Origin of the sequence: Gordonia namibiensis NBRC 108229 (assembly GCF_000298235.1) — a bacterium.
Lineage (GTDB): Bacteria > Actinomycetota > Actinomycetes > Mycobacteriales > Mycobacteriaceae > Gordonia > Gordonia namibiensis.
In genome coordinates, this window is the sequence record NZ_BAHE01000028.1 from 1 (window position 1) to 56,917 (window position 56,917).

General features: G+C 66.0%; 57 protein-coding genes and 1 tRNA gene (1 of these 58 cut by a window edge). 43 read left to right on the plus strand and 15 right to left on the minus strand.

The window, feature by feature from the left end; translation table 11 throughout:
• Positions 1-44: 44 nt before the first annotated feature.
• The 3 genes from GONAM_RS15310 to GONAM_RS15320 form a co-directional block, all read right to left on the minus strand.
• On the minus strand, positions 45-647 hold the full coding sequence (locus GONAM_RS15310) for a TetR/AcrR family transcriptional regulator (RefSeq protein ID WP_006867667.1): 603 nt from the start codon (positions 645-647) through the stop codon (positions 45-47).
• On the minus strand, positions 644-964 hold the full coding sequence (locus GONAM_RS15315; RefSeq protein ID WP_006867668.1) for a hypothetical protein: 321 nt from the start codon (positions 962-964) through the stop codon (positions 644-646). Before GONAM_RS15315 ends, GONAM_RS15310 begins: the two co-directional genes overlap by 4 nt.
• 174 nt (positions 965-1,138) lie before the next feature.
• The gene (locus GONAM_RS15320; RefSeq protein ID WP_006867669.1) at positions 1,139-1,738 is read right to left on the minus strand and encodes a DUF8020 domain-containing protein; all 600 of its coding nucleotides are present in this window, start codon (positions 1,736-1,738) and stop codon (positions 1,139-1,141) included.
• A gap of 300 nt (positions 1,739-2,038) precedes the next feature.
• On the opposite strand from GONAM_RS15320, the gene GONAM_RS15325 reads away from it, so the two are divergent.
• On the plus strand, positions 2,039-2,779 hold the full coding sequence (locus GONAM_RS15325) for a class I SAM-dependent methyltransferase (protein ID WP_006867670.1): 741 nt from the start codon (positions 2,039-2,041) through the stop codon (positions 2,777-2,779).
• 12 nt (positions 2,780-2,791) lie between these two features.
• Here GONAM_RS15325 and GONAM_RS15330 read toward each other — a convergent pair whose 3' ends face one another.
• Positions 2,792-3,346, minus strand: coding sequence for a TetR/AcrR family transcriptional regulator (locus GONAM_RS15330; protein WP_006867671.1), 555 nt, complete (start codon positions 3,344-3,346; stop codon positions 2,792-2,794).
• A gap of 126 nt (positions 3,347-3,472) precedes the next feature.
• On the opposite strand from GONAM_RS15330, the gene GONAM_RS15335 reads away from it, so the two are divergent.
• The gene (locus GONAM_RS15335; protein ID WP_006867672.1) at positions 3,473-4,525 is read left to right on the plus strand and encodes a hypothetical protein; all 1,053 of its coding nucleotides are present in this window, start codon (positions 3,473-3,475) and stop codon (positions 4,523-4,525) included.
• Between the two features lie 61 nt (positions 4,526-4,586).
• On the plus strand, positions 4,587-5,543 hold the full coding sequence (locus GONAM_RS15340) for a DUF1214 domain-containing protein (RefSeq protein WP_006867673.1): 957 nt from the start codon (positions 4,587-4,589) through the stop codon (positions 5,541-5,543).
• Positions 5,544-5,721: 178 nt separating this feature from the next.
• Here GONAM_RS15340 and GONAM_RS15345 read toward each other — a convergent pair whose 3' ends face one another.
• A complete protein-coding gene (locus GONAM_RS15345; RefSeq protein WP_006867674.1) occupies positions 5,722-7,317 on the minus strand; it encodes an HNH endonuclease signature motif containing protein in 1,596 nt (531 codons plus the stop codon).
• 222 nt (positions 7,318-7,539) lie between these two features.
• Here GONAM_RS15345 and GONAM_RS15350 point away from each other — a divergent pair, with 222 nt between their 5' ends.
• The 20 genes from GONAM_RS15350 (at position 7,540) to GONAM_RS15445 (ending at position 22,969) form a co-directional block, all read left to right on the plus strand.
• Complete coding sequence (locus GONAM_RS15350) at positions 7,540-8,517, plus strand: glycoside hydrolase family 43 protein (RefSeq protein ID WP_006867675.1); 978 nt, start codon at positions 7,540-7,542, stop codon at positions 8,515-8,517.
• A 204-nt stretch (positions 8,518-8,721) separates the two neighbouring features.
• Complete coding sequence (locus GONAM_RS15355) at positions 8,722-9,015, plus strand: Rv0250c family protein (RefSeq protein WP_006867676.1); 294 nt, start codon at positions 8,722-8,724, stop codon at positions 9,013-9,015.
• Positions 9,012-9,836 carry a succinate dehydrogenase subunit SdhC gene (gene sdhC, locus GONAM_RS15360; protein WP_040536672.1) on the plus strand — a complete coding sequence of 275 codons (825 nt, stop codon included), beginning with the start codon at positions 9,012-9,014 and terminating at the stop codon, positions 9,834-9,836. The genes GONAM_RS15355 and sdhC overlap by 4 nt, the downstream gene beginning before the upstream one ends.
• A 57-nt stretch (positions 9,837-9,893) precedes the next feature.
• Positions 9,894-11,837 (plus strand): fumarate reductase/succinate dehydrogenase flavoprotein subunit, encoded by a 1,944-nt coding sequence (locus tag GONAM_RS15365; RefSeq protein WP_006867678.1) that lies wholly within the window; start codon positions 9,894-9,896, stop codon positions 11,835-11,837.
• A gap of 1 nt (position 11,838) precedes the next feature.
• The gene (locus tag GONAM_RS15370) at positions 11,839-12,585 is read left to right on the plus strand and encodes a succinate dehydrogenase/fumarate reductase iron-sulfur subunit (RefSeq protein WP_006867679.1); all 747 of its coding nucleotides are present in this window, start codon (positions 11,839-11,841) and stop codon (positions 12,583-12,585) included.
• A gap of 246 nt (positions 12,586-12,831) precedes the next feature.
• Complete coding sequence (locus tag GONAM_RS15375; protein ID WP_006867680.1) at positions 12,832-13,776, plus strand: WcbI family polysaccharide biosynthesis putative acetyltransferase; 945 nt, start codon at positions 12,832-12,834, stop codon at positions 13,774-13,776.
• Positions 13,773-14,780 carry a glycosyltransferase family protein gene (locus GONAM_RS15380; RefSeq protein WP_040536673.1) on the plus strand — a complete coding sequence of 336 codons (1,008 nt, stop codon included), beginning with the start codon at positions 13,773-13,775 and terminating at the stop codon, positions 14,778-14,780. The genes GONAM_RS15375 and GONAM_RS15380 overlap by 4 nt, the downstream gene beginning before the upstream one ends.
• Complete coding sequence (locus GONAM_RS15385; RefSeq protein ID WP_040536677.1) at positions 14,777-16,153, plus strand: glycosyltransferase; 1,377 nt, start codon at positions 14,777-14,779, stop codon at positions 16,151-16,153. Before GONAM_RS15380 ends, GONAM_RS15385 begins: the two co-directional genes overlap by 4 nt.
• 117 nt (positions 16,154-16,270) lie before the next feature.
• Positions 16,271-16,465 (plus strand): CsbD family protein, encoded by a 195-nt coding sequence (locus tag GONAM_RS15390; RefSeq protein WP_006867683.1) that lies wholly within the window; start codon positions 16,271-16,273, stop codon positions 16,463-16,465.
• Positions 16,466-17,146: 681 nt separating this feature from the next.
• Positions 17,147-17,431, plus strand: coding sequence for a hypothetical protein (locus GONAM_RS15395; protein ID WP_040536679.1), 285 nt, complete (start codon positions 17,147-17,149; stop codon positions 17,429-17,431).
• 287 nt (positions 17,432-17,718) lie between these two features.
• Positions 17,719-18,420 carry a hypothetical protein gene (locus tag GONAM_RS23135; RefSeq protein ID WP_006867685.1) on the plus strand — a complete coding sequence of 234 codons (702 nt, stop codon included), beginning with the start codon at positions 17,719-17,721 and terminating at the stop codon, positions 18,418-18,420.
• Between the two features lie 5 nt (positions 18,421-18,425).
• Positions 18,426-19,508, plus strand: a complete 1,083-nt coding sequence (locus GONAM_RS15405) for an SRPBCC family protein (RefSeq protein WP_006867686.1) — start codon at positions 18,426-18,428, stop codon at positions 19,506-19,508.
• Positions 19,505-19,894: a gas vesicle protein GvpJ gene (gene gvpJ / locus GONAM_RS15410; protein WP_006867687.1), complete on the plus strand. Its 390-nt coding sequence runs from the start codon at positions 19,505-19,507 to the stop codon at positions 19,892-19,894. The genes GONAM_RS15405 and gvpJ overlap by 4 nt, the downstream gene beginning before the upstream one ends.
• A complete protein-coding gene (locus GONAM_RS15415; RefSeq protein ID WP_006867688.1) occupies positions 19,894-20,682 on the plus strand; it encodes a GvpL/GvpF family gas vesicle protein in 789 nt (262 codons plus the stop codon). Before gvpJ ends, GONAM_RS15415 begins: the two co-directional genes overlap by 1 nt.
• A 3-nt stretch (positions 20,683-20,685) precedes the next feature.
• The gene (locus GONAM_RS15420; protein ID WP_006867689.1) at positions 20,686-20,937 is read left to right on the plus strand and encodes a gas vesicle protein GvpG; all 252 of its coding nucleotides are present in this window, start codon (positions 20,686-20,688) and stop codon (positions 20,935-20,937) included.
• 6 nt (positions 20,938-20,943) lie between these two features.
• Positions 20,944-21,240 (plus strand): gas vesicle protein GvpO, encoded by a 297-nt coding sequence (gene gvpO / locus GONAM_RS15425; RefSeq protein ID WP_006867690.1) that lies wholly within the window; start codon positions 20,944-20,946, stop codon positions 21,238-21,240.
• Positions 21,237-21,641: a gas vesicle protein gene (locus tag GONAM_RS15430; protein ID WP_006867691.1), complete on the plus strand. Its 405-nt coding sequence runs from the start codon at positions 21,237-21,239 to the stop codon at positions 21,639-21,641. Before gvpO ends, GONAM_RS15430 begins: the two co-directional genes overlap by 4 nt.
• Positions 21,628-22,413, plus strand: coding sequence for a GvpL/GvpF family gas vesicle protein (locus GONAM_RS15435; protein ID WP_006867692.1), 786 nt, complete (start codon positions 21,628-21,630; stop codon positions 22,411-22,413). The genes GONAM_RS15430 and GONAM_RS15435 overlap by 14 nt, the downstream gene beginning before the upstream one ends.
• Positions 22,410-22,631 carry a gas vesicle protein gene (locus GONAM_RS15440; RefSeq protein ID WP_006867693.1) on the plus strand — a complete coding sequence of 74 codons (222 nt, stop codon included), beginning with the start codon at positions 22,410-22,412 and terminating at the stop codon, positions 22,629-22,631. Before GONAM_RS15435 ends, GONAM_RS15440 begins: the two co-directional genes overlap by 4 nt.
• Positions 22,628-22,969: a gas vesicle protein K gene (locus GONAM_RS15445; RefSeq protein ID WP_006867694.1), complete on the plus strand. Its 342-nt coding sequence runs from the start codon at positions 22,628-22,630 to the stop codon at positions 22,967-22,969. The genes GONAM_RS15440 and GONAM_RS15445 overlap by 4 nt, the downstream gene beginning before the upstream one ends.
• A 115-nt stretch (positions 22,970-23,084) precedes the next feature.
• On the opposite strand, the gene GONAM_RS15450 is transcribed toward GONAM_RS15445, so the two are convergent.
• Positions 23,085-23,161 (minus strand) — tRNA-Leu (locus GONAM_RS15450).
• Positions 23,162-23,261: 100 nt separating this feature from the next.
• Between GONAM_RS15450 and GONAM_RS15455 the strand changes: the two genes are divergently transcribed.
• Complete coding sequence (locus GONAM_RS15455; protein WP_006867695.1) at positions 23,262-23,885, plus strand: ANTAR domain-containing response regulator; 624 nt, start codon at positions 23,262-23,264, stop codon at positions 23,883-23,885.
• Between the two features lie 167 nt (positions 23,886-24,052).
• Positions 24,053-25,417 carry an ABC transporter substrate-binding protein gene (locus tag GONAM_RS15460; protein WP_006867696.1) on the plus strand — a complete coding sequence of 455 codons (1,365 nt, stop codon included), beginning with the start codon at positions 24,053-24,055 and terminating at the stop codon, positions 25,415-25,417.
• Positions 25,418-25,485: 68 nt separating this feature from the next.
• On the opposite strand, the gene GONAM_RS15465 is transcribed toward GONAM_RS15460, so the two are convergent.
• The 4 genes from GONAM_RS15465 to GONAM_RS15480 are packed head-to-tail and all read right to left on the minus strand — an operon-like array spanning position 25,486 to position 29,850.
• Positions 25,486-26,301: an ABC transporter ATP-binding protein gene (locus GONAM_RS15465; RefSeq protein ID WP_006867697.1), complete on the minus strand. Its 816-nt coding sequence runs from the start codon at positions 26,299-26,301 to the stop codon at positions 25,486-25,488.
• Positions 26,301-27,449, minus strand: a complete 1,149-nt coding sequence (locus GONAM_RS15470) for an ABC transporter ATP-binding protein (protein ID WP_006867698.1) — start codon at positions 27,447-27,449, stop codon at positions 26,301-26,303. Before GONAM_RS15470 ends, GONAM_RS15465 begins: the two co-directional genes overlap by 1 nt.
• Positions 27,442-28,431, minus strand: coding sequence for a branched-chain amino acid ABC transporter permease (locus GONAM_RS15475; protein WP_006867699.1), 990 nt, complete (start codon positions 28,429-28,431; stop codon positions 27,442-27,444). The genes GONAM_RS15470 and GONAM_RS15475 overlap by 8 nt, the downstream gene beginning before the upstream one ends.
• 3 nt (positions 28,432-28,434) lie before the next feature.
• On the minus strand, positions 28,435-29,850 hold the full coding sequence (locus GONAM_RS15480; protein WP_006867700.1) for a branched-chain amino acid ABC transporter permease: 1,416 nt from the start codon (positions 29,848-29,850) through the stop codon (positions 28,435-28,437).
• A 222-nt stretch (positions 29,851-30,072) separates the two neighbouring features.
• Between GONAM_RS15480 and GONAM_RS15485 the strand changes: the two genes are divergently transcribed.
• The 6 genes from GONAM_RS15485 (at position 30,073) to GONAM_RS15510 (ending at position 37,364) form a co-directional block, all read left to right on the plus strand.
• Entirely contained in the window at positions 30,073-30,642 is a 570-nt protein-coding gene (locus GONAM_RS15485) for a GNAT family N-acetyltransferase (protein ID WP_006867701.1), read from the plus strand.
• Between the two features lie 90 nt (positions 30,643-30,732).
• The gene (polA, locus tag GONAM_RS15490; RefSeq protein WP_006867702.1) at positions 30,733-33,480 is read left to right on the plus strand and encodes a DNA polymerase I; all 2,748 of its coding nucleotides are present in this window, start codon (positions 30,733-30,735) and stop codon (positions 33,478-33,480) included.
• Positions 33,480-34,568, plus strand: coding sequence for an isocitrate/isopropylmalate dehydrogenase family protein (locus tag GONAM_RS15495; RefSeq protein WP_006867703.1), 1,089 nt, complete (start codon positions 33,480-33,482; stop codon positions 34,566-34,568). The genes polA and GONAM_RS15495 overlap by 1 nt, the downstream gene beginning before the upstream one ends.
• A 108-nt stretch (positions 34,569-34,676) precedes the next feature.
• The gene (locus GONAM_RS15500) at positions 34,677-35,615 is read left to right on the plus strand and encodes an ABC transporter substrate-binding protein (protein WP_006867704.1); all 939 of its coding nucleotides are present in this window, start codon (positions 34,677-34,679) and stop codon (positions 35,613-35,615) included.
• Position 35,616: 1 nt separating this feature from the next.
• Positions 35,617-36,594 (plus strand): amino acid ABC transporter permease, encoded by a 978-nt coding sequence (locus GONAM_RS15505; RefSeq protein WP_006867705.1) that lies wholly within the window; start codon positions 35,617-35,619, stop codon positions 36,592-36,594.
• Complete coding sequence (locus tag GONAM_RS15510) at positions 36,591-37,364, plus strand: amino acid ABC transporter ATP-binding protein (RefSeq protein ID WP_006867706.1); 774 nt, start codon at positions 36,591-36,593, stop codon at positions 37,362-37,364. Before GONAM_RS15505 ends, GONAM_RS15510 begins: the two co-directional genes overlap by 4 nt.
• 38 nt (positions 37,365-37,402) lie before the next feature.
• On the opposite strand, the gene GONAM_RS15515 is transcribed toward GONAM_RS15510, so the two are convergent.
• The 3 genes from GONAM_RS15515 to GONAM_RS22955 form a co-directional block, all read right to left on the minus strand.
• Entirely contained in the window at positions 37,403-38,260 is an 858-nt protein-coding gene (locus GONAM_RS15515; protein ID WP_006867707.1) for a class I SAM-dependent methyltransferase, read from the minus strand.
• A 145-nt stretch (positions 38,261-38,405) separates the two neighbouring features.
• Complete coding sequence (locus tag GONAM_RS15520) at positions 38,406-39,554, minus strand: class I SAM-dependent methyltransferase (protein WP_006867708.1); 1,149 nt, start codon at positions 39,552-39,554, stop codon at positions 38,406-38,408.
• A 72-nt stretch (positions 39,555-39,626) separates the two neighbouring features.
• Entirely contained in the window at positions 39,627-39,893 is a 267-nt protein-coding gene (locus GONAM_RS22955; protein WP_006867709.1) for a hypothetical protein, read from the minus strand.
• 555 nt (positions 39,894-40,448) lie between these two features.
• Here GONAM_RS22955 and GONAM_RS15530 point away from each other — a divergent pair.
• The 8 genes from GONAM_RS15530 to GONAM_RS15565 all read left to right on the plus strand — a co-directional run bounded on the left by GONAM_RS15530 (position 40,449) and on the right by GONAM_RS15565 (position 49,252).
• The gene (locus GONAM_RS15530; RefSeq protein WP_006867710.1) at positions 40,449-41,351 is read left to right on the plus strand and encodes a polyphosphate polymerase domain-containing protein; all 903 of its coding nucleotides are present in this window, start codon (positions 40,449-40,451) and stop codon (positions 41,349-41,351) included.
• A 20-nt stretch (positions 41,352-41,371) separates the two neighbouring features.
• Entirely contained in the window at positions 41,372-42,049 is a 678-nt protein-coding gene (locus tag GONAM_RS15535; protein ID WP_006867711.1) for a DUF4956 domain-containing protein, read from the plus strand.
• Between the two features lie 516 nt (positions 42,050-42,565).
• The gene (locus tag GONAM_RS15540; protein WP_006867712.1) at positions 42,566-43,729 is read left to right on the plus strand and encodes a CotH kinase family protein; all 1,164 of its coding nucleotides are present in this window, start codon (positions 42,566-42,568) and stop codon (positions 43,727-43,729) included.
• Between the two features lie 293 nt (positions 43,730-44,022).
• A complete protein-coding gene (rpsA, locus tag GONAM_RS15545) occupies positions 44,023-45,489 on the plus strand; it encodes a 30S ribosomal protein S1 (protein ID WP_005201078.1) in 1,467 nt (488 codons plus the stop codon).
• 159 nt (positions 45,490-45,648) lie between these two features.
• Positions 45,649-46,398 (plus strand): TetR/AcrR family transcriptional regulator, encoded by a 750-nt coding sequence (locus tag GONAM_RS15550; protein ID WP_006867713.1) that lies wholly within the window; start codon positions 45,649-45,651, stop codon positions 46,396-46,398.
• A gap of 67 nt (positions 46,399-46,465) precedes the next feature.
• Positions 46,466-47,695, plus strand: a complete 1,230-nt coding sequence (gene aztD, locus GONAM_RS15555) for a zinc metallochaperone AztD (protein ID WP_006867714.1) — start codon at positions 46,466-46,468, stop codon at positions 47,693-47,695.
• A 63-nt stretch (positions 47,696-47,758) separates the two neighbouring features.
• Positions 47,759-48,655: a dephospho-CoA kinase gene (coaE, locus tag GONAM_RS15560; RefSeq protein WP_006867715.1), complete on the plus strand. Its 897-nt coding sequence runs from the start codon at positions 47,759-47,761 to the stop codon at positions 48,653-48,655.
• Positions 48,656-48,781: 126 nt separating this feature from the next.
• Positions 48,782-49,252, plus strand: a complete 471-nt coding sequence (locus GONAM_RS15565; protein ID WP_006867716.1) for a hypothetical protein — start codon at positions 48,782-48,784, stop codon at positions 49,250-49,252.
• A gap of 25 nt (positions 49,253-49,277) precedes the next feature.
• Here the strand turns inward: GONAM_RS15565 and GONAM_RS15570 are convergent, their stop codons facing one another.
• Positions 49,278-49,862: a ribonuclease FAU-1 family protein gene (locus GONAM_RS15570; protein ID WP_040536687.1), complete on the minus strand. Its 585-nt coding sequence runs from the start codon at positions 49,860-49,862 to the stop codon at positions 49,278-49,280.
• Between the two features lie 152 nt (positions 49,863-50,014).
• On the opposite strand from GONAM_RS15570, the gene GONAM_RS22695 reads away from it, so the two are divergent.
• The 3 genes from GONAM_RS22695 (at position 50,015) to GONAM_RS15580 (ending at position 52,980) form a co-directional block, all read left to right on the plus strand.
• Complete coding sequence (locus GONAM_RS22695; RefSeq protein WP_157159171.1) at positions 50,015-50,179, plus strand: hypothetical protein; 165 nt, start codon at positions 50,015-50,017, stop codon at positions 50,177-50,179.
• A 20-nt stretch (positions 50,180-50,199) separates the two neighbouring features.
• Positions 50,200-52,356 (plus strand): excinuclease ABC subunit UvrB, encoded by a 2,157-nt coding sequence (gene uvrB, locus GONAM_RS15575; RefSeq protein WP_040536675.1) that lies wholly within the window; start codon positions 50,200-50,202, stop codon positions 52,354-52,356.
• A gap of 177 nt (positions 52,357-52,533) precedes the next feature.
• Positions 52,534-52,980, plus strand: coding sequence for a universal stress protein (locus GONAM_RS15580; RefSeq protein ID WP_006358695.1), 447 nt, complete (start codon positions 52,534-52,536; stop codon positions 52,978-52,980).
• Between the two features lie 34 nt (positions 52,981-53,014).
• Here GONAM_RS15580 and GONAM_RS15585 read toward each other — a convergent pair whose 3' ends face one another.
• Positions 53,015-53,917, minus strand: a complete 903-nt coding sequence (locus GONAM_RS15585) for a hydroxymethylglutaryl-CoA lyase (protein ID WP_006867720.1) — start codon at positions 53,915-53,917, stop codon at positions 53,015-53,017.
• A gap of 456 nt (positions 53,918-54,373) precedes the next feature.
• On the opposite strand from GONAM_RS15585, the gene GONAM_RS15590 reads away from it, so the two are divergent.
• Positions 54,374-56,917 carry the 5' portion of a non-ribosomal peptide synthetase gene (locus GONAM_RS15590; RefSeq protein WP_245548628.1) on the plus strand. The gene runs 5,508 nt beyond the window's last position, so only the first 2,544 of its 8,052 coding nucleotides appear in the window; the start codon lies at positions 54,374-54,376; its stop codon lies beyond the right edge, outside the window.

Below are 56,917 nucleotides of genomic sequence, written 5' to 3' on the forward strand. Positions count from 1 at the left end.
GACGAGCCACGAAGGGCTGGCGACGGTGCGTTGCAGGCCCTGGCTCAGTCCCGGATTCGCGCGGCTTCGATGGCCGGGGCGATGATCTCGGCGAGGTCGGCCGCGACGTCGCGGTTGCCTTCCGGCGGCATCGCGACGAAGCTCAGCGCCATGCGGGTGATCGCGCGCGAGATCCGCTCGATGTCGGAATCAGGCATGGTCAACCATGTCGACTCGCGAAATGCCTGCGACAGTCGCTCGCTCGCAGTGGCGATGATCGGCGCCACGTCGGTCGTGATGAGTTTCATCAGATCCGGCTTGGCCTCGCCGGACAGCAGTGACGCGATCAGGGGATCGGTGGCCACGCCGGTGAAGTACTCGGTGAACGCAGTGCGCAGCGCGCCGGTGACATCGCCGACGTGGTCGGCGAGAGATTCGGCGACATGCCCTGCGAAGCGGTTCGCCAACCTGACCGCATATCCCTGTGCCAGGCCGTATCTCGACCCGAACTCGTTGTAGACGGTTTGTCGGCTCACACCGGTGGCGGCGGCGACATCCGACATGCGGATCGCCGACCAGTCGCGCTCAGTCAGAAGGTCATGCAACCCGTCGAGTAACGAGTTGCGCAGCAGCGACTCGCTGTCCTGCCCGTGATTACGTGTCGTCATCCTGCCGCGCCGACCGGCACCCGCGCGTTCGAGATCTCGGCGCGCAGCGTACGTCCGAAACCACCGCCCACGCCGCTCTTGGTGTCGACGTCCACGTCGAAGTGCGCGGCCATCGCCGGCCACCCGTTCATCTGAATGTTGCGGCTGTGCTGCATGGACCACGCAAGCGGGACGCGCGGGAGTGGGGTCGCAGGACCAGGAGCGAGTCCGAGGTCGGTGGCGATGGTCATGGCCACCAGTTTGCCGTGCTCGGTGGTGGTGGGCCACTGCCCGGCACCTGTCGGCTCACCGGGACGGACGGTCGCCGGGCCAGGCACTGATCAAGACAATGGGCGTTGTCTATACAAAAGTTCCAGTTTGTAAAGTACCCTTCTACAAAGAAGATCCCTCGCGCGTTTCTGTCGGGGGAGGGCGCGAGGGATCTTCCTGGGGGAACTCCGGGGCGGCGGGGGAAAAGGCCGCGTCCGGAATCGAGGGGAGCTACCCCTCTGTCATGGGGTGTTGATCCAGTTCAGGATCGACTGTGCGGTGGCGGGATCGCCGTTGCTGATGCCGATTGCCGCACCGATGGCAGCGCCGACCCCGGCGCCCCAGATGCAACCGACGATGACGAGGCAGCCGATGATCAGGCCGGCGAGCGCACCGATTGCTGTGGTCACGTTGCCGCCGCGGTTCCAGCCGTTGTTGATGTGCCAGATCATCTGCTGATACGCGCGATCCTTCTTCGCCGACGCGGGACGAACGCCCGCCGCGATCGCGGCGTGAGCCTCCGGCGTGAGGATCGGGGTGAAGGTCGCCTGGGTGCGATCGGCGCTGACCTGCGTGCGCAGCGGCACCGTCGCCCCGTTGAGGGGCAGGGTCAGGGCGACGCGTTCGAGCAGCCGCCCGTTCGGGTCGACGACCCGCAGCTCGCTCCCGGCCGATACGAAGGTGGCGTTCCGCAGGGTCGATGTGATGGAGGTGCCGTCCGCGGAGGCGATCGACAAGTGTGAGGGCGCTGCAGGTGCCGGCGCGCCATGGGCAGTGCCGAACGAGATCGTGAGCACGGCGATGGCCAACGCCGTGATGCCGAACAGGCGGAAACGCTTCATCAGTCGCTCTCCACTTCGTCGTCTGCATGTGGTCGTTGCCGTCGCCGCGATGACCACACCCGGCCACCTAGTGGGCTCCGAGCGCTTTGTCGGGTTCGAGCGGTGTGATTGTTGCATCGTTCCGATCGCGCATGTGCATGTCCGATTCCATTTGGTATGAACGGATGACGTCCAAGCATTTGGACCATGTGATCGAGGGAAGCGCCCCGAGGATGGCGCGAGGATCAGCTGTACTGACCCGGGCCGGTCGAGATCGATTGGCATGAGGTTCGAATGGTCGGTGAGTCGTAGCATGGAGGAGTGGGTTTCGCCGTCCCGCCCGAGGCGTACGGACGCTTCATGGGCCGCTACGCCGATCCGCTCGCCGAGGTCTTCACCGCCTTCGCGGGGGTCGGTGCCGATTCGGATGTTCTCGACGTCGGGTGTGGCCCCGGGGCGCTGACCTCCCATGTGCTGACACTGGGTGCTGCTGCGAGCGCGATCGATCCGTCCCCACCCTTCGTCGATGCCTGTCGCGAACGATTTCCCGACGTTGACGTGCGCCGTGGTACTGCCGAGCAATTACCCTACGACACAGGCGAATTCACCCACGTACTCGCTCAGTTGGTGGTTCATTTCATGACGGACCCGGTTCGCGGTCTCGCGCAGATGGCGCGCGTGACACGTCCGGGCGGGACCGTCGCGGCCTGCGTGTGGGACGGACCAACCGGAGCGCTCGCCCCGTTCTGGGATGCGGTACACGTGCTCGAGCCGGACGCCCGGGATGAGGCGCTGCTGTCCGGCGCGCACCGTGGTCATCTCACGGAACTCTTCGCGATGGCCGGACTGCGGAGCGTCGTCGAGGAGCCGATCACCGTCGACGTTGTCCATCCGAGTTTCGAGGAGTGGTGGGAGCCCTACGCTTTCGGCATCGGTCCGGCGGGCGAGTATGTGCAGTCGCTCGACGCCACCGATCGAAGCGAACTCGAGGCGGTGGCGCGGAAGCGTCTCGGCGACGGGCGGTTCATCGTCTCGGCGTGGGCCGCACGCGGGACGGTCTGAGCGCGAGGCGGGTCAGTCGTCGGACGACGGGCGCATACCCGCCAACAGGATGGACACCAGGCGCGGCACGAGGTTCGGGGTCACTGCCGCGACGGCCTCGGGCTGAGGACGTGTGATGAGGCCGATCCCGACGATCAGCTCGAGTGCGTCGAGGTCGTCGCGGACCAGTTCTGCGTTCTTGGCCGAACCGAGCAGTTCGTCGACGCGGGCCAGGGTCTGGGTCTGGGTGGTGCGGACCGCAGCGGTCACGTACTCGGCCAACGCCGCAGACAGGGCGCCGAGATCCAGCTCGACGAGCCGATTCACGAACGCCGTCCACGCGGCGTCGGGTGCGGTGGTGATCTGGGTGAGACCCTCGTCGGCGGCGCGCCCGATGTCGTTCAGGATCGCGAGCGCCACTTCGTCAGCGAGCGCATGCCGGGACTCGAAGTTGCGATAGAGCGTGGCGATCCCCACCCCGGCAGCCTCGGCGACGGTCTCGAGTGCGACACCGCCGCCCTGTGCCGCGAACAGTCGACGGGCCTCTTTGACGATCGCCTGACGACGGCGCGCTGCATCTGCTCGCATGTCCACGTCCTCTCGACCCCGTGACTCGTCCGTCACATCGGTGTTGACAAGCCCAGTCTAACCGGAGGACTATCATCCACTAGATAGCGGAGGAAAAGCATCCGGTTTAGGTCTGGAGGACGTTCGATGACATCCACGGAGATGGGAATCACGGCGAATGAGGAGAAGGTGGCCTCGGGAAAGAAGACGCCGCCGGCCATGGTGATGCTGGTGGGCCTGACCGCCGGTTTAGGCGTCATCCTCATCCTCCTGCTGATGGTGTTCATCCTGCCGTCGCTGAAGAGCGGTGCCCACGATCTGCGGGTCGGTGTGGTCGGTGCGCCGGCCGCGGTCAGTTCGTTCGAGCGAAGCCTGGCCACGGCGGCTCCCGACGCGTACGAGCCACAGCGCTACGACTCGGAGGCCGGGCTGCGAGACGCGATCGAGCACCGTGAGGTGGTCGGCGGTTTCGTGGTCGACGAGGCGGGTGTCCACACCCTGGTTGCCAGCGCAGGCTCGGCGTCGATCAGCGGGAGCCTCACCGGTACCGCGCAGGCGGTCGGGCAGGCAACTGGTGAGAAGGTGACGGTCGAGGACGTCGTCCCGCTGCCCGAGGGCGACCCCACCGGCATCGGCATCGGCGGTCTCGCGTTCCCGCTCGTGTTCGGCGGTATCGTGCCGGTCGTCGCGTTCCGGAAGATCTTCCCGCGCAGCAACGGCTGGTACCTGACTGGTCTGATCACCTTCTCGGCCGTCGGTGGCGTCATCGTGGCGTCCATGCTCACCTTTGGGTTCGGCAGTATCGACACGGGATTGTGGTCGACGGGCTTCTGGGCGATCGCCGGTTCGATCGCGCTGGGTGTCGCCGCCCTGGCCATCCCTCTGGCTGGCCTGCAGAATGCGTTCGGCGCCAAAGGTTTCACCATCGGTGCGATGGTCATGATGTTCCTCGGCAATCCGCTGGCCGGTATCGCCGGTTCGGCCGCGTGGTTGCCGTCCGGGCTGGGCACCGTCGGACAGATCCTGCCGCCGGGTGCGGCCGGAACCCTGGTCCGCTCGGCCGCCTACTTCGGCGGTGCAGCCGGTCTCACCGCGGGGCTGACGCTGGCCACCTGGATCGTCGTCGGTCTGGTGCTGTTCGTCACGGGTGCGCGACGTGCCGCCGTGTCGAGTGCCGAAGCCGTCGAGATCGGCAGCTAGGCTTCGAATCCACATCGGGGCGTCGAGTATCGAGCGCCCAACTGATCGAGGGAGACAATGCATGTCGGGCCATGTGAACGTGGACAACTTCGTTCGGGCGGAGACGCACCGGATGTTCGCCGACATCCAACTGGCTGCCGGTGGGGTGGGGAAGTTCCGGCACAACCGGGAACCTGCCTCGATCGACGAGCAGACGGTGATCCGGCTCAACCGCGACACCCTCTACAGCTTCGCCATCGTCGACCTCGCCGAACCGGCGGTCCTCACACTGCCCGACGCAGGCGAACGGTATGTGTCCGCGATGGTCGTGAACGAGGACCACTACGTCGGCGGCGTTCTGCACGCCGCGGGTGAGCACAGGCTGACGCAGGAGCAGTACGGATCGAGGTATGTCCTCGTCGCGGTGCGGATTCTGGTTGATCCGACGGATGCGGCCGACGTCGCCGCGGTCGGTGAGTTGCAGGATCGGACGACGATCGCCTCGGCGTCGTCGGAACCGTTCGTTTCTCCCGACTACGACGCCGCGAGCCTCGACGCGACCCGTAACGCGCTGTTGGAGTTGGCCAAGGGGCTCGACTCGTTCGACCGAACCTTCGGCGCCCGCGACGACGTCGACCCGGTCCGGCACCTGATCGGGTGCGCCGCGGGTTGGGGTGGTCTCCCGACCTCGGAAGCGACCTACATCGGCGTCGACCCGGGCACCGGCCCCGGACATTACGAACTGGTCTTTGCCGACGTCCCGGTCGACGCCTTCTGGTCGGTGTCGGTCTACAACGCGGCGGGGTTCTTCGAGCCCAACGAGAAGAATCTGTACACGGTCAACAGTGTCACCGGCGTTCGCAACGACGACGGTTCGATCACCGTCCGGTTCATCCCGGACACCTCGGGCGACGTCCCGCCGAACGCGATCGTGACTCCGGAGGGCTGGAACTACCTCATCCGCCTCTATCGCCCCCGCCCCGAGATCCTCGACGGCACTTGGACTCCGCCGGTGTTGAAGGCGGTTGCTCAGTCCTGAGGCCGACTGCAGATTTGTATGACGTTGTGCCCGGATTCCGGGCACAACGTCATACGGAACCTAAGAGTGGTTGCACGCGTGGCCCTCTCGCTCCCTGAGGTGCAAGGAGTGATGGCGACGGGCCGTCCTCGCTCCCTGAGGTGCGAGCGCAGCGAGCCTCGAAGGGCCGGCGACGCTCCTATTCTGAGTGCCCGTACGCGTGGTTGAGAAGTGCTGAGGCGACTACGAGTTCGACGGGTGTGGCGCCACGGAGGTCGATGACTTCACGCAGGTGTAGGCGTGGGGTATCGCCGGACTCGGTGTCGGGTCCGTAAATTTCGGTGCGCACCTGTTGGAGGTGTTCGGCGAATCGGCGGGGTAGGTCGGGTCGACGGTTGATGCGTTCAGGGTTGGGTGGTGCGCCGGGTTCGGCGTTGAGTCGCCAGGCGCAACGGCCCTCGTCGGGTCCTTCACGCACCATTCGGGTGGTGTAGCCGCCGGGCTGGTTCCCGACCATGCGGTTGTGTTTCGGGCAGGCCGGGGCGAGGTCGGTGATGTCGGTGAGTCCACCGTCGGCCCAGTCCAGTTGGGCGTGATGCATCTCGACGTGTGCGGCGGCGAGGTCGCAGCCGGGGGTGGAGCAGCTTTCGCCGTCGGGTCGGGCGAAGGACACCAATCGTTGTTCGCGGGTCGCGAGGCGTTTGCCGCGTCCGAAGTACAGCGGGACGGCGGTGGCGTCTTTGAACACCGCCAACCAGAGTTGGGCGTCGGCGGCCATGTCGATGAGCTCGGGGATGGGGATGAGGGTGCCGGCGGCGGTGGTGGCGAACCCGGCTTCGCGGCGGAGGTCGTCGAGGTCGGCTTTGATGATCAGTTGGGTCGGCAACCCGCGGTGACTCTTACCCAGGAGGCCGTCCTCGAAGACAGCTTTGAGCAGGGCGTTGAACGCGTCGTGATTGAGCTGGGCGGGGGTGCGGTCATCACGTTCGGCCGCAGCAGCGACGGCGTCGGGGTCGGCGTCTTCGATCGACCCGTGTGGGGAGTCGGGGTCGTCGGGGTTGTTCATGCCGGGTGTGGCCCACACGGCGAGCAGCATGGTGACCCGGGCGAGCAGTTCGGGGGTGAGGTTGGCGGTCATTTTGGCGGTGCCGTCGGCGCGTTGGCGGTGGATGCTCAGGTTGCGGCGGCGTTTGCGGTCGGTGTCGTCGGCGAGTGTGCCGTCGGGGTCGAGGTGGGCGAGTAGGCGTGCGCCGAGGGCGGTGATGTCGGCGGGGGTGTGGTCGACGGCGATCTCGGCCATCTGTCGTTCGGCGGCGACTAGCACGTCGTGCTCTACGGCGTGCGGGATCTGATCGAGGACGTCGAGAACGGCGTGCACGTGGGCGGTTCCGACGCGACCATCGGCGAACGCCTCGGCCAGGGCCGGGTGTGTGGGTTCGAGAGGTTGGCCGGTGGTGAAGTCGGGGTAGGTCGCGGTGGCCCGGGTTTGTTTGAGCCGCTTACCTGGGTAGGCCATGCGCAGTCGGAATTTCATGTAGTCGATCACGCTGCGGTATCCGGACTTACGCGGTAGGTCGCGTTGATCGGCTTCCACGATCTGTTGGTTGCCGGTGTACGTGAGTCGGGCGATGGCTCTTTCGATGCGAACGCCGGCTTCGTCAACCTCGGCATCGGACAGTCCGGTGAAACCTGCGTCCTGCAGCTTGTCCACGATTGTGTCGAGTTCGTCGAGTAGTACGGGCATCCGGGCAGCAGAGGTCTCGTCGACATCGCCGGTCGGTGCGATATTGGTCATGACGGTCACCTCCCGATCTCGCTGTGCGAATATACGTTCGAATATACACCCAATGCCACTGCCCTGCAGAAGTTTTCGTCCTCGGTGTGAAGTCCGAGAATTGTCGGTGGCGTCGTGTAATGGGCCTTTGTCGTCGATGGGCGCCCGGTATAAAAAGAGCACCGGCGTCGGGTATCGGGTAATCCCATGCGTACGGCAGTGTCTTTCGCGGATACTGCTCCAATGCTGTTGCCTCAGCGAATCCTCACCCGCCGGACCCGCGTCGGCGCACTGATGGTTGCGATCCTTGCGCTCACGGCGCTGCTGGTCGCGACTCCCGGTACGGCCGACGCGGCGAGCTGGCGGTACACGATGGTGGCGTTCTCCAACACCAGCGCCAGTCACATGGACGTCTTCCAGTCCTCGGATGCAACCCGGTTCAAAGCCCTCCGATTCGGGGCGTATCGACCACCGTCGGGCCTGGTGCGTGATCCGAGCATCTACCGCAGCGCCGACGGCTGGTACTACGTCACCTACACCACCGGTTCGACGACGATCGGCTTCGCGCGGAGTCGCGACCGCGTGAACTGGAACTTCATGCACAACTACCCGGTGCCGCTGTGCTGCGCCTTCCTGCCCGGTACAGGCGACGGCTCGGGTTCGTCGGCGGGTTCATTGAGCTTCGGATCGGCCGGTTCCAGCGACGGACCATCGTTGTCGCCGTTCACCACCAAAGCCTGGGCTCCGGAATGGTTCGTCGAGGGCGGACGGGTACACGTGATCCTGTCGATGTCGACCGGTGGCGGGTTCGTGCCGTACCTGATGACCGCGCTCGAGCCGGGACTCCGGCTGTGGAGTCCGCCCGTACCGATTCTCGGCCTCCGCGCCGACCGCATCGACACCACGATCGTCAAGGTCGGCGGGACCTACCACGCCTTCACCAAGAACGAGACCAAGAAGGTCATCGAGCATGCGGTCTCCGGGTCGCTGCTGGGGCCGTACCGATTCATCCGGCCGGGCCCGTGGGGCCGACTGGTCGAGGGCTCGGCCGTGGTGAAACTGCCGAACGGGAACTGGCGTCTCTACCTCGACGCCTACCGAGACCGGCGGTACTTCTACTCCGACAGCCGGGACGGCCTCTGGTCGTGGACGCCGTTGAAGGAGCTTCCCGGACTGTCCGGCTCCGTGCGGCACTTCGGTGTGATCCGCGAGCCGGTCTAGGTCTGTTCGACCAGGTTGACGGCATTCGAGCCGAGGAGCCGGCGGCTCGTGGAGAACTGTCTGATCCGAGACCGGGTCGACGACGGTTGTCCTTGGTATGCGGCACTCGGTTTCTCGTTGCGCGACACGTTCGACGAAAAGCGTTGACGATCCATACTCGGGCGGTACTGTGTGGAACATCACATAGTGGCCGGAGGGATCGCCATGATAAATGCAGAGATCAACGCAATCCATCACAGTATCCAGGCGCTGCGCCATCAGCTGGTGACCCTGAAGGCTCGCTACGGTGACGCCGACAGCGTCCGCCGGATGGTCAACGACCTCGATCGTCTCGACATCGATCTGCACGACTTCGAGCAGCATCCACCGAAGTTGAAGCCGCAGCAGAAGCCGGGGCAGGACCGGGTCTATGTGCCGGACAGCAAGTCCGACGAGTCGGCGTGGCTCGGTGCTCAGGACGAAGGGCTCGGGTTCCACTCGCGTGAGCGGACGAAGTGAGCGCGCCCGCGGCTGAGCGGGATTCACTCGGGGTCTTCTCCCCGAGACGGGCGCGCCTGACGGCGCGCACTCTACGGACGGACCGATGGTGGTTGTCGCCATTGTTGACGGTCGTCGGTCTCGCGGCGTTCGTCATCTACGCGACCGTGCGGTCGTTCATCCGTAGCGCCTATTACGTTGCGGACTACCACTACCTGACGCCGTTCTACTCGCCTTGTCTGAGCGAGTCGTGCGTCCCCGGGTCGAGTCATTTCGGCACGCCGTTCCCGGAGCTCCCGATGTGGATTCCGTTGGCGTTTCTCACGTTGCCGTTCCTGCTCGGCTTCCGGTTGACCTGCTACTACTACCGCAAGGCCTACTACAGGTCGGTCTGGCTGTCGCCGCCGGCATGTGCTGTCGCCGAGCCCCATACCAAGTACACGGGTGAGACGCGGCTGCCGTTGATCATCCAGAACTCGCACCGGTACTTCTTCTATGCGGCCGTGATCATCTCGGTGATCAACACCTACGACGTCGTCGTCTCGTTCCACGCCAAGGACGGTGGTTTCGGCCTGGGACTGGGAAATGTGATCCTCGTGGTCAATGTGATTCTGCTCTGGATCTACACCGTGTCCTGTCATTCGTGTCGGCACGTGACCGGCGGGCGGCTCAAGCATTTCTCGAAACATCCGGTGCGGTACTGGATCTGGACCCAGGTCTCCAAGCTGAACACCCGGCACATGCAATTCGCCTGGATCACGCTCGGCACACTCGTGCTCACCGATTTCTACATCATGCTGGTGGCCAGCAACACGATCTCGGATCTGAGGTTCGTGGGTTGATCGATTGAGGCGCAACGTCTGTTGTGCAACCGTTTTCAACGTTGGGAGTCGCGCTAGATGACCGAGCCGGAACGCTACCAGTACGACGTCGTGGTGATCGGTGCCGGTGGTGCCGGCCTGCGGGCGGTCATCGAGGCCCGGGAGAAGGGTTACTCGGTCGCGGTCGTGTGCAAGTCGCTGTTCGGCAAGGCGCACACCGTGATGGCCGAGGGCGGCTGTGCGGCGTCGATGGGCAACGCGAACGCGAAGGACAACTGGGCGACCCACTTCCAGGACACGATGCGTGGCGGAAAGTTCCTGAACAACTGGCGCATGGCCGAACTGCATGCCAAGGAAGCACCCGACCGGGTATGGGAACTGGAAACCTATGGGGCGCTGTTCGACCGGACTGCCGATGGTCGGATCGCCCAGCGCAACTTCGGCGGCCACACCTATCCGCGGCTGGCCCACGTCGGCGACCGGACCGGGCTGGAACTCATCCGGACCATGCAGCAGAAGATCGTCTCGCTGCAGCAGGAGGATTTCGCGGCCACCGGCGACTACGAGTCCCGGATCAAAGTGTTCGCCGAATGCACCATCACCGAGCTGCTCAAGGACGGCGACGCCATCGCGGGCGCGTTCGGGTACTGGCGTGAGTCGGGCCGGTTCATCGTGTTCGAGGCACCTGCGGTCGTTGTCGCGACCGGCGGTATCGGCAAGTCGTTCAAGGTCACATCGAACTCCTGGGAGTACACCGGTGACGGGCACGCGCTCGCGCTGCGCGCCGGCGCGAGCCTGATCAACATGGAGTTCGTCCAGTTCCACCCGACCGGGATGGTGTGGCCACCCAGCGTCAAAGGCATCCTCGTGACGGAGGGCGTCCGTGGTGACGGCGGTGTCCTCAAGAACACCGACGGCAAACGGTTCATGTTCGACTACATCCCTCCCGTATTCAAGGGCCAGTACGCCGAGACGGAGAAGGAGGCCGACGAGTGGCTCGCGGACAACGACTCCGCCCGTCGCACGCCGGATCTGCTTCCGCGCGACGAGGTTGCCCGCGCGATCAACGAGGAGGTCAAGGCCGGCCGCGGCACCGAACACGGTGGCGTCTACCTCGACATCGCCTCCCGCATGCCCGCCGAGGAGATCATCCGACGGTTGCCGTCGATGCATCATCAGTTCAAAGAGCTTGCCGACGTGGACATCACGAAGGAACCCATGGAGGTCGGCCCCACCTGCCACTACGTGATGGGCGGGATCGAGGTCGACCCGGACACGGCTGCCTCGCGTGTACCGGGCCTGTTCGCGGCAGGCGAGTGCTCGGGTGGCATGCACGGGTCGAATCGGTTGGGCGGCAACTCGTTGTCCGACCTGCTGGTCTTCGGTCGACGGGCCGGCCTCGGCGCGGCGTCGTATGTCGAGTCACTGGGCAACCGGCCGACGATCGCGCAGGACGATATCGACCGTGCGGCGAAATATGCTCTCTCGCCGTTCGATCCGCCCGCCGACGGCAAATCGGAGAACCCCTACACGCTGCACATGGATCTGCAGCAGGCGATGAACGACCTGGTCGGCATCATCCGCAAGGAGGCCGAGATGCAGGAGGCGCTCCGGGTACTCTCCGACCTGCGAAACCGCCTCGGCAGCATGGAAGTCGAGGGGCATCGGCAATTCAATCCGGGTTGGCACCTGGCGATCGATCTCCGAAACATGCTGCTGGTCAGCGAATGTGTCGCGAAGGCGGCATTGATGCGCACCGAGAGTCGCGGCGGACACACCCGCGACGACCACCCGTCGATGGATTCGGCCTGGCGTAACACCCTGCTGGTCTGTACCGCCGACACGAGTACCGACTCACCGGTACCGGAGGTCGAGGTCGTCAAGGAGGAGCAGGAGCCGATGCGTCCGGACCTGTTGGAGCTCTTCGAGTTCGAAGAGGTCGAAAAGTACTACACCGCGGCCGAGATCGCCGGCCATCCCGGCGCCGGAGGCGAGCGAGCCGAGGGACAGTCGGAGGACTGACATGGGATACGACGCGAAGTTCCGAATCTGGCGAGGCGACACCGAGGGCGGTGGGCTCGAGGACTATTCCGTGCAGGCCAACGACGGTGAGGTGGTGCTCGACATCATCCACCGTCTCCAAGCGACCCAAGCCCCGGACCTCGCCGTCCGCTGGAATTGCAAGGCCGGCAAATGCGGGTCGTGTTCGGCTGAGGTGAACGGTCGTCCGAAGCTGCTGTGTATGACCCGGATGTCGTCGTTCACCGAGGACGAGGTCATCACGGTGACCCCGATGCGCACGTTCCCGGTGATCCGCGACCTCGTCACCGACGTCTCGTTCAACTACCAGAAGGCCCGCGAGATCCCGGCCTTCGCCCCGCCGCCTGATCTGGGGCCGGGGGAGTACCGCATGAAGCAGGTCGACGTGCAGCGCTCGCAGGAGTTCCGGAAATGCATCGAGTGCTTTCTCTGTCAGAACACCTGCCACGTGGTCCGCGACCATGAGGAGAACAAGGAGGCGTTCGCCGGCCCCCGCTACCTGATGCGGATCGCCGAGCTCGACATGCACCCCCTCGACACCGCCGAGCGTCGGGATACGGCTCAGAACGAACACGGGCTGGGGTTCTGCAACATCACCAAGTGTTGTTCCGACGTGTGTCCGGAGGACATCAAGATCACCGACAACGCCCTCATCCCCATGAAGGAACGGGTCGTCGACCGCAAATACGACCCGTTGGTCTGGCTGGGAAACAAACTCTTCCGACGGTAGCGCCCTTCTTCGCGCGAGCCCCCGATACGCCGGTTGCCGCGTCCGGCGACACTGCCCGACTCCCACCGTCGGCTCTGGACGAGTTCCTCCCACTCGTCTGTCCTCCGGTGTGACCTGATCGACGATTCATCGGCGGGCGAAACGGATATACGAGGTGCAGGGGTACCGACCAGGGGCCCATCAGGAGGGAGTCGGTACTTCGATGACAGTGAACCACCGCGTTGCCACACGCACTCCAGAGCTCGTATGAGGACGGGTGACGACGCTCCGGTTGACGGTCGGACCCGGCACTACGGCGAGTTCTACGGCGTCACCGACGCTCCGGTGAGCGATGACCGAGGCCTACTCGTTGTTTGGGGGAACTGTCAGGCCGAGGCTTTGCGGATCGTCCTGTCCAGCTCTCCCGACCTCCCGTTCCGTACCGTTCGTGTCCCACCTGTCCACGAAATCGAGTCCACTGACCTGGCGCGGGTCGAGCACCTCATCCGCCGTGCCGCGATCGTGGTCTCGCAGCCCGTGCGTTCCGGATACCGGGGATTTCCGATCGGCACCTCGGACCTGGCTGACTTGGCGCCGTCGGCGTCCGTCATCGTGTGGCCGGTCATCCGCTACGGCGGATTGTTCCCGTTCCAGGTCATCGCCCGACATCCAGCGCAACCGTCCGCGGTACCCGCGGCTGTTCCGTACCACGATCTACGAACGGTACTCGCGGTGGTGGCGGGTCGCGACGGCTTCGGCGAATGGGACGTCGACGTCGATGCCGACCGCATCCGTGAAGCAGCGAAATGGAGTGTGGGCCAGCTCGAAGCCCGCGAGCGTCGGCACTGTGACGTCGGGATCTCCGACGTCCTGCTCGACCTCGGGGCCGATGCCGCCCACACGATCAATCACCCCGGTAACCGGGTGTTGCTCACCCTCGGCGGCCGAATCCTCGACTCGCTCGGGGCGTCGGCGCCGGTCCCACCCTCACGAGACCTTCTCGGCAACATCCGTGCGCCCCTGGAACAACGAGTGATCGACGCGCTGGGTATCGACGCGAGTCCGCGGACATCGTGGGACGTCAACGGTACGGCGCTCACCGAGGATGACGTTCGCCGTCGCCAGATGCTCTGGTACGCCGATCATCCCGAGTTCATCGATGCGGTCTTGGGTCGTTACGCCGACCTCATCGAGATCCTGGGTCTTTCATGAGGGGACCGATCGGACATCTTCTGGTCGGACCCCGATCACACGGCGTCGTGCGATATGCGCAATCGGTCTTCGACGCGGTCAGTGTCGAGAGTTCGGATCATCGCCTCGTGCACATGCCCACACTCGATGCCGACGCGACGGCACTGGCCGCCTGCGGGCTCGTGCACGTGCACATCACCGATCGCCTGTTCGGGCGCACGCCACGGCGAGCCCGGAACAACGTGCTCGCCATGATCGCGGCCCTGAATCGGCCTGTCTCGGTGACCCTGCACGACCTACCCCAACCCTCGGACGGGCCGGCGATGCGGGCACGTGCTGACTTCTTTCGCGCGGTGGCGCGGGCTGCAAAGGGTGTGATCGTCTCGAGTCACCACGAGGCGGCGCTCTTCGCCGAGTACGTCGACGCGACGATCGGCGTCGAGGTCATACCGCTGTTGTTCGACCCCATCCGTGTCGACAAACCCTCGGACTCAGCGGAATTGACCGTTGGCGTCCTCGGTTACCTGTACCCCGGGAAGGGGCACATGGAGACGCTGCAGGCGATGTCCGATCTCGATCCGTCGATCGGCTTCGTCGCCCTCGGCACCCCGTCACCCGGCCACGAGGACCTGGCCGATGACCTCGGCAAGGTCGCCGCCGACATGGGTAGGCGGTGCACGGTCACGGGATTCCTGAGCGACGACGAACTGTTTCGGGCGTCGACTGCCGTCACGGTTCCGGTCGCCTATCACCGGCACATGTCGGCATCTGGTTCGATCAACTCCTGGATCTCCGCCGGACGCCGACCACTGGTTCCGCGCACCGCCTACACCGACGAACTCGCCGAGCGTTCTCCGGGTGTGCTGACGATGCACGACAACAACGACGCCGCTCTGCGGAGCGCCATCGAGAGTGCATTCGCGGATCCTGCGAGCACCTGGATCGATTCGGCGGTGACGCCGTCGCCCACGGCCGCCGATGTCGGCCGGGCTCACCAGCGGCTGTTCCGGCGGTGGAGTTGGTGACCGTCATCAGGCTCGACGACGGCCGGGTCGTGGTGCCCGACAACCGCTGGGATCTGGTCGGGGTGGCGTCGACGACGCCGCTGGTGAGCGTCGTGATCCCGTACTACAACCAACCCCGCCAACTCGCGCTGGTCCTCGAGGCGTTGACGGCCCAGACCCACCCACCGGATCGTCTGGAGGTGATCGTCGCCGACGACGGCTCGGCGCGCTCGCCGGATGTGAGTGCGTGGACATCGCGACTCGACATCACCGTTGTGACGCAGGAGGACAAGGGCTTTCGAGCGGCAGCCGCCCGCAACCTGGGTGTCGCGGCGTCCAGCGGGTCGGTTCTGTGTTTCCTCGATGCGGACACCGTTCCGACACCCGCCTACATCCAGCACGCGATCAGGTTGCCCGCCGCAGCGCCGGACACACTTGTGGTCGGGCGGCGTAAGCACGCCGACCTGAGTCGGGTGGCCCCGGGCTCGGTGGTCGAGTGGATGTCCGAACGACGACCGCTCGAATCCTCGCACGACTGCGAACCCGGGTGGCTGGTCGACGCATACGAACGCACGTCCAACCTCCTGAACCCGGGTTGGGACGGCTACAAGTACCTGATCAGTGCGGTGATGACCTGCAGCCGCCAGTTGTTCGACGACGTCGGAGGATTCGACCCGTCGTTCGTCCACTACGGCGGCGAGGACTGGGAATTCGCGAACCGGGCCTTCATGATGGGCGCGGTGTTCGCCCACGAGTCCGGCGCCCTCGCCTGGCACGACGGTCCCGACTGGGCCGAACGCTCGGTGCCCGAACGGATCTCGGAGAAGAACACCGAAGCCCTCGCGCTCGCCCCGCTCGTCACCGATCCGGCGGCCCGGACCGCCGGGCTGCTGTACTCGATCCCGGACATCGTGGTGCTCGTGTCGACGGCGAGGCACACCGCAGCATCGCTGATGCGTACAGTCGCCGGCGCGCTGCGTGGGCGGGACGCCGCCGTCTGGCTCGTCGGCGCTCACGCCGACACTCTGCTCACCCACCTGGGCGTTTCCGACTCGCGGATCCGTGTCGGTGATCCGGACGCATCGACGCTGTCCCGGTGCAGGTTCGTCGTCGAGGTCTCCGGGACCGTCGTCTGCTCCGCTGACTCGCTCGACCTGCTCACGGCCCAAGTCGGTCCGGGCGAATGCGGCCAGGTGACGGTGGACTTCGACGGGTCACCGGCAGCCTCGGTGACGGTCGGGTCGTCGCGCGCACGGCACCGGGTCCGCCGCTGGGCGGCGCACACCGACGTGGGACCCGACGAGCTTCTCGACCGCCTGTTCGGGGCTCGGACCGTGCATCACAGCGAGGTCGGGATCGTCATCGGCGACGAGGAACCGGCGTTGTCCTGGTGAGTGTCGATCCGACGTAGGGGCTCCTGGCGCGCGATGGTCCGCGTGTGTGCTGCCGGGTATAACGAAAGTAGGGTGCCCGCCGCGACTCGGGTCGAGCGCTCTACAGAAGGAGATGTCATGTCCATCGGAAAGAAGATTCGGCACAAGAGCGAGGCTGCCGGGGGAGCAGTCAAGAAGACGACCGGCCAGGCGCTGGGAAACGAGAGGATGGAGGCCGAGGGCGCGCGAGGCCAGACCAAGGGGCAGAGCAAGCAGGTCGGCGACAAGCTGAGGCAGGCAGGAGACAAGCTCAAGCACGCCATCAAGCACTGACACGTCTGGGAGATCCCCGCCACGCTGTGGCGGGGATTTGTTGTCTGCGGGTGTTCCGGGCGACATGTGGACCACGGAATCTCCGACACCGCCTGGTGTCCTCGGCGATACCAACTCTTGACGCCAGGGGGTGTTTCGCAGAAGTCCGGTGACGGTAGACGATGGGGTATGGGTGCAGGAGTGAGGACCAGCGATCCGACGCCGGTCGAATCTCACCGGGCCAGAGTCGGCCGCGACGGAACAGCCGGTCGGCCAGTCGTGCATCCTGAAGCGAAATCGACTCTCGCGGGGCGTAATTCGCAGACATCCAGAGGATCTGCGACGAAGTCGTCGCATGGCGGACGGCTCCCGCGCAGGGCAAACGGCGCGACGCGGACGAGTACGGTCACCTCGCGACGGAGTCCCAGACGTGCCGAGCCGACGACGCTACGACACCGTGCGGGATCGACCTGTGAGTCGTCCTCGGAGGCGATCCGACGTACTACCGGCACCGCCCCACCAGAACTTCGGCCTTCGAGAGATCGGGGTCGTACACATCGGTCAACCGCGGCGAACACAGGGGGCGATCACGACCCTGCCACGCGGCAGGCAGCAGAGGTCGGCCCGGGCGGATGGAGGGGTGCTCTTCGGCGAATGTTGGAGGTGCTCCGAGACCGGTTCGTCAGGGCGACTAAGCGGCACGTGCTGAAGGCCGTCGAACAGTTCGATGCGTTCCTCGCGGATGTGGAAAGCGACGATCCCGGCATAGCGGCGGGGCTCGGAGCGGTTCGGGCCTTGATCAAAGGTACGGACCCACGTTGGGCGGCGGTGCGCGCGTTCGTTTCGGCGATGAGTGTGAAAGCCAAGGTCATCCTGATCCTGGCCGTGATTCTCGGTCTCCTCCTCGCGCCGGTGCTTCTCGTGGTCGTGCTTCTCGGTGGTCTCGTTCTGGCGATCGTCATGACGATGAGGGGCGCGGGCGGATGACCGCGTCAGCGGTCGCATGCACGGCCGATCGGAGGTCACCGAAATTCTGGCAAACCGGTCATGTTGTGCCGCCGGTGATTTGAGCCGCGAGATCGCAAGCTGGACTACTGCCGAGAACATAACCGATGCAATGTCTGTGACGTCTGCGAAGCGTATCGTCGGACCGGGGGAACTCCGAAAGCATGCAGGCCGCGCGGGCTTTACGAGGAAACAACCGAAGCTGCGACACACTACCGGGGTCGGCGATAGGTGCGTGGTGACCACCCATAGGTAAAAGGGGTTCAACGATGAACACCAAGGGTCAAGTAGCTGTCGCCGTAGGGGTGGGATACCTCCTCGGCCGGACACACAGAATGAAAATGGCGTTGATGCTGGCAGCCGCGGGCGCCACCGGGAAGTTTCCGGGCGGGCCGCGAGATCTGCTGGAACGTGGCACCAAGGTGCTCACCGACTCACCCGAGTTCGCGAAGCTCAGTGACACGGTGCGGGATGAATTGATGAACGCGGCGAGAATTGCTGCGGTGACGGCTGCCAGTCAGCGCATCGAATCCCTGAGCAATCGTCTCGAATCGATACCCGCCGGTGACGTCACCGAGACCGTCGAAGGCGTGACCCACACTGTTGGTGGCGGCGTCACGGACACTGTCGGTGGAGTCACTGACACAGTTGGTGGTGTCGCCAAGCGTGGGAGGTCCGCGGCGAGACGGAACGCCCGGTCACGGGCCGACGGTCCGGCCGAGGACGATCATCTGGACGACGAAGCGGATGAGGACACCGACGTCGAGGATTCAGCGGACGACTATGACGAATCCGACGATGAGCCGACGCCGGCCAAGCGTCCGCCGGCGCGGCGCCGAGGCGGTGGGACACAACCGAGGACAAGGTCGAGGACCGCGACGTCCGACGATGACCCGTCTCCGGTCCGTAAGCGAAAGACCCGGGCGAAGGCCACGACGAATGCGACGCCTGTCCGCCGGACCTCGAGGTGATGGCGATGACGAAATCTGCCGGCAAGTCGGGAGAAGCGGCGTCGGGAGGTGCCGGCTCCTCGAAGGTTCTCCAGGATGCGGTGCAGCGACTGGTCGGAACCGCCACCGACAAAGCGCTGTCATCCGTGACGAGCAAGGTGCACAACACTTCTGGGCGACTCGCCCAGTACGCCGAAGGTGGCGAGGGAGGTCTGCTCTCCGCGGTCACCGGGTCGGAAAAGCGAGCCGATGGGCAGACCCGACTCGGGTCTGTACTCGACGGCGCCAAAGACAAGGTCATGGGCACCGCATCCGATGTGAAGGAGGCGGTGACCGGCGGCGGCAAGAAGGGCGGCAAAGGGAAGAAGTTCAAGCTCACCAACATCGTCGAATCGATCGATGTCGGTGTGCCCGTGCAACTCGCATATGACCAATGGACGCAGTTCACCGACTTCCCGTCGTTCATGAAGAAGGTCGAACAGGTCGAACAGGTCTCTGACGAGAAGTTGCAGTGGAAGGCGAAGATCTTTCTCTCCCATCGCACCTGGGAGGCCACGATCATCGAGCAGGTGCCCGCCGAACGGATCGTGTGGCGTTCGAAGGGGGCCAAGGGATACGTCGACGGTGCGGTGACATTCCATGACCTGACGCCGGACCTCACGCGCATCATCGTCGTCCTCGAATATCATCCGCAGGGCTTCTTCGAGAAGACCGGCAACCTGTGGCGCGCCCAGGGGCGGCGAGCGCGTTTGGAGCTCAAGAACTTTCAGCGGCATGTCATGACGGATACGGTCCTGCACCCCGACGACGTCGAAGGGTGGCCGGGAGAGATCCGGGACGGCGAGGTGGTCGAGTCCGAGGACCAGACGGAAACGGGCGAGGACTTCGAGGACGAGGAAGACGTCGAAGAAGACGGCGACACCGACGAACTCGAAGATGAGGACACTGATCTCACCGACGAGGATTTCGACGAGGACGAGGACGAGGACGAAGACGGGGCTCAGGACGAGGACGAGGACGAGGGGCGGACGCCCCCGAGAAGGGGCAGACGGCCGAGAAAGGCTGCGCCCGCGCGGTCCACCCGGTCACGGCAAGGAGTCGGGCGATGACCACCGCCGTGACGAGCGGCGCGGGCGGAGGAGGGTCGAGCAGCCTCGCCGATGTCATCGACACCATTCTCGACAAAGGCTTGATCATCGACGCGTATGTGCGTGTCTCACTGGTCGGCATCGAATTGCTGACGATCGACGCTCGTGTTGTCGTCGCCAGCGTCGACACCTACCTGCGCTTCGCCGAGGCGGTGAATCGGCTCGAAATCGGCGGTGAGCCCGATGGTCTGACCGACCTCGTCGGGTCGGTGACCTCGGGCGGGGCCAAGTCGAAAACCGCTGGGGCGCTGGAGGCCGCCGGGGAGAGACTCGGTGGCATCCTCGGCGGACAAGAGGAGCCCGAACGCGAACGCAAGTCGCGCGGTTCCCGCCGGGCGGGTGAATGATGTCGACATCCGAACAGGCCACCGATGCACCGGAGGCGCCGCGCACCGAAGGGGTCTACGTCTACGGCATCGTGCCCGCGGATGTGGAGACCGCGGAGGATGCCGTCGGCATCGACGAGTCGCCCGTGAACACCGTCAGCCACGGGGACATCGCGGCGCTGGTCAGCGAGATCTCGTTGGACCGACAACTCGGTAAGCCGGCGGACCTCAGAGCCCATGCGTACCTGCTGGATGGCACCGCGAAAGTGGCACCCGTGCTTCCCATGCGATTCGGGGCGGTGCTGACCGACATGGACGCGGTCAAAGCGGAACTGCTCACCGAGAACGCCGACGACTTCGCGGAGGCGATGAAAGAACTCGAGGGCAAGGCGCAATACCTTCTCAAGGCCCGCTACGTGGAAGAAGCCATTCTGCGCGAGGTGGTCGGTGAGAATGCCCAGGCCCGCGAGTTGCTGGAGACGATCCGCAAGCAACCGGAGGACGTCACACGCGACGCACGAATCACGCTCGGCGAGTTGGTGTCCAAGGCGATCGAAGCGAAGCGTGAGGCAGACACGAGCATCGCGGTGGACGCCCTCTCGTCGCTGACCGACGCGGTGAAGGTGCGTGAACCCACCCACGAGGAGGATGCCGCGAACGTGGCGATCCTCCTGGAGACGGAACGCCAGCAGGACCTCGAGCACGCGGTCGGGACCCTGGGGGAGCAGTGGGACGGCAGAGTCGAGGTGCGGCTTCTCGGACCGCTTGCGGCATACGACTTCGTGATGACCCGGACCCCGGAGGACTGAGCGATGGGGCTGCTCTCGTTCATCGTCACGTTGCCCGTCGCACCGGTGCGCGGGATCATCTCGCTCGGCGAGCTGATCCAGCGTCAGGTCGAGGAGGAGCTGAATGATCCGGCCAACGCCCGCCGGGCCCTCGAGGAGCTGGAAGAGGCACAGGAGTTGGGCGAACTCGACGAGGAGGAGGTCGAGGAGGCGGAAGAGGCAATCCTGGACCAGCTGACCGCACCTCACGCCCCCGCGAAACCGGAGGAGGGGTGAGCAGCCATGGCACAGGAAGAGCCCGAATCCCTTTCGGCGCAGGAAATTGCAGCGCTGGCGCTGCGAGCGGTCGCTGACCTCACCGGCAAGGAGCCGCTCGGCGCGACGTCGGTGATGCCTACCGAAGAGGGATGGAGAGTCGAAGTGGAGGTCATCGAGGATCGTCGAATCCCATCCTCGACAGACATACTCGCCCTGTACGCGGTCGACTTGGATCTCGACGGACAGCTGTTCTCCTATCGTCGGACCCGCCGCTACAGCCGGGGTGCCGGTGACAACGCAGCGGCGATGGGAGAACCGTGACGGTTTCACGCGACAACTACGGCCGACCCCCTCAGAACGCGGTCGGTGGATTGAACGGCCACCAGTCGACGAATCTGGGGGACATCCTCGAGCGCGTCCTGGACAAAGGGCTCGTCATCGCAGGCGACATCCAGGTCAACCTCCTCGACATCGAACTGCTGACCATCAAGGTTCGATTGGTGATCGCCTCGCTGGAGACGGCGAAAGAGGTGGGGATCAACTGGTGGGAGAACGACCCGTGGCTGACGGGCAAGAGCAGCGATCTCGAAATCGAGAACCGAAGGCTCAGAGAGAGAATCGCCGCACTGGAGGCCGACCGGTCGGTGCACGACGAGATCGGCGCGGCCGATCGGACCGAACTGGAGCAGCGCCCGCGAGGTGAGGACGATGAACGAGCGTGAAGGCGTGTGGCTTTATGCCATCACCTGGGACAGCGTCGACTGCGAAGGTCTCGCCGGCGTGACCGGCGTCGACGGCGAATCGGTCCGATCGGTGTCGACTGCCGGCCTGCAGGCAGTGGTGGGTTCGGTGAGTCTGGACGTGTTCGGGGAAGGGCCTCTGCAGCGCAACCTCGAGGACCTCGACTGGCTTGCGGCGACCGCGCGGGCACACGACCGTGTCGTCGCCGCTGTTCTCCGGTGTGGACCCACGATCCCGCTGCGACTGGCGACCCTGTACCTCGACGACGCCCGTGTCCGTGAACTGCTTGTCGAACGGCAGGACGATCTGGGTGCCGCGCTGAAGTGGGTCACCGGGCGGAGTGAATGGGGTGTGAAGGCGTACGGGGATGCGAAGCTCCTGGCACAACCATCCGCTGAATCCGACGTCGCCAGCGGACGCGGGACGGGGACGGCCTACCTGCTGCGCAGGCGCGCGGAACTGGCGGCGCAGCAGGACGTCGAACGCAGGGCCGCCGAGCATGCGGAGGCCATACATTCCGCTCTGGGAGAGCACGCCGTGGACGGGCGGCGCCAACAGGTGACCGATCCGGTGATCACCGGCAAACGGGCGTGGATGATCTTCAACGGCACCTACCTGGTGGCGGATTCGCTCGCCGACGAATTCGCCTCGGCCGTCACCGAACTCGACTCCCGGCACGACGGGGTGTCGCTCGAACTGTCCGGGCCGTGGCCGCCGTACTCCTTCACCGGGCTCGAAGGGGGGAGCCCGTGACCGAGTCGAGTCCTGTTGTGCGCGGCGATGATACGCGCCGGATCGCGCTGGTAGACCTGCTCGACCGGGTGCTCGGCGGCGGCGTGGTGATCACCGGTGACATCACACTGTCGTTGGCGGACGTGGACATGGTGAAGATCTCCCTGCGTACTCTCATCGCCTCGGTCAGTGCGCTCGAGCCGCATCTCTCGGCGACGGATGCCGCGGACGACCGATGACCGGTCCGGACGATCGACCGGAATCGGTTGATATCGATGCCCTGATCGAGGACGGGCAACGCGTTCTGCCGCATCGTATCGACGCCGACCCCGAATCCGTGGAACGCGGCCTGGTCACGGTCGTCCTCACCCTCGTCGAACTGCTACGCCAGCTCATGGAGCGCCAGGCGGTCCGTCGTGTCGAGAACGGTGACCTCAGTGACGATCAGATCGAGCGGATCGGGACCACGCTGATGCTTCTCGACGAGAAGATGACCGAGTTGCGCGATCACTTCGGGTTGACCCCCGAAGACCTGAACATCGACCTCGGACCGTTGGGACCGCTGCTGCCGCCGTGATCGCGGCGACCCGGTCACTGCCGAACCTCATTTCGACGTGCAGACTTCGATCGAAGTCTGCCGGTCGGGATCGACGTCGACCGGTTCGGGGTGGGGTTCGATGACCTGGAATTTCTGGTGCCCCCGGTGAGACTCGAACTCACACTGGACGGGTTTTGAATCCGTTGCCTCTGCCAATTGGGCTACGGGGGCCAGTACACGGGTTGCCCCGTGCAGGAGCCAACTCTAGATGATCGGCCGACCGGCCCGGTAACCGGTACTCTTCTGTTTCGACTATGGCGTGGAGGAGGGGATGGTGACAGTGACAGACAGTGCGACCACTACGGCCGGGGAGAACACGAAGACACATCGTGTTCTGGTGGCCGAGGACGACTCGCTGATCCGGATGGATCTGATCGAGATGCTCCGCGAAGAGGGTTATGACGTCGTGGGGGAGGCCCCGAACGGGCAGGTCGCCGTCGAACTCACGGAGTCCCTGAACCCCGACCTGGTCATCATGGACATCAAGATGCCCATCCGCGACGGTATCGACGCCGCGACGGAGATCGCGGAGAAGAGGCTCGCGCCGGTGGTCATGCTCACCGCGTTCAGTCAGCGGGACTTCATCGAGAAAGCCCGCGACGCCGGTGCGATGGCCTACCTGGTGAAGCCGTTCACGAAGGCCGACCTGGTGCCGGCCATCGAGGTGGCCGTCAGCCGCTATCACGAGCTCAAGCTGCTCGAGCGTGAGGTCGCGACGATGAACGAGCGACTGGAGACCCGCAAGCTGGTCGAACGCGCCAAGGGTTTGCTCATGCAGAAGCAGGGCCTCTCCGAACCCGAGGCGTTCAAGTGGATTCAGCGTGCCGCGATGGACCGTCGGACGACGATGAAAGCCGTGGCCCGGGTGGTCGTGGAGACACTGGGAACAAACTGACAAAGAACAAGTTGATTTGACCCAATGCGTCTGCGCGCAAGTCAGTTTCACTGTCTTTACGCAGGGGCAACAAGATCGCGCTAGCTTTCTTCCAGCGAGGCGCGGTTCGATGCGTCGATCTCGACGCGCCGCTCTCGTCCGATAACAGAATCGCAAGGAGAGCATCGATGTCCTTTCGCTTTTTGACGAGCGGGGCAGTGGTCATGACGGCGGCGGCAACGCTCCTCGTCGCCGGCTGCAGCAGCTCTGACTCTGGTTCCGACGATGGCTCCGGAGGGTCGGCCAGCGCGGCCGTAGAGTCCACTCCCGCACCCCCCGGCCAGGGCCTCGCGCAGAAGCTGGCCTGCAACCCGCCGAAGGCCACGCCGGGCCCCGAGAGCACCGCTCCGCTGAAGATCGGCACGCTGCTCCCCGAGACCGGCTCCCTCGCCTTCCTGGGGCCGCCCGAGGTCGCGGCCGTCAAACTGGCGGTCAAGGACATCAACGCCGCCGGCGGCGTTCTCGACCAGCCGGTCGAACTCGTCACCGGTGACTCCGGCGACACCACCACCGACACGGCGAACGCCACCGTCGACCGCGAACTCAGCGCGGGCACCCAGGTGATCATCGGCGCGGCGTCGTCGTCGGTGTCGCTCAAGGTCATCGACAAGATCGCCAACGCCGGCGCTGTCATGTTCTCGCCGGCGAACACCTCCGACGAGTTCACCTGTTATCAGGACAAGGGTCAGTACTTCCGTACCGCTCCCGCCGATGTCCTGCAGGCACAAGCGCTCTCGCAGATCATGGCCGAGGACGGCGTCCAGCGTGTGTCCATCCTCGCCCTCAACGACCCGTACGGAACGGGTTTGGCCGACAACACCGTTCGTGACCTCGAGGCCGCCGGTGTGCCCGCAGACCAGATCCAGAAGATCATCTACGACCCGAACGCCCAGTCGTTCAACGCCGAGGTCGACCAGGTGAAGAACTTCAACCCGGACGGTATCGCTCTCATCGGATTCGAGGAGAGCGCCAAGATCCTCACCCGCATGCACGAGATCGGCATCGGTCCGAGCGACGGCAAACTCGTCTACGGCGTCGACGGCAACATGGGTAACGCTCTGGGCGAGTCGGTGGGCTCGGGACTGCTCGAGGGCATGAAGGGCACCACGCCGCTGACACAGACCAGCGCCGACTTCCAGAAGGCGCTCAAGGAGGTCGACGGCAATCTCATCGACTTCAACTACGCCGGCGAGAGTTACGATGCGGCCGTCCTGAGTGCCCTTGCGGCCACTGCGGCCAAGTCGACCGACGGCCGGTCCATCGCCGCGAACATCATCGGCGTCACGAACGGCGACGAGGACTGTGACTCGTACCAGGCCTGCCTGGATGCGCTGAAGAGCGGCAAGACCATTGCCTACGTCGGCAAGACCGGCAACCTGGCGTTCAACGCCGCCGGTGAGCCCAGCGTCGGCTCGTACGGTGTCCTCGAGTTCGACGGGGACAACAAGCTGCTGACCCCGACCCGCAAGTACGTGTCGGTGGCCGCGCAGTAGTTCACCACAGAACCAGGGACCCTCGGCTCACGAGCCGAGGGTCCCTGCGTTTCTCCGTGGGCGAAAACCTATGCCTTCTTCTCCGAGCTGCCCGCCAGGGTGCCCAGGTAGAGTTCGATGATCTTGGGGTCTTTCGCCAGGTTGTAGCCGGTGTCGGTGTAGGCGTTGCGACCCTGGTCGAGAACGTAACCGCGGTCGCAGATCTGGAGGCAACGGCGAGCGTTCTGCTCGACCATGATGATCGAGACGCCGGTCGCGTTGATGGCCTTGCAACGGATGAACACCTCGTCCTGGAACATCGGGGACAGGCCTGCCGACGGCTCGTCGAGCAGCAGCACCGCCGGGTCCATCATCAGTGCCCGGCCCATCGCGACCATCTGCCGTTCACCGCCGGACAACGCGCCCGCCTTGATCTTTCGACGCTCCGACAACAGTGGGAACAGCTCGGAGACGAACTCGAATCGTTTGGCGAACGTCTTCGGGCGCAGGTACACGCCCATCTCGAGGTTCTCTTCGATTGTCAACGCGGGGAACACATTCTGTGTTTGCGGGACGTATCCCACGCCCTTGTCGACGAGAACATGTGCCTTGGCCGAGGTGATGTCGTCACCGCGCAGGGTGACCGAGCCCTCACGGACCGGGATCAGCCCGAACAGGGTCTTGAGCAGCGTCGACTTACCGGCGCCGTTCGGCCCGATGATGCCCACGATCTCCCCGTCGTTCAGGAAGAAGTTGCACTCCTCGAGGATGTTGATCCCGGGAAGGTAGCCGGCGGTGATGTCGTCGGCCCGCATCAATGCGTTCGTGGCGAGCTTCCGGTGCTCCTCCGGCGTGGCCGCGAGCTGAGCGGGGGTCAGCGCCCCGCCGTTCGATGCCAAGCTCATCACTCGGCCTCCTTCTTGTCGGTGTCGACCTGTCCCGGGGCGACCCGGCCCGGATCGACGGGCGGTAGCTCGACCGGCTCCGAGAGGTCACCACCTTCCTCGAGCGTGGCCTCGATGGCCGCCTCGACCCGCTCGGCGAGGACGGCGGTCGCACCGACGGGTTGACCCCGGTCGTCGAACTCCAGCGCCTGATCGTGATGCCCACCGAGATAGGCGTCGACGACGGCCTCGTTGTCTCCGAGGCGATCCGGCAGGGACTCGGCAATGATCTGGCCCTGGGCCATCACCACCACCCAGTCGCTGATGTCGCGGATGACGTCCATGTCGTGTTCGACGAACACCACCGTGACGCCCTCGTCCCGCAGCGACTTGATGTGTTCGAGCAGGCTCTGTGTGAGGGCCGGGTTCACACCTGCCATCGGCTCGTCGAGCATCACGATCTCGGGATCTGTCATCAACGCGCGTGCCATCTCCAGCAGCTTTCGCTGACCACCGGACAGCGAGCCGGCGAAGTCGTTCGCCTTGGCGTCGAGCTTGAACCGCCGCAGTAATTCGTGTGCGCGTTCGGTGATCTCGGCTTCCTGTTTGCGCCAGGTCCACGGTGCGAGGGCGGCGAGGAAGTGTTCGCCGCGCTGGCCGGTGGCGCCGAGCTTGACGTTGTCGAGCACGGACAACTTCGACAGTGCCTTGGTCAGCTGGAAGGTGCGGACCATGCCGCGACGCGCGACCTGGTGCGGGACCATCCGGCCGAGGGATTCACCGTTGAGCGACCATGTACCGGAATCGGGCTTGTCGAAACCGGTGATCAGGTTGAAGAACGTGGTCTTGCCGGCACCGTTGGGACCGATGAGCCCGGTGATCGCGCCACGCTGCACCTCGAGGTGGTCCACCTGGACCGCCTTGATACCGCCGAAGGTGCGGGAGATGTTGTCCACCACGATGATCGGATCGGGTTTCGGCGATCCGGGTGCGGGTGACACCTCCGCGAACAGTCGCGAGCGCTCGGGTGCCGACAGGGTGGTCAGATCGCGTCGCGTCGCCCGCGTACCGGCGATGTCGGGGGCGGTCTCGTCGACAACGATCTCGGTGTCGCCCACCGGCGTCGAGGGCTCGTCGTCGTGTGCTGAACGGCGTCCGTCATCAGGCATCGAGCTGCACCTCCCTCTTGTTGCCGAGGAGTCCCTGTGGTCGGAACACCATCATCAGGATGATCGCCAGACCCAGCAGCACGTAGCGGATCGCGCCGACCTGCTGTGCCGAGAGGTCCAGGATGGGGTCGTCGCCGGCCGTGGCCTGGCGCAACAACGCGTCGGGGATGGCCAGCAGGAACCAGAACAGCATCGCGCCCACGACCGGTCCGAAGACCGTAGCCGCGCCACCGAGAATCAGTGCGCCGTAGGCGAAGAAGGTCTGGGCGGTGGAGTAGAAGTCCGGGTTGATCGACTGCGTGGCCAGTGCGTTGAACACGCCCGCGAGGCCACCGATACAACCGCCCAGGATGAGCGCCTGCATCTTGAAGAAATAGGCGTTCTTGCCGAGCGACCGGGCCGCGTCCTCGTCCTCGCGGACCGCCTTGAGCACGCGACCCCACGGGCTGTGCACGAGGAGATAGACCATGAGGCACAGGAGCAGGACGACCGACCAGCCCACCACCATCGACCACAGGTCGCCGCCGAGGAACTTGACCCCGAGGAACGAGTACTGCTTGCCGTTGTCGAACGGGCTGATCGAGAAGAAATCGCTGGCGTAGCCGTAGATTCCGTTGGTGGAGTGGGTGAAATCGTCCGACGACGTCGACCGGAACACCAATCGCAGGATCTCCGACGCGGCGATGGTGACGATCGCCAGATAGTCCGCGCGGAGACGAAGTGTGGGGATTCCGAGGACCACCGCGAGCATCCCCGCCGCGGCGATACCCAGGATGGCGCCGAGCCAGAGGGGCTGGTCGTAGTTGACGGCCATGATGCCGACGCCGTATCCGCCGAGGAGGGCGAAGGCGATCTGGCCGAAGTTGAGCAGTCCGGCATAGCCGAAGTGCAGGTTGAGGCCGATGGCCAGCAGGGCGTAGAAGATCGCCGACGGGCCGATGAGCTGTGCGAACGCAATCTGTAGCGCCGAGATGATGTCCATGGGTCAGCCGATCCTCGCTCGCGATCCGAGAATGCCCTGGGGCCGGATGGTCAGGATGATGATCAGGATCAACAAGCCGCCGATGTACTTCAGGTCGGGGCTGAGGATGTAGGTCGACAACTGCACCAGCAATCCGACGATGAGGCAGCCGAGCAACGCGCCGTAGGCCGTGCCGAGTCCGCCGAGCGTGATGCCTGCGAACATCAGCAGCAGGAGCTTGAATCCCATCTCCCACTGGACGCGGCCGCCGAGCTCCGAGAGCGCGAACATCACGCCGCCGAGGGTCGCCAGGCCGCCAGCTAGCGCCCACACGAACAGGATCACCCGATCGACGTCGATTCCCGACGACTCGGCGAGGTCCTTGTTGTCGGCGACGGCGCGCATGGCCTTGCCGATCCTGGTGCGCTGCAGCAACAGAGCGACGCCGAGGAGCACGACGATGCAGATGACGATGCAGGCGAGATTCACCGGCGTGATCGCGAACGGGCCCGAGCCGATCTGCGTCTGAGCCTGGTAGTCCTTGAACGGTTCGGACCGGTCCGAGAAGAAGATCAGGATCAGATACCGCATCATCAGGGCGAGGCCGATCGACACGACGAGCATGGCGATGAGCCCGGTTCGTCGTCGTCTCAGCGGTCTCCAGAGGCCGAGTTCGTTCAGGATGCCGATGCCGACGCCGACGATGACCGCGAGGATCGTCGCCGGGATGAGCTGCAGCCCGACCTTCACGTTGAACACCCACGCGACCACCGCGCCCAGGGTCACCAGCTCGCCATGCGAGAAGTTGGTCAGGCCTGTTGTCCCGAAGATCAGGCTGAGGCCGACGCCGGTGATGGCGATGATGAGACCGAAACGGATGCCGTCGATGGCCAGACGGGTGAGTTCGGCGACCGCCGAGACCTCCGTGCCGGTTCGCACCTCACCGAACGAGAAGATGACCGGGCGTGCCGTTCCGCCGCTGACGTCGACCGGCAGCTCGGACTTCTGGACCTCGACATCGTCTGGGAGGGAATCGGTGTCGACCACGACGGTGTATTTCCCGGGCGGCACCATGATCGACCATGCGCCGGTCGTCGACGACGTTGCCGTACCGACGACGGTGCCCGACGCGTCCTTGGCCTCGAGCTTCACCCCCTCGACCTTCTCGGTGCCGTTCCGCAGGACACCGAACACCCGGACCTCGTCGGGTGCGGCGTCGGCGGACGGGGTGCCGAAGAGTCCGCACAGCATCGACGCCGCGATGAAGAGCAGGACGGCCAGTGCGGTGCGCCGCGTCGACGCCGGTGTGCGACGCCGGGATGGCGGGCGGCTGGACGGTGATGGGGTCTGGCGGGCGGGCTGACACTCGGGGCGACGCGCCTGAATCCGTGCGGAGGGGTCGTCGGACACGATTGCGGCCTGCCGGTCAGGCTCTGTCATCGAGGGTGGTACCTCCTTGTGGACCTGTTCGCCAGGGACATCCATCGGCACATGACCGGAGCCGATCTGTGTGCGGCCGGTCACCCTGCGGGACATTAGCCGCAGCGTCGTCGCGACGTGACGACAACGACGTTTCCCGGAAGTTACATCTGCTGCGGCGCGCGGAGCGTTCTGCGGAACGGTTGTCGTGGAGGCGTGCCCGTCGGGCCGTACGCTGGTCGGATGGTGCCGGTGACCATCACGCAGACGAAAGACGTCGAGCTCGCCAGTGCGTTGCTCGCGCAGGCCTTCGCCGACGACCCGGTGACGGTCTGGATGGACCCGGACATCTCTCGGCACCGTGCGGTGTTCCGGACGCTGCTCGTCCACATCCACGGGAAGGCGTCGACGATCGACCTGGCGATGCGCGACGGGCAACCGGTCGGTGTGGCCGCCTGGGATCCGCCCGGGCACAAGATCTCGACGCGGCCCCAGCTCGTGTCGTCCTGGGAGTTCCTCCGGACCCTCGGACCGCGGATCGGCCGCGGGATCAAGCTCGAGGCCGAGTTCGCCAAGCACCGGCCGAAGGAACCGCACTGGTACCTGGGCCAGATCGGCGCGCCGCTCAAGGGGGCCGGCATCGGCACGGCGCTCCTGCAGCACCGGCTCGAGCAGATCGACGGACCGGCCTACCTCGAGAGCTCCAACGCACTCAACGTCCCGCTGTACGAGCGGTTCGGTTTCCAGGTCATCGAGGAGTTCGAACTGCCGCTCGACGGCCCGAAGGTCTGGGCGATGTATCGGCCGATGTGACGCCCGGCCGCCACCCCTCCGACCGCGGTGTCTGCCGACCTCGGGCGGGGCGGGTCCCGGTGTCGGGACGGATCACTAGACTCAGCGACTGTGAGTCCAGCGCAGAGTTCCCCGGCAGCCACCCGTACCGGAAGCAAGGGCAAGACCAAACAACCGGTTCTCATGCTCCTCGACGGGCATTCCCTGGCATACCGGGCGTTCTTCGCGCTTCCCGCCGAGAACTTCAAGACGGCCACCGGACAGACCACCAACGCGGTCTACGGCTTCACCTCGATGCTCATCAACCTGCTGCGCGACGAGGAACCCACGCACATCGCGGCCGCCTTCGACGTCTCGCGTAAGACGTTCCGTTCGGAGATGTTCCCCGAGTACAAGGCGCAGCGCTCCAAGTCGCCCGACGAGTTCAACGGGCAGGTCGACCTCACCAAGGAGGTCCTCGACGCGCTGGGCGTCACGGTCATGGCGATCGAGGGCTTCGAGGCCGACGACATCATCGCCACCCTCGCGACCCAGGCGCGCGAACAGGGCTTCAAGGTCCTGATCGTCACCGGCGACCGTGACTCGCTGCAGCTGGTCGATCCGTCGACCACCGTGCTGTACCCGCGCAAGGGCGTCTCGGACCTCACCCGCTTCACTCCTGAAGAGGTGGAGAAGAAGTACGGTCTCACCCCCGCCCAGTACCCCGACTACGCGGCCCTGCGCGGCGACCCCAGCGACAACCTGCCCGGCATCCCGGGTGTGGGGGAGAAGACCGCGTCGAAGTGGATTCGCGAGTACGGGTCGCTGGCCTCGCTCGTCGATCACGTCGACGAGGTGAAGGGCAAGGTCGGCGATGCGCTGCGCGCGAATCTGGCCTCGGTGCAGACCAACCGTCAGCTCACCGAACTCATCCGCGACATGCAGCTTCCCGCGGGCCCCGAAGACCTCGCGATGGTCGGCTGGGATCGCGACCGCATCCACCAGCTCTTCGACGACCTCGAGTTCCGCGTGCTGCGCGACCGACTGTTCTCGACCCTGAGCTCGGTCGAGCCGGAGGCCGAGGCGGGGTTCGATCTCGACGGTTCGGTCCTCGGCGCCGGCGAGGTCGCGGGATGGCTGAACGAACACGCCCGGACCGGCCGAACCGGTCTCGCGGTGACCGCGCCGCACGTCGTCGTGGGGTCCGACCCGACCGGGCTGGCGATCGCGGCGGCCGACGGCACGTCGGCGTATGTCGACGTGACCACCCTGACGCCGGAAGACGATGCAGCGCTGGCCAACTGGCTCGCCGACCCGCAGGCGCTCAAGGCCGTACACGAGGCCAAGTGGGCGGTACACGCGCTCCGCTCGCGCGGGTGGAAGCTCGTCGGCGTGACCAGCGACACCTCGCTGGCCGCATACCTCGTCCGCCCCGGGCAGCGGACCTTCAACCTCGACGACCTCGCCCTGCGATACCTGCGCCGTGAGCTGCGCGCCGACACCGGTGCGGGTGATGGCCAGATGTCGCTGCTCGACGACGACACCGAGGGCAAGGTCGCCGAACAGCACATGCTCGAGGCGCGCGCGGTGCAGGAGCTCGCCGACACCCTCGACACCGAACTCGACCGCATCGACTCCAAGCCGCTGCTCACCGAGATGGAGTTGCCGCTGTCGTTCGTGCTCGCCGACCTCGAGGCCGCCGGCATCGCCGTCGACGTCGACCACTTCAACGCGCTGGCACAGATGTTCAACGACCGCATCCGTGCGGCCGCCGAGTCCGCCTACGAGGTCATCGGCGAACAGATCAACCTCGGTTCGCCGAAACAGCTGCAGACCGTGCTCTTCGACAAACTCGACATGCCGAAGACCAAGAAGACCAAGACCGGTTACACCACTGACGCCGACGCGCTGCAGTCGTTGTACGAGAAGACCCAGCATCCTTTCCTCGCCCACCTTCTCGAACACCGCGACGCCACGCGGCTGAAGGTCACCGTCGACGGTCTGCTGAAGTCGGTGGCCGACGACGGTCGCATCCACACGACCTTCAACCAGACCATCGCCGCCACCGGACGCCTGTCGTCGACGGAGCCGAACCTGCAGAACATCCCGGTCCGCACCGAGGCCGGACGTGAGATCCGTCGCGGCTTCGTCGTGGGGACGGATCAGGCGTCGGGCGTGAACTACGACTGCCTGATGACCGCCGACTACAGCCAGATCGAGATGCGGATCATGGCGCACCTGTCGGAGGACGAAGGTCTGATCGAGGCCTTCAACACCGGCGAGGACCTGCACAACTTCGTCGGATCGCGTGCCTTCGGGGTGCCGATCGACGAGGTGACCACCGAGATGCGCCACCGTGTGAAGGCCATGTCGTACGGACTCGCCTACGGCCTCAGCGCTTTCGGGCTCGCAGCCCAGCTGAAGATCAGCCGCGACGAGGCCAAGGACCAGATGGAGGCATACTTCGCGCGGTTCGGTGGTGTGCGTGACTACCTGCACGACGTGGTCGCCGAAGCCCGGCGCAACGAGTACACCGCGACGCTGTTCGGCCGCCGGCGTTACCTGCCCGATCTGAACAGCGACAACTGGCAACGACGCCAGTCCGCGGAGCGGATGGCGCTCAACGCGCCCATCCAGGGTACGGCCGCCGACATCATCAAGGTCGCGATGATCAACGTGCACAAGCGTTTCCTCGCCGAGAAGCTCACTTCGCGGGTGCTACTGCAGGTCCACGATGAACTCGTGGTCGAGGTGGCGGCCGGCGAGCGTGACGCGGTCGAGGCCGCGGTGCGCGAGGAGATGGGCAACGCCATCACGCTGTCGGTCCCGCTCGAGGTGTCGGTCGGGTTCGGTCGGTCCTGGGACGACGCGGCCCACTGATGGTCTCCTCGCCCAGGCGGGTCGGCGTTCTCATCGGCGACGGCATCGGTCTGGAGATCGTGCCCGCCGCCGTGACGGTCGCCGACGCGGCTGCTGCGGCGGAGGACTTCCGGATCGACTGGGACGAACTCCCGTTCGGCGCCGCCGCCATCGCCTCGCACGGCGACCCGGTTCCCGAGGCGACGCTGTCGGCACTCGACGATCTGGGACTGTGGATCGTCGGACCGCACGATTCGGCGTCGTATCCGCCCGAGCACAGCAGTCGCACACCGGGCGCGGTCCTCCGTAACCGGTACGGGCTCTTCGCGAATCTCCGTCCTGCGAAGGCTTTTTCGGGGGTGCCGGCCACCGCGCCCGACATCGATGTGCTGATCGTCCGGGAGAACTCCGAGGGCCTGTACGCCGATCGCAACATGGCCGTCGGGAGCGGTGAGTTCATGCCGACCCCTGATGTCGCGCTGGCCGTGGGGCTCGTGACCCGCGCGGCGAGTGAGCGCATCGCACGGGTCGCCTTCGACGCCGCACGCGCCCGCGCGGCGTCGGGGAGCCCGGCTCGGGTGACCATCGTGCACAAGGCGAACGTGCTGCGCCTGACGACCGGGCTGTTCCGCGACGCATGCCGGGAGGTCGGCAAGGAGTTCCCCGACGTCGAGATCACCGAACAACACGTCGACGCCATGGCGGCGCTGCTCGTGCGCCGCCCCGCCGACTTCGACGTCGTCGTCACCGAGAACCTCTTCGGCGACATCCTGTCGGATCTGGCCGGCGAGCTCGCCGGCTCGCTCGGCATCGCCGGTTCGGTCAATTGCTCGACGACCCAGGTGATGGCACAGGCAACGCACGGTGCCGCCCCCGACATCGCCGGACGCGGTGTCGCCAACCCGGTCGCCATGATCGCGTCGGTGTCGATGGGGTTCCGGCGGTTCGGGCTGATGACCGACGACCCGGCCCTCGTGGCTGCGGCCGACCGGATCGATTCCGCGATCGCCGACACCCTCGCGGCCTCGATCGCGACCGCTGACCTGGGCGGGACGGCGTCGACCAGCCAGTTCGCCTACGAGGTGGCGCGGCGGACCGGTGTCGCGTGACGCGCGCGTGGACATGCGTGAACCCCCGGTAGCCAGCCGCCGAGGCCGGTGCAAACTACAGTGAGTTGGTCTGATCAGGTGATCTGTACGTCATCGAAGGGATGTGTTGTGGAACGGGCCTCGACGCGGGTCGACCAGCGCTGTGTCCGGTCGCGCGTGGCCCAACTGCTCGGCGTGTTCCTCACGTTCGCGGTCATCCTCACCGGATGCGTGAACAACGAGGAACGGGAACGCGCCAACCAGGTCACGCCGATCAATGTCGACGTGGAGAAGGTGCCGGCGATCGCGGCGCTCGTACCACCTGAGATCGCGCGCACCGGACGTCTGGTGGTCGGCGTCAACGTGCCCTATCAACCCAACGAGTTCAAGGGGCCGGACGGCAAGATCATCGGCTACGACGTCGACCTCATGAACGCCGTCGGCAAGGTGCTCAATCTGCTACCGGTGTACAAGGAATCGCAGTTCGACACCATCATCCCGTCGGTCCAGGCCGGCACCTACCAGGTGGGGATGTCGTCGTTCACCGACACCCTCGAGCGGGAGAAGCAGGTCGACTTCGTGACCTACTACAGCGCAGGCGTGCAGTGGGCGCAGTCCGCGGACTCCGACGAGACCATCGACCCGGCGAATGCGTGCGGCCGGCGGGTTGCCGTGCAGACCACGACCTACGAGGACACCGACGAGATCCCGGCCAAGAGTGCCGAATGCGTCGCGAAGGGTCTCCGGCCGATCGACAAGGTGAAATTCGACAGCCAGGACGAGGCGGTCAACGCCCTGATCCTCGGTCGGGTCGAGGCGATGTCGGCCGACTCACCGGTCACCGCCTACGCCATCAAACGCACCAACGGAAAGCTGAAGGCGGCCGGTGAACTGTTCGATTCGGCGCCGTACGGATGGGCGGTGCGCAAGGGCTCACCGCTGGGACCTGCGATGCAGAAGGCGGTCCAGTACCTGATGGACAACGGACAGTACGAAGAGATCGCGGCCAACTGGGGCCTGCAGGAGGGCATGATCGATGTCTCCGTCATCAACGGGGCGGTGAGTTGAGATGACCTCACCGCAGACCGACACCACCACGGCCGGCGAGCCCGAACCGATCAAGGCGGTACCGCTCCGCAGACCGGGTCAATGGGTCGCCGCCGTCATCATCCTCGTGCTGGCGGGGCTCTTCATCTACGGAGCCGCCACCAACAAGGCCTACGCGTGGGGCACCTACGCGCGATACATGTTCGACCAGCGCGTGTTGTCCGGCGTCGGATACACCCTGGCCCTCACGGTGCTCGCGATGACCATCGCGATCGTCCTCGGCGTCGCGCTCGCCATCATGCGCCTCTCGCCGAACCCGGTGCTGCGCGGCACCGCCTGGGTGTACCTGTGGATCTTCCGCGGGACTCCCGTCTATGTGCAGCTCGTCTTCTGGGGGCTGTTCCCCGCGATCTACAAGCAGATCGACGTCGGCATCCCGTTCGTCCACCAGTTCGCGTCCTTCGACATCCAGACGCTCAACGCCGCTTTCCTGTTCGCGGTCATCGGCCTCGCTCTCAACGAGGCCGCCTACATGGCCGAGATCGTGCGCGCAGGTGTCTCATCGGTCGGCGAGGGTCAGTCCGAGGCGTCGATCGCTCTGGGCATGTCGTGGGCGCAGACCATGCGCCGCACCGTGTTGCCGCAGGCGATGCGGGTGATCATCCCGCCCACCGGCAATGAGCTGATCTCCATGCTCAAGACGACCAGCCTCGTGGCGGCAGTTCCGCTGACCCTCGACCTCTACGGGCGCGTGCGTGACATCTCCGGCGTCAACTTCGAGCCGATCCCGCTGCTGCTCGTCGCCTCCACCTGGTACCTCGTCGTCACCAGCATCCTGATGGTCGGCCAGTACTACGTGGAGCGCTACTACTCGCGGGGTGCCACCCGTGCACTGACCGCACGCCAACTCAAGGCGATGGCCGACGGACAGACCGCCGCGGCCGACGACCTCCCGGACGGACCGGGAGCCGGCCGCACGACCGGGGGAGAGAACGCATGAGTTCCGCCGAGACACCGATGGTCCTCGCCGACCGGGTGTGCAAGAGCTTCGGTTCGGTCCAGGTCCTCAAGGGCATCTCGCTCGAGGTCGCCAAGGGCGAGGTGACGTGTCTGATCGGCCCGTCGGGCTCGGGCAAGTCGACGTTCCTCCGGTGCGTCAACCATCTCGACGTCGTCAACGCCGGCCGCCTCTACGTCGACGGCGACCTGATCGGCTACCGCGAACGCAACGGCAAACTCTACGAGATGAGTGCCAAAGACGCTGCCGCGCAACGCCGCGACATCGGCATGGTGTTCCAGCATTTCAATCTGTTCCCGCACCGGACGGCTCTCGAGAACGTTATCGAGGCACCGATCCAGGTGAAGAAGGAGCAGCGGTCGGCGGCGATCGAACGCGCCGAGTACCTGCTGGAGCGAGTCGGTCTGTCCGACCGTGCCGACGCCTACCCGGCGCAGCTGTCGGGCGGTCAGCAGCAGCGCGTCGCGATTGCCCGCGCTCTCGCGATGGAACCCAAGCTCATGCTCTTCGACGAGCCGACCTCGGCGCTCGACCCCGAACTCGTCGGCGACGTCCTCAAGGTGATGCGTGAACTCGCCGCGTCGGGCATGACCATGATGGTCGTCACCCACGAGATGGGCTTCGCGCGCGAGGTCGCCGACCAGCTGGTCTTCATGGACGGCGGCGTCGTCGTGGAGAAGGGCGACCCACGCGAACTCCTCGCGAACCCGCAGGAGGAGCGGACGCGGGAGTTCCTGTCCAAGTTGCTCTGAGACTCGAAGTTGCTCTGAGACGCCGGGCGTATCCGCGGTTATTCGGGCTTGTGGCTGCAGAAGATCGCGGTGCCGGGGAAGTAGCGTCCGCGGAACGGGCTCCACTGGCCCCATTCGCGGTCGTGGTCGTCTGGCCACTCGGGTTCGACGATGTCGTCGAGGACGAACCCGGCGGCGCGTAGTTCGCGGACGCGGTCGCCGATGGTCCGATGATGTTCGACGTAGGTGATCTGCCCGTTCGGATCGGTCTCGGTGTACGGCGTGCGGTTGAAGTAGGGGATTCGTACGGTCAACCCCTCGGGGCCGGGGTCGTCGAGGAACATCCAGCGCATCGGGTGGTTGACCGCGAAAACCCAACGGCCACCGGGCTTCAGGACCCGCGCGACCTCGGCCATGACGCCGGCGGAGTCGGCGACGAAGGGGATTGCCCCGAACGCGGAGCAGACGGTGTCGAAGGACTCGTCGGCGAAGGGCAGGGTCTCGGCGGTCGCCTGGATCAGCGGCACGCGCACCTCGTCGGCGTCCATGGCGTCGAGACCGATCCCGAGCATGCGCCGGGACAGGTCGACGCCGACGGCATGAGCGCCGTGAGCGGCGAGCCAGCGGGCGCACGGCGCTGAGCCGCAACCGATCTCGAGGATCGTACGGCCCTCGATCTCGCCGAGGAGTCCGGCCTCGGACTCGCGGACGCCCTCCGGGCACCAGACGAAGTCACCACCACCGGTGTACGTGCCGAGGAAGGCGCCGTGCTCGTCGTGGTAGTTCTCCGCGTCGTGGTCCCACCACCAACGGCTTGCTCGGTCACTCGTCGCGGAGTCGACGTCGCCCAGGATGCGCGGCGGCCTCACGGAGGTCTCCTGCGCGGTGGTGCTCTCGCGGTCGTCGTCGGTGGGCATGCTGCGATGATATTGCTCGGGGTCGGTCGACGAGCCAACCGGTGCCGGGAGCGGAGCGAGCGGGCCGAATGTCAACCGGTGCCGGGAGCGGAGCGAGCGGGCCGAATGTCAACCGGTGCCGGGAGCGGAGCGAGCGGGCCGAATGTCAACCGGTGCGGAGTTCGTAGACCCGGAAGAAGGCGAAGTCCTCGATCGGCAGCACCTCGACGCTCTGGAAACCGGCCTGTTCGGCGTAGGACCGCAGGGTCGAGGGGCGCATGACGGTGCCGGTGGCGGCCGACGGCGGTGAACTCATCGAGTCGGGTAGGCAGACGAACAGCGAGAACCCGTACATGAGTTTGTCGAGTTCGTCTGCGGGACCGGAGAACTCGTCGGAGACTGCTTCGTCCATGACGATCATCGGTGCCCCGGGCGCGAGAGCGTGCCGCGCCGCGGTGAGAACTTCGACGGGCCGGGGCATGTCGTGGAGGCATTCGAAGGCGAAGGCGGCGTCGAACGGCCCGCGCCGAGCGGCTTCCTCTCCGCCGGCGATCTCGAAGTGCACCCGGTCGCCATGCCCGGCGGCCTCGGCGTTCCGCCGCGCCATCTGCACGGAATCGGCGTCGATGTCGAGGCCGATGAGCCTGGCGTCGGGGTAGGCACGGGCGAGTGCGATCGTCGAGTATCCGGCGCCGAACCCGATGTCGAGGACCTGGGCACCTGGGCGGGACAGAAGTTCGTGAAGGTGGGGCACGCCGGCGAGAGCTGGTGCGAGTCGGGACTCGAACCACGGCCGGTTGAGGGCGGCCTGCGATTCGCGTGCGTCGGTGCCGAACTGTTCCCAACTGACACCTCCGCCGGTGCGGTAGGCGTCGAGCAGTTCCGGCAACCGGCCGAACGACGCGGCGAACATCCGCGGTAGCGCACCGAGATAGTTGAGACTGGCGGTATCGGTGAGGACTTCGGCGACACCGGGGGAGATGTCGAATGTCGTTGTGGTCCCGGACATGTCGGCCTCGAGGATGCCGTAGGCGGCCTGCATCTCGAGCCATTCGCGCGCGTACCGTGCGTCGGTGGCGGTCCGGGCGGCGAGGTCATCGGCGGTCAGTGGGCCGTGATCGGCGAGGGATCGGTACCAGCCGAGGCGCTCCCCGAGGTAGACGCTCATCGTTTCCGCGGTCGCCAGGGTGGAGGTGAGGAATCGCTCGGCGAATTCGTCGGCGGTCGGTGCCGCGGAGACGACTCCGGTGCGGTCTGCGTTCGTACTGTCTGCGTCCTGCCCGGGAGGTGGGGTGCTGTCGGGGGTGATCGTCATTCTGGAACGATGTCAGCGTCGGCTCACGGACCGGTCACGGAGCGGTTCCGACTCGGGTCCCATCCCTGCAGGTCAGCAGGCCCGGCCGGCGACCACGTACTCGGTTCCGGCGTCGGGATCCCAGCGTCGCAACGCGGTGAAGGTGCAGACCCGGTCGGGTTCACCCAGTGGTTCGAGCGTGGCGAGTGCCTCGCCGATCTGGTGGTAGGTGAGGCGGCGGCCCAGGGTGATGTGCGGGGTCCATCCGCCCGGCTCGACATGGGCAAAGGTGCTCGGGTTGTCGATCCCGGCCGCGACGTCGTCCGGGTGAACCGTGTGACCGCGAACCGTGCGTGACACCTGCGTGAAGCGACAGCAGCTCGGCCCCGGGGACGACGAGCAATGCCAGGGTGTGGCGGGAGCCGTGACCGAACACGACTGGTGCCCCGATGATGCATCGCAACGGTAGGCGCTGAGCGGCGCCACCGAGGGCGGCGTCGGCGGCGGAGGTGATGTGGCGCGCCGCCAGGAGGGTGACGTGTGGACGGTTGGTGTCCGAGCGCACGCGCTGCGCGCTGGGAAGGCCGACTTCGGCGAGCGCCGACCAGCGGCGGCGCACCCAGGCGTCGGTGTCGTCGTCGGGTAACAACTCGATCGAATGTGCCACGGATGTAGTCAACCAGAGCTCCCGTGCAGCGCCCGGCGGTTCGGTTCACGATCGCCGGCAGGCGAGCGACGTGTCTGCCTTCCGTGCCTCCAGGGCTCTCGACGCGTGGCTGTGTTCGACCAGGTCAGAGCTGACAGCAACTTCCCAGTTTCACCGCACCGTTTCCGAAGGTTCATCTGATGAAGTGGACGAGTTCCGAACGGGTGATCTGCGGCCGCCGAGCGTGTGGCCGCCGAGGAAGGAGAAGCGTGGGAATCACGAGCTGGTTCAAACGGGCCGGCGGTGACGAATCATCGACCGACGGGGACCCGCCCACACCTGCACGCGCGTCCGGCTTCCAGGAGACCGCCAGCAGACTCCACGCCTTCAATCGCTACGAGATCAAGTACTTCGTCGACGAGATGCGCGTGCCTGAACTGCGTCGAGAGTTGGCTGCGCGTATGGACTCCGACCCGCACTCTCCGGTAGGTGGATATCCGGTCACGTCCCTGTACTACGACACCCCGGATCTGCGCTTCTACTGGGAGAAGATCGAAGGACTCAAGTTCCGACGGAAGCTGCGGATGCGGCTGTACGGCGATCCCGCGGCATGCACCGAGGAGACCCCGGTGCAGATCGAGATCAAACAGCGGGTCAATCGCGTCACCCAGAAACGACGCACCGCCATGCCCTACGGCATCGCGCGGAGCTGGCTCGACGACCGTCAGACGATCGAATGCGACGACTCGCAGAGGCCGTTCGTCGAAGAGGTCACCACACTGATCGGAAACCTCGACCTCCGGCCGACGGTCACCACCGGATATCTACGTGAGGCCTTTGTCGGTCGCGACGCCGATCTCGGACTCCGGGTGACCATCGATCACAAGGTGCACGGTCGTGACGGCGACTTCTACTTCGGTTCGAAAGCCCAGAACCGCTTCACGATCCCACCGCGCCTGGCGATCGTCGAACTCAAAGCCAACGAACGGGTGCCGTACTGGGCCACCGACCTGACCGCCCGGATGGACATGTCGGTGATCCGGGTGTCCAAGTACTGCCAGTCGATCCAGGCCTTCGGGTTGGCGCCGAAGTCGATTGTCGGTGCACCGGAACTGATCATCCCGCCGGGCGAACACGACCGGGTGCCCGACGACCTTTTCAGCACGCTCTAGACAATTTCTGAAAGCAGACAATGAACTTCGAGATCCAAGACCTCAGTGGCACATTCACCACCTTCGACATCATCGTGTCGCTATCGCTGTCCTTTGTCCTGTCGGCGATCATCGGCTGGGTCTACCGGCTGACCCACAAGAACGTCTCCTACAGCCAGTCCTATGTTCAGACCCTGGTGATCGTCGGCATGGTGGTGTCGCTGATCATGCTGGTGGTCGGATCGAACATCGCCCGGGCGTTCGCGCTCGTCGGCGCGTTGTCGGTGGTGCGATTCCGCAACGCCATCAAGGAGACCCGCGACGTCGGCTTCATCTTCCTGGTCATGGCGATCGGCATGACCACCGGTACCCGCTTCTATGTCCTGGCGATCGCGGCCACCGTCGCGATCTGCCTGGTGATGGTGCTGATGAGCAAGTTCAACTGGTTCAAACTCGACGTCCAGCGTCAGGTCGTCAAGGTTCAGGTTCCGCCGGAACCCGAGTACACCGCCCGCGTCGAGGACGTATTGATCGACAAGTGCAAGGAATTCGAGCTCGTGTCCACCGAATCTGTTCGCTCCGGGGCCTTGTCGGAGCTGTATTACACGGCCCAGCTGAAGAAGGGCACCAAGCCGGGTGAGCTGATCTCCGCGCTGAGCGCGGTCAACACCGGACAGCGCGTCACCGTGCTGACCGGTTACGACCAGACGGACATCTGACAGCGATGCCCGACAGTCCCGACGACCGTACTCCCGCGGCTCCCGCAGAAACCGCGCGTCCGACTCCACCACGTGCGCGGTTGCGACACCGTATCCCACGGTCGCTCCGCCAGCACTGGAAGTGGCCGGTGGCGTTCGTCGTCTTCGTCCTCGTGGTGGCAACGGTGTTCGGCGGGTGGAAGATCCGGCCGTTCATCACCGGGGACGCGGATGTCATCGCCTCGGAGATCACGACGAACGTCGCCGGGAACGTCGACCTGTTCGATCCGTCGGTCTCCCACGAGCTGACCATCGACATGACCGATGCGGAGTACCGGTCGATGCTGTCGTCGTTCGAGAAGGACGGCAGCAAGGACTGGGTCGCCGCCGACGTCGTGATCGACGGCACCCGTCTCGACGACGTGGCTGTCCGACTCAAGGGCAATTCGACGCTGATGGGTCTGCGCGGCAGAGGATTCGGTCCGGGTGGGGATCGGACGGGGGGGCGGTCCGCCGGGGCCTCCCGGAGGAGCAGACGTGGTACCGGGACAGGCGCCGCCAGGGTTCGATCCCGCCGCACTCGATCCCGCCGCACTCGATCCCGCCGCCATGGAACGGATGCGCAAGACGATGACGCAGGTGTCGAAAGACGACCCGACCTCGTTGCCGTTGCTGCTCAGTTTCGACGAGTATTTCGACGGTCGCGCATATCAGGGCATGACCGAACTGTCGGTGCGGCCGGGGAGTCCGGTCGTGAACGAGGCGACCGCGCTGTCCGTGACAGCCCAGACCGGCCAGGCGTCGCAGCGCTACGGTTACGTCACCTACTCGATCAACGGCAGCGCCACCGCCAGCAAGCTGGTCCTCGAGCACCCTGACGCCAGCTATGCAGAGAGCCTCTTCGACTCGAAGGGATACCTCTACAAGGCCGACGCGAACTCGAGGCTGAAGTACGTCGGGGACGACCAGTCCGACTACGCCGAGCAGTTCGTACAGATCAACTCGGTCGGCAACGGCAATCTTCAGCCGGTCATCAACCTCGCCCGATGGCTCGACTCTGCCGACGACCGGGAGTTCGCCGAAGAACTCGACCAGTGGGTCGACGTGAAGTCCTTCGCGCGCTACGTGGCGACGCAGAATCTGCTGGGCAACGGGGACGACATGAGCGGGCCGGGCCAGAACTATTACCTCTGGTACGACCTCGAGTCGAAGAAGTTCACCGTCGTCTCCTGGGATCTGAATCTCGCGATGAACGGGGACCCCGGTGCCGGACCCGACGACGAGGTCTCCATCGGACCCATGGGCGGCCGCCGCGGACAGCAGCGGCCCGGCGCCGGTGGCCCGCAGCCCGCGGCAGACGGCAAGCAGCCGGCGGCAGACGCCATGTCGCCGCCCGAGGGAGCAGGACCCGGCGGGGCGCGACCGCCAGGTCTGCGTGACGTCAAGAACCCGTTGAAGACCCGTTTCCTCGCCGCGGCGACCGAACCTGGGGGAGCATTCGTCGATCTGTACCGCTCCACCTACTGGGAGCTGTACGACCAGATCTACGCCGACGGGCTCGCCGACTCGGTACTCGACGGTGTCGCGGAAGCCGTGCCGGTCACCGACAAACTGTCGGCGGGCGACCGAGAGGAAGCGGTCGAATCGCTGCGGTCGTGGATCGCGAATCGCACCGCGGCACTCGCGTCACAGCGCGATTAGCCACCGATGCGGTGCAGAATGTGACCACACACTCTTGTCGACGCGCTCGAAGGGGAACTTTCCCGCGTGTCGGTCGTCACTCACAGGAGTTCGTCACAGGCTGTGCGGGAGGGGCCGTCTCAAGGGCATTTGCCCAGCACAATCCCGCTGGAGTAGGCTTGGAGAACGCGCGTGCGCTCGATGACGCGCGACAGGCACACGCCCCGATCGAAATGCTTCTGATCAGGGGTTTTGTGCCGATCAATACGTCAAGCACTGTACCTACTACACACCTGTCCGGAGCAACTCAACATATGTCGTCCCCCACGATCACCTCGCCGCAAGTAGCCATCAATGACATTGGCACTGCCGAGGACTTTCTCGCCGCCATCGACTCCACGATCAAGTACTTCAACGATGGCGACATCGTCGAGGGCACCATCGTCAAGGTCGATCGGGACGAGGTTCTGCTCGACATCGGTTACAAGACCGAAGGCGTCATTCCTTCCCGCGAACTGTCGATCAAGCACGATGTTGACCCCAACGAGGTCGTCAACGTCGGTGACGAGGTCGAGGCCCTGGTCCTCACCAAGGAGGACAAAGAAGGCCGTCTGATCCTCTCCAAGAAGCGTGCGCAGTACGAGCGGGCTTGGGGCACCATCGAGGAGCTCAAGGAGAAGGACGAGGCCGTCAAGGGCACCGTCATCGAGGTCGTCAAGGGCGGCCTGATCCTGGACATCGGCCTGCGCGGCTTCCTCCCGGCATCGCTCGTGGAGATGCGTCGCGTCCGCGATCTGCAGCCGTACATCGGCAAGGAGATCGAGGCCAAGATCATCGAGCTCGACAAGAACCGCAACAACGTGGTCCTGTCGCGTCGTGCATGGCTCGAGCAGACCCAGTCCGAGGTCCGCAGCGAGTTCCTGCACCAGCTGCAGAAGGGCCAGGTCCGCAAGGGCGTCGTGTCCTCGATCGTCAACTTCGGTGCGTTCGTCGATCTCGGCGGCGTCGACGGTCTGGTCCACGTCTCCGAGCTGTCCTGGAAGCACATCGATCACCCGTCCGAGGTCGTCGCCGTGGGCGACGAGGTCACCGTCGAGGTCCTCGACGTCGATCTGGACCGCGAGCGCGTTTCGCTGTCGCTCAAGGCCACCCAGGAAGATCCGTGGCGTCAGTTCGCCCGCACCCACGCGATCGGTCAGATCGTCCCGGGCAAGGTCACCAAGCTGGTGCCGTTCGGTGCGTTCGTCCGCGTCGACGAGGGCATCGAGGGTCTGGTCCACATCTCCGAGCTGGCCGAGCGCCACGTCGAGGTCCCGGACCAGGTCGTCGCCGTCAACGACGATGCGATGGTCAAGGTCATCGACATCGACCTCGAGCGTCGTCGTATCTCGCTGAGCCTCAAGCAGGCCAACGAGGACTACACCGAGGAGTTCGACCCCTCGAAGTACGGCATGGCCGACAGCTACGACGAGCAGGGCAACTACATCTTCCCCGAGGGCTTCGACGCCGAGACCAACGAATGGCTCGAAGGCTTCGAGAAGCAGCGTGAGGCATGGGAGGCCCGGTACGCCGAGGCCGAGCGTCGCCACAAGATGCACACCGCCCAGATGGAGAAGTTCGCCGCTGCCGCAGCCGAGGCTGCCAACGCTCCGACCGACTACTCGTCGGCCTCGGAGAGCCGCGGTGGCTCGTCGAACACCGGTGGCGCTTCCACCGGCGGTTCGCTGGCCAGCGACGAGCAGCTCGCCGCTCTGCGCGAGAAGCTGTCGGGTAACGCCTGATAGCACTGCTCCCGCAGTAGATCTGCACTGAGCACACGAAAGCCCTCCCGGGATTCCCGGGAGGGCTTTTCGTTTCCTGTCGGACAATCCGCCGCCCACTGGGTACGGTGATGATCTCGTACGCCGTACGCCGTACGCCGTACGGAGAGGAGGTGCACCATGTCGACAGCCGACGATGTCCGGACACTGGTTCGCTTGCTGTGGCGTGGACGCGGGGAACCGCAGGCGCCCAGGCGTGGTCCGCGCCAACGGGTCACCGTCGACGAGGTCGTCGGCAAGGCGATCGCGCTCGCCGACGAGCGCGGACTGGCCGCGGTGTCGATGCGGACCCTCGCCGCCGAGCTCGGCGTCGGCCCGATGACCCTGTACACCTACGTGCCCACGCGAGACGTCCTGGTCGCGCTCATGGTGGACCATGTCGCCGGCGACCCGATGCCCGGCCCGGCCTCGACCGTCCGGCAATCCCTCGCCGAGATCGCACACCATCTGCGCGCCGAATACCTGGCGCATCCCTGGCTGATCGACGCCAATCCGTGGCGACAGGTTCTCGGCCCCCATCGCCTCGCGCGCTACGAACGCCAGCTCGAAGTACTCGAACCGCTGGACATCTCGGACCTCGACCGCGACCACATCCTCGGTCTCCTGTCCGCCTTCGTGACCGGCAACGCCCGGGAGGCGCTGGCAGCCGATGCGGCGGTGGCCGACAGCGGCATGACCGACGTGGAGTGGTGGGAGGTTGTCGCACCCGAACTCGACGCGGTGATACCCGACGGGGAGTTCCCGCTTGCCGATCGCGTGGGAACCGTTGCGGGCGAGCATCATCAGGCGCCGGGAGCTCCCGACGAGGTGTTCGATTTCGGCCTCGAGCGACTCCTCGACGGGTTGGCGCCGCTGATCGGGGAGGGCTGACACCACTCGCACCGTCTGCAACCATGCGTTGTTGACAATCATTTTCATTAGACGGTTGACTGTCCGAGTGCTATCACCTCGAACAACTCTGACCCGTTCCCTGGCGCTGCTCGCGGCGTCCTCCATCGCGCTCGTCGCCTGCGGCGACACCGAGCAGGCGGCCCCGCCCGCCGAATCCTCGAGCGGACCCGCGGAACAGCAAAGCGCGACACCGCGACTCGCACTCAGCTACGACGGCGGGATCCTCGTGCTCGACGCCACCTCGCTCGATCAGGTCGCCGACCTTCCCGTCGACGGGTTCGTCCGGCTGAACAGCGCGGGCAACGGGCGACACGTCTTCGTCTCCGAGACCGACGGGTTCCGGGTCCTCGACGCCGGCACCTGGACCAAGGCGCACGGCGACCACGGTCACCACTACACGACCCAGCCCTCGCTCACCGGGATGCGTTTCGGCGGAACCGAACCCGGACACGTCGTGGTCCACAACTCGCGTATCACTCTGTTCAGTGACGGCACCGGGCAGGTCGACATCGTCGAACCCGCGGAACTGCTGCGCGGCAATCCGGTGGCCACCACGTTCACGGTCCCGCAACCCCATCACGGTGTGGCCGTGTTCCGCGGCGACGGATCGGTCGTCGTCACGCGCGGCGACGAGGAATCGCGCAGTGGTATCGCGATCCTGGACAAACAGCGGAACGAGATCGCACGCAACGACGAATGCCCCGGCGTGCACGGCGAGGCCGCCGCAGCCGACGGTCGCCTGACCTTCGGCTGCGAAGACGGCATCCTGATCGTCGACGGCAACAACATCCGCAAGGTGGCCAGCCCGGATCCATACGGCCGCATCGGGAACCAGGCCGGCGACCACGGTTCCCCGGTCGTGCTGGGGGATTACAAGAGCGACGAGGGCGCCGAACTCGAACGGCCGACACGCTTTTCGCTGACCGACACCCGAACGGGCGACCTCCGACTGGTCGACCTCGACGCCTCCTACAGCTTCCGGTCGCTCGAACGTGGCCCCGGCGGGTCCGCGGTGATCCTCGGGACCGACGGCGCGCTACACGTCTTCGACGCGCAATCCGGGAACCGCACCGCCCGCATCCCGGCGATCGGGGAGTGGGCCGAACCCGACGAATGGCAGTCGCCGATGCCCAATGTCGTGGTGCAGGACCGCATCGCGTACGTCAGTGAACCCGCGTCGAAGAAGATCGTCGCGGTCGATCTGAACACGGGGGAGAAGGTCGGCGAGGCCACCCTGCCGCACGAGACCATCGAACTCGTCGCGGTCACCGGCTGAGCCGACACGACACACGGGGCGCCGGTGTGCACCGGTCAGGAACCTGTTTGCCAGACTGGTGGCGTGATCAGGCTTGGACTGACCGGTGGCATCGGCGCCGGCAAATCGACCGTGGCGAAGACCTTCGTCGAACGAGGCGCGTACATCATCGACGCGGACAAGATCGCCCGCGAGGTGGTGGAACCCGGTTCGGAAGGTCTCGCCGGACTCGTCGAGGCCTTCGGCTCGGACATCCTGGCCGCCGACGGCAGCCTCGACCGTCCGGCGCTCGCGGCAAAGGCATTCGTCGACGAGGAGTCGCGCAAGACGCTGAACGGGATCACCCACCCGCTGATCGGTGCGCGCACGCAGGAACTGCTCGCGGCGGCACCCGACGACGCCATCGTCGTTCAGGACATCCCCCTGCTGGTCGAGAACCACACCGCGCCGTTCTTCCATCTCGTGGTGATCGTGTTCGCCGACGCCGACGTCCGACTGCATCGCCTCACGACGATGCGCGGCGTCGACGAGGCCGACGCGCGTGCTCGGATCACCGCGCAGGCCACCGACGAGCAGCGTCGTGCGGTCGCCGACGTCTGGCTGGACAACTCCGGAACGGCCGATGATCTCGCTGCTGCCGCGGCGCGGGTCTGGGACGATCGGTTGGTGCCGTTCGAGGCCAACGTCCGCGCGCGCCGGGTCGCTGATCCGGTCTCCGAACTCATTGCCGCCGAACCGAATCCGGATGGTCCGGCGGGGCGTCTGGTCAATCGGATGTGGGCGATCGCCGGGGAGCGGGCGACCGCCGTCGAGATCACCGACGCGGCGAAGGTCGAGCTCCGGATCACCGCGCGCGACGACGCCGCGTCCGCAGATCTCGTCGATCTTCTTGCCGACGGCGGGTTCGCGCCCGCCGGTCCCGGTGTTCACGGTTCCTGCGATCCGGGGCGGCCCGCGACAGTTCGGGTCACAACCGCCTGAGGGGCCAAACTGACTACGAATGTTGTCTGAATTGGCCACAGGGCGCGCCCCGCGCTGTTAGCTTTGCGAGGACGCGCCGATCCCGGTGCGGACGGCCGAGTCGGTACAGCGCTGTGAGGAGCACATATGTGGGGTTCGGGGAGTTCGAAACACGTGCGTACGGTCGTCGGCGGCATCGTTGCCGGGGCGGCGCTCACGGCCGCCGCGATCAGTGCTGGGCCGGCGAACGCAGCCCTGCAGGGAATCGCCGTCGACACGCTGCCCGGCTACGGCTCCTCGGCGAACGGGTCGTCGAACTACAACCTCTACGGTGCGGGGTGCGCCTACACGTTGTCGGTGATCGTCGGCGATCCGAAGTCGGCGAAGTCGACGCTCAAGGTGACGTCCACGCGGGCGGGCCGCACCGTGACGATCTACAACGCCAGGCCCACCGCCGTCGAGGTCACCCCGACCTGGCGGCCCTCGGCCCCCGGACGGTACGTGCTCGCCGCGAACCTCGACGGGGTGGTCAAGACGCGGACCGTCGACGTGGGGACGGGAGTGCAACTGCCGCAATTCATCCGGAACGGCGCGTGTTTCGTGCTGCCCACCTACTGAGTCCGTCGTCGGCCGTCCTGCCGAATCACCGCGCGTGATCGGGGCGATGGTCCCGGAAGAACACCACGCCGCCGACCGCGTCGTCGAGCCAGGCCTGTACATCGTTGCCGTGTGCGGCCGCCCCGACGAGCGCGCGGGTCGCGATCTCGACGGCCTCCACGCACTGGTCGTTGTCGAGCAGTCCGCAACGGTGCGCTTCGAAGACCTCGTCGACGTCGATGAGTTCCAATGGTGATCCCGGAACGTCGACGAGGTCGAGGTACCAGTCCTCGGCGTACCAGCGGCCGTGTTCGTCGGGACCGGAGAACCGGCCGATGTCGAGGTAGAGGCGCTGATCCGCCCGGTACCCGCCCTGGTAGTGGAAGATGTTGGCGCGCAAACCCAGTGAGGGGAGAAGCCATGACTCGAGGTGGTCGAACTTGGGGTGGCCCGGTGCGGAGCGCGACATGTAGAGGCCGTAGTCGGTGACGCGGTACTCCTCGACCTCCCGGACGAATCCCTTGTTGTCGGTGTTCGTCATCGCGGGCACATCGAAGACCTCCCGCTTGGGCGGGTGCATCGAGTGGGGTCCGGCCGGCGCGGTCGTCATGGGACCGCTGTTGCTCGTCATTCCCCGAATGTAGTTCGGCCGGCAGCCGATCTCAGGGTGAACATGGGAGATGTTCCCCGATGTGCGCACCACCCCGTCGGGCTTCTTCATCCGCCGCTGGGTCCTGGTGAAGTTCCTCATCACGGGCCGGCAGGCCGCGGGTGAAGGCGCCGGTGCCGGGTGCGAGGGTCGTCCGGCTCGCCCCGTTCCCGCTGATCGGGGACATCGCATTGTTCGCGGTGACCGGCCGGCCGATACGGGTGTGTTCGTTCGTCGTGCTGCTCTGGGCGCTCGTCGGGCGGCGGGCCGCAGACCGCGCGGGAACACTCGTGTCGTAGTGCGCGTTTACCCTGGCACTATGGCTTTTGCAGCAGAACGTCCGGTGCTCGCGCACTCCGAGTTCCGTCCGATCGGCGAGATCGAGCGCACTGAAGCCCGCTTCGAGGTGGTCAGCGAGTACGAGCCCGCCGGTGACCAGCCCGCCGCGATCAAGGATCTGACCGCACGGATCCAGGCGGGGGAGAAGGACATCGTGCTCCTCGGTGCCACCGGTACCGGTAAGTCGGCGACGACGGCGTGGCTCATCGAGCAGGTGCAGCGCCCCACGCTGGTGATGGCACCCAACAAGACCCTTGCCGCGCAGCTGGCGAACGAGTTGCGCGAGATGTTGCCCAACAACGCCGTCGAGTACTTCGTGTCGTACTACGACTACTACCAACCCGAGGCGTACATCGCGCAGACCGACACCTACATCGAGAAGGACTCGTCGATCAACGACGACGTCGAACGACTCCGCCACTCGGCGACCTCGAGTCTGCTGTCCCGCCGCGACGTCGTGGTGGTGGCGTCGGTGTCCTGCATCTACGGCCTCGGTACGCCGCAGTCGTACCTCGATCGTTCGGTCGAGCTCGAGGTGGGACAGGAGATCGACCGCGACGCCCTCCTGAGGCTGCTCGTCGACGTGCAGTACACCCGCAACGACACGGCGTTCACCCGCGGCAGCTTCCGCGTCCGCGGCGACACCGTCGAGATCATCCCGTCCTACGAGGAACTCGCGGTGCGCATCGAGTTCTTCGGCGACGAGGTCGAATCGCTTTACTACCTGCATCCGCTCACCGGCGACGTCGTGCGTCAGGTCGACTCGCTGCGGATCTTCCCGGCCACCCACTACGTGGCGGGGCCGGAGCGGATGGAACGCGCGATGGCGTCGATCGAGCAGGAACTCGAGGAACGGCTTGCCGAGCTCGAGGGCAAGGGCAAGCTCCTCGAGGCCCAGCGCCTGCGGATGCGGACCACCTACGACCTCGAGATGATGCGCCAGGTCGGATTCTGCTCGGGCATCGAGAACTATTCGCGCCATATCGACGGTCGTTCGGCCGGGAGTGCACCGGCGACGCTGATCGACTATTTTCCGGAGGACTTCCTCCTGGTCATCGACGAGTCGCATGTGACCGTCCCGCAGATCGGTGGCATGTACGAGGGCGACATGTCCCGCAAGCGCAACCTCGTCGAGTTCGGCTTCCGGCTCCCGTCTGCGGTGGACAACCGCCCGCTGACCTGGGATGAGTTCGTCGACCGCATCGGTCAGACCGTGTACCTGTCGGCGACGCCCGGACCGTACGAACTCGGTCAGTCGAACGGCGAGTTCGTCGAGCAGGTGATCCGCCCGACCGGTCTGGTCGACCCGCAGGTCGTGGTGAAACCGACCAAGGGGCAGATCGACGACCTGGTCCACGAGATCCGGCAGCGCACCGAACGCGACGAACGCGTCCTCGTCACGACGCTCACCAAGAAGATGGCCGAGGACCTCACCGACTACCTGCTGGAACTCGGCATCCGGGTGCGGTACCTGCATTCCGAGGTCGACACCCTGCGTCGTGTCGAGTTGCTGCGCCAGCTCCGGTCGGGTGACTACGACGTCCTCGTCGGCATCAACCTCCTCCGCGAGGGTCTCGACCTCCCGGAGGTCTCGTTGGTGGCGATCCTCGATGCGGACAAGGAAGGGTTCCTGCGCAGCACCACGTCGTTGATCCAGACGATCGGCCGTGCGGCCCGCAACGTGTCAGGTGAGGTGCACATGTACGCGGACAAGATCACCGACTCGATGGCCAACGCGATCGAGGAGACCGAACGCCGCCGCGAGAAGCAGATCGCCTACAACAAGGAGCGCGGCATCGACCCGAAGCCGTTGCGCAAGAAGATCGCCGACATCCTCGACCAGGTGTATCGAGAAGCCGAGGACGAGGCGGTTGCGGTCGGCGGTTCGGGCCGCAACGCGAGCCGCGGCCGCCGGGCGCAGGGCGAGGTGTCCAAGGCCGGCAGTGCGGGCGTGATCGAGAAGCGCGATGTCTCGGCCATGCCGCGCGCCGAGCTCGCGGATCTCGTGTCGCAATTGACCGATCAGATGATGAGCGCGGCCCGCGACCTGCAGTTCGAGCTGGCGGGCCGCCTGCGAGACGAGATCGCCGACCTGAAGAAGGAGCTTCGAGGAATGGACGCAGCGGGCATCAAGTAGGGCCGTGACCTGCGTTCCCGTCGAAGACACAAGATCGCGTCCATGTGCCGATCGCCACGATCGGCGGACAGACACGCCGCGGCAAACTAATGTCCCGGTGATAGAACCCTGCAGTATGGGGGATGTAGGTGACGCCTCGCTGATGGGCAGCGAGGCGAATTCATGTCGGAGGTTGGGATGAGCGCATACGAGACCATCGTCGTCGGGACCGACGGCTCGGAGTCGTCGATGAAGGCGGTGGAACGTGCGGGGGCACTCGCGGGCGAAGGCGCGCAGTTGGTGATCGCGTGCGCATACTTCCCCAACGAGCGTGGTGCAGGGGAGGCCGCCGACATCCTCAAGGACGAGGCCTACCAGGTCACCGGCTCGACGCCGACCGAGGAGATCCTGCGGACCGCGAAAGAGCGTGCGTCCAAGGCCGGAGCCGCCACCGTCGTCCAGCGCCCCGTCAAGGGTGCTCCGGTCGACGCGCTGCTCCAGCTCGTGAGCGACGTCAAGGCCGACCTCCTCGTCGTCGGTAACCGCGGCCTGAACTCGATCGCCGGGCGCCTTCTCGGATCGGTTCCGGCCGACGTGGCACGCAAGTCGGCATGTGACGTGCTGATCGTGCACACCACGGGTTAGTCACCCGCACACGAACGCAACGAGCGTCCCCGCCTCAGCGGGTGTCCGGGAAACCTCCGGCGCGCCCGAGGAGAGCGGGGACACTCTTTTCCAGGGACCTGCCCAGCCATTCCGCGGCCTCGATCAGGCCGTACATGTCGACGCCGGTCGTGACGTTCGACCGGTCCAGCGCATAGAGCAGGTCCTCCGACGCGATGTTGCCCGTCGCGGCCGGGGCGAACGGGCAACCGCCGAAACCGCCGATGGACGCGTCCAGAGCGCCGGCCCCGCAGTCCAGGGCCGTCAGCGCATTGGCGTAGCCGGTGTTGCGGGTGTTGTGGAAATGCCAGCGCTGAGGGATGCCCGGTGCGTGTGCGGCCGCCAGGTCGGCGAGTGTGCGCACCTGTGCCGGGACGCCGACGCCGATGGTGTCGGCCAGGGCGATCTCGTCCGGTGCCGCGCCGTCGGTCAGGCGCGCGATGATCTCGCCGATCCACTCGGGGGCGACCTCCCCGGAGAACGGGCAGCCGAACGACACCGCGATGGTCACCGTCGTCCGTAGTCCGGCCTCGCGGGCATCATGTACGACGTCGATCGCCGCGGCGATGCCCTCGTCGACGCTGCAGCCCTGATTCCGCCGGCTGAACTCCTCGGTCGCGACAACCACCGCGTTGACCTCGTCGACGGCGGCGGTGAGGGCACGGTCGAGACCCCGGCGGTTGAGGACCAGACCGATGTAGGAGACGCCGTCGACGCGCGGAACCTGGGCCATGACCTCCTCGGCACCGGCCATCTGCGGAACCCGCTTCGGATTGACGAAACTGACCGCTTCGACGCGTCGGACGCCGGCGTCGACACTGCGCGAGATCAACTCGACCTTGTCGTCGACCGACAGGAGGGTCTGCTCGTTCTGGAGGCCGTCGCGGGGGCCGACCTCGACCAGTTGCACGCTCGTCATGCCCCCAATCTTGCCCCGTCGCGGTCACTTGGTGTGACGGGATTCCTTCCCTCGGGCAGATGTCGGTCGAACGACCGAATCCAAACCGCAACCCGACGTCTTCGGTGTGACGTGAGTTGCTCCTGGGCCTCTAAGGGGCTGATGAGGTCCCACCTGCCACACCTGTGCGGCGCCGGATGTGACGAGGCTCTCAGGCGTGAGATGCGCTGTATCACTTTCGATCTCAAAAGAGATGTAAAGCGTATGATTCGTGGCTGTTCGGCGAACGCCTCGGGGGACGGGTCAGCGGCGCCGTCGAACGACCAAATCGCCGACGACTGGTTCGGACGTGGAATGGATGAAGAATCACCCCTCGGTGAGGGGATCCCACAAGTTGGGTACGGGGAGGGGCGCCGGGGAGGGCGCAGCGAAGCTAGGGGGGTCGACCTGCTGGATCTCACCGCGGCTCAACGTGCCATGTGGTTCGCCGAGAACCTCGACGACGACCACTCGATCACCATCGCGCATTACCTGGACATCGTCGACGACGGGCGTCCATTCGACCGAGAGCTGTTCCGCCGCGGCGTCATCGAGGGTTCGCGGGAACTCCAGACCGCCTACACCCGGATCGCCGAGGTCGACGGCACGCCGATGCAGTACATCGACGAGTCGCTGCCGTTCGACGTGGTGGAACTGGACCTGCGTGACCGGCCCGACCCGCTCGCCGCGGCCGAGGAGTGGATGCGTGCGGACCACGAGCGCCCGGTCGACCTGCTGAACGACCCGGTCGGTTTCGCCGCCTTCATCCGCGTGGCGGACGACCGTACCTACTGGTACATGCGCGGTCACCACATCGCCTTCGACGGTTACGGCGCGCTCGTCTGCCTGCACGAAGCGGTGGCGCGCTACAACGCCGCGGTCGCGGCCGAGGCCCGCGTCCCACCGCGGCGAGCGACCCTTGCCGAGGTGGTCGCCGACGATGCCGCCTACCGCCAGAGCACGCGTCACGAGAAGGACCATGCGTTCTGGGCGGAACGCGCCGCCGGACTGCCCGAACGTGTGTCACTGGCCACCCATCCGGCCACCACCGGCATCCGAAACGAGACCGTGGTGGCCGCGGGGATGCTCGACGCCGACCTCGACAGCCGTCTGCGACGCCGCGCCCGAGAGCTGGACGCTTCCGTCGCGGCGGTTCTCACCGCGGCGTTCGCCGCATTCCTGGCACGGATGTCCGGTGCCGACGACATCGTGCTGAGTCTGCCCGTCACGGCTCGCACCACTGCCCGGATCAAACAGTCGATGGGCATGGTCTCCAACATGCTGCCGTTGCGCGTCGACGGTGTGGGCGCGGCGACCTGTGCCGATGTCGTCGCCGCGGTCACCTCGGAGATCACCGCGGTTCTCCGCCATCAGCGGTACCGCTCCGAGGACATCCGTGCCGCAGCCGGATTCGGCGATGCGACCGGTACGTCCTTCGGTCCGCTGGTGAACCTCCTGCTCTTCGACAAGCCGATCGAGATCGACGGGGCCCACGTCAGCTATCACATGCTGTCCGCGGGCATGGTCGAGGACCTCGTGATGAACGTCTTCGCCGCAGGTCCCGACGCGCCGCTCGAGGTGGGTCTCCACGCCAACCCGGCCCTGTACGACCCCGAGGAGTTGCGCACCCACCGGGCGCGGCTGCTTCACGTTCTCGAGCAGTTCATCGAGGCCCCGGATCGTCCGGTGGCGGCACTGGACCTGCTCATCCCGGGTGAGCCGGCGGCGGTCGAGCGGCTCGGTGACGGCGGTCCGGCGGTCGGCGTCGCCGGCGAGCACATCCTGGCTCCCTTCGCACGACAGGTCGCCGCGACGCCGGATTCGACCGCGCTCGTCTTCAGGGACTCGCGCCTCACCTACCGCGAGATGTCGCTGGCGGTCGACGGATTCGCGCGTGTCCTCGCGGACGAGGGGGTCGTCGCGGGAGACCGGGTGATCGTCGCGCTCGATCGCTGCCTGGAACAGGTGTGTGCGATCTACGCGATCATCGGCCTCGGGGCGGTGTACGTACCCGTCGATCCGGCCGAGCCGGAGGAACGACGCCACGCCATTGCCACGATCGTCCGGCCTGCGCTCACCGTGGACGCACAGTTCCTCGCCGACCGTGGGATCGATGCGATCGACGCCGGGGCGGGTCCGGAGGACGAGGTACCACCGCGTCGCTCCCGTCCGTTGCCGCATCAGCCCGCGTACGTGATCTTCACGTCCGGCTCGACCGGTGTACCGAAGGGGGTCGAGGTCGACCACGCGGCGCTCGAGCACCGCCTCGCATGGATGCAACGAGATCATCCGATCGGCCCCGACGATGCGGTGCTCTACAAGACCCCGGCGACCTTCGACGTGTCGGTGTGGGAGCTGTTGTGGCCCCTGCAGACCGGTGCGCAGATGGTCATCGCCGAACCGGACGGCCACCGGGACCCCGAGTACTTGCGGAACCTCATCGACGAGGCCGCGGTCACCGTGCTGCACTTCGTCCCGTCCATGCTCGACGCCTATCTCGACGTCGTGGGTCAGACCGAGAACGGGTCGGGTACGCCGACGTCGCTGCCCGACCGGGTCCGCTGGGTCTTCACCTCCGGGGAGGCGCTGTCGGCGCAGCTGGCTCGTCGCCTCCGCCGGACCTCGTCAGCCGGCCTGGTCAACCTCTACGGCCCCACCGAGGCGGCCATCGACGTCACGTCCCATCGGGTGACTTCCGACGACACCGTCGTGCCCATCGGGCGACCGGTGGCGGGCACCGTCGTGCGCGTTCTGGATCGCCGCCTGCGGCCGGTCCCGGTCGGCGTCGCCGGTGAGCTGTGTCTGGTGGGCCCGCAGCTGGCCAACGGCTACCTCGGCGCGATGGCGCAGACCGCCTCCCGGTTCGTGGCCGACCCGTTGGGCGAGCCGGGTGCCCGGATGTACCGGACCGGCGACCTGGTGCGGTGGACGCAGAACGGAGAACTCGAGTACCTGGGTCGCAGCGACCATCAGGTGAAGATC

Coding starts and splice junctions, on each gene's coding strand:
- GONAM_RS15565 (WP_006867716.1), top strand. CDS start 48,782: ATGTGGGGTTCGGGGAGTTCGAAACACGTGCGTACGGTCGTCGGCGGC.
- GONAM_RS23135 (WP_006867685.1), top strand. CDS start 17,719: ATGAACACCAAGGGTCAAGTAGCTGTCGCCGTAGGGGTGGGATACCTC.
- GONAM_RS15535 (WP_006867711.1), top strand. CDS start 41,372: ATGAACTTCGAGATCCAAGACCTCAGTGGCACATTCACCACCTTCGAC.
- GONAM_RS15495 (WP_006867703.1), top strand. CDS start 33,480: ATGGTCTCCTCGCCCAGGCGGGTCGGCGTTCTCATCGGCGACGGCATC.
- rpsA (WP_005201078.1), top strand. CDS start 44,023: ATGTCGTCCCCCACGATCACCTCGCCGCAAGTAGCCATCAATGACATT.
- GONAM_RS15460 (WP_006867696.1), top strand. CDS start 24,053: ATGTCCTTTCGCTTTTTGACGAGCGGGGCAGTGGTCATGACGGCGGCG.
- GONAM_RS15580 (WP_006358695.1), top strand. CDS start 52,534: ATGAGCGCATACGAGACCATCGTCGTCGGGACCGACGGCTCGGAGTCG.
- GONAM_RS15520 (WP_006867708.1), bottom strand. CDS start 39,554: ATGACGATCACCCCCGACAGCACCCCACCTCCCGGGCAGGACGCAGAC.
- GONAM_RS15480 (WP_006867700.1), bottom strand. CDS start 29,850: ATGACAGAGCCTGACCGGCAGGCCGCAATCGTGTCCGACGACCCCTCC.
- GONAM_RS15570 (WP_040536687.1), bottom strand. CDS start 49,862: ATGACGAGCAACAGCGGTCCCATGACGACCGCGCCGGCCGGACCCCAC.
- GONAM_RS15455 (WP_006867695.1), top strand. CDS start 23,262: ATGGTGACAGTGACAGACAGTGCGACCACTACGGCCGGGGAGAACACG.
- GONAM_RS15465 (WP_006867697.1), bottom strand. CDS start 26,301: ATGAGCTTGGCATCGAACGGCGGGGCGCTGACCCCCGCTCAGCTCGCG.
- GONAM_RS15350 (WP_006867675.1), top strand. CDS start 7,540: ATGCTGTTGCCTCAGCGAATCCTCACCCGCCGGACCCGCGTCGGCGCA.
- GONAM_RS15320 (WP_006867669.1), bottom strand. CDS start 1,738: ATGAAGCGTTTCCGCCTGTTCGGCATCACGGCGTTGGCCATCGCCGTG.
- GONAM_RS15405 (WP_006867686.1), top strand. CDS start 18,426: ATGACGAAATCTGCCGGCAAGTCGGGAGAAGCGGCGTCGGGAGGTGCC.
- GONAM_RS15485 (WP_006867701.1), top strand. CDS start 30,073: ATGGTGCCGGTGACCATCACGCAGACGAAAGACGTCGAGCTCGCCAGT.
- GONAM_RS15375 (WP_006867680.1), top strand. CDS start 12,832: ATGAGGACGGGTGACGACGCTCCGGTTGACGGTCGGACCCGGCACTAC.
- GONAM_RS15390 (WP_006867683.1), top strand. CDS start 16,271: ATGTCCATCGGAAAGAAGATTCGGCACAAGAGCGAGGCTGCCGGGGGA.
- GONAM_RS15475 (WP_006867699.1), bottom strand. CDS start 28,431: ATGGACATCATCTCGGCGCTACAGATTGCGTTCGCACAGCTCATCGGC.
- gvpO (WP_006867690.1), top strand. CDS start 20,944: ATGGCACAGGAAGAGCCCGAATCCCTTTCGGCGCAGGAAATTGCAGCG.
- GONAM_RS15435 (WP_006867692.1), top strand. CDS start 21,628: ATGAACGAGCGTGAAGGCGTGTGGCTTTATGCCATCACCTGGGACAGC.
- GONAM_RS15335 (WP_006867672.1), top strand. CDS start 3,473: ATGACATCCACGGAGATGGGAATCACGGCGAATGAGGAGAAGGTGGCC.
- GONAM_RS15345 (WP_006867674.1), bottom strand. CDS start 7,317: ATGACCAATATCGCACCGACCGGCGATGTCGACGAGACCTCTGCTGCC.
- GONAM_RS15310 (WP_006867667.1), bottom strand. CDS start 647: ATGACGACACGTAATCACGGGCAGGACAGCGAGTCGCTGCTGCGCAAC.
- gvpJ (WP_006867687.1), top strand. CDS start 19,505: ATGACCACCGCCGTGACGAGCGGCGCGGGCGGAGGAGGGTCGAGCAGC.
- GONAM_RS15340 (WP_006867673.1), top strand. CDS start 4,587: ATGTCGGGCCATGTGAACGTGGACAACTTCGTTCGGGCGGAGACGCAC.
- GONAM_RS15505 (WP_006867705.1), top strand. CDS start 35,617: ATGACCTCACCGCAGACCGACACCACCACGGCCGGCGAGCCCGAACCG.
- GONAM_RS15365 (WP_006867678.1), top strand. CDS start 9,894: ATGACCGAGCCGGAACGCTACCAGTACGACGTCGTGGTGATCGGTGCC.
- GONAM_RS15585 (WP_006867720.1), bottom strand. CDS start 53,917: ATGACGAGCGTGCAACTGGTCGAGGTCGGCCCCCGCGACGGCCTCCAG.
- GONAM_RS15510 (WP_006867706.1), top strand. CDS start 36,591: ATGAGTTCCGCCGAGACACCGATGGTCCTCGCCGACCGGGTGTGCAAG.
- GONAM_RS15330 (WP_006867671.1), bottom strand. CDS start 3,346: ATGCGAGCAGATGCAGCGCGCCGTCGTCAGGCGATCGTCAAAGAGGCC.
- GONAM_RS15355 (WP_006867676.1), top strand. CDS start 8,722: ATGATAAATGCAGAGATCAACGCAATCCATCACAGTATCCAGGCGCTG.
- uvrB (WP_040536675.1), top strand. CDS start 50,200: ATGGCTTTTGCAGCAGAACGTCCGGTGCTCGCGCACTCCGAGTTCCGT.
- GONAM_RS15470 (WP_006867698.1), bottom strand. CDS start 27,449: ATGCCTGATGACGGACGCCGTTCAGCACACGACGACGAGCCCTCGACG.
- GONAM_RS15445 (WP_006867694.1), top strand. CDS start 22,628: ATGACCGGTCCGGACGATCGACCGGAATCGGTTGATATCGATGCCCTG.
- GONAM_RS15415 (WP_006867688.1), top strand. CDS start 19,894: ATGTCGACATCCGAACAGGCCACCGATGCACCGGAGGCGCCGCGCACC.
- GONAM_RS15420 (WP_006867689.1), top strand. CDS start 20,686: ATGGGGCTGCTCTCGTTCATCGTCACGTTGCCCGTCGCACCGGTGCGC.
- GONAM_RS15550 (WP_006867713.1), top strand. CDS start 45,649: ATGTCGACAGCCGACGATGTCCGGACACTGGTTCGCTTGCTGTGGCGT.
- GONAM_RS15370 (WP_006867679.1), top strand. CDS start 11,839: ATGGGATACGACGCGAAGTTCCGAATCTGGCGAGGCGACACCGAGGGC.
- GONAM_RS15380 (WP_040536673.1), top strand. CDS start 13,773: ATGAGGGGACCGATCGGACATCTTCTGGTCGGACCCCGATCACACGGC.
- GONAM_RS15515 (WP_006867707.1), bottom strand. CDS start 38,260: ATGCCCACCGACGACGACCGCGAGAGCACCACCGCGCAGGAGACCTCC.